The following is a 57,671-nucleotide window of genomic DNA, read 5'->3' on the forward strand; positions in this document are numbered from 1 at the left end:
GGAGGGCGGCCCGCATGGATGCGGGCCGTTTTTCATCGGGACAGGGATGTCCCGTATGAAAAATCCCTGCGTTGGCATCGCTCGTGCGGGCCTGTGATTCAAAGAAAAGCAACTTCTTTGGTTACCTTTCTTTTGTTGCTTATGACAAAAGAAAGTAACCCGCTGCTTTAGTGGCGGAAGCTTTTGGCGTTTGATCTTGATGTTGCTTGAGCGACACGCCGCGAGACCGTTGCAGCGCGGTCGCGGCTTGCGCCGCTCCTACCCTGCGCCAGCACGCTGCTTCGATGGGTAGCATCGGCGTTGTGGCTTCTGCGCGTCTCGTGGTCGCGGCTTGCGCCGCTCCTACCCCCGCGTAAGTACGCCGCTTCGATGAGCGACGTCGGCGTTGTCGCCTTTGCGCGTCCCGCGGTCGCGGCTCACGCCGCTCCTACAGGGGAAGGGGGCACCTCTCCAATGCAAATACTGCGATAGCGCAACTGCCGCGACTCAGTGATCGCGGCTGACCGCATACCGCGCCAAACCGCGCAGGGCGACGGTGTAGTCGTTCTCTTCCAGCGCGTCCAATGCGGCTTCGGCCGCGGCGGCGTAATCGCAGGCACGCTTACGGCTGTAGTCGAGGCCGCCGGTGGCGTGGATCGCCGCCAGCACTTCCGGCATGGCTTCGGTGTCGCCGTGTTCGACCGCGGCACGCAGGCGTGCGCGGGTGGTGTCGTCGCTGTGGGCGATCGCATGGATCAAAGGCAGGGTGGCCTTGCCTTCGGCGAGGTCGTCGCCGAGGTTCTTGCCCAGGGTCTGGGCATCGGAGGCGTAATCGAGCACGTCGTCGGCGATCTGGAAGGCATAACCTAGCGCCATGCCGTAGTCGTGCATGCGTTGCTGCACTTCGGCGTCGGCACCGGCCAGCACTGCGCCCAGGCGGGTGGCGGCGGCGAACAACACCGCGGTCTTGCGCTCGATCACGCGCAGGTAGGCGGTTTCGTCGGTGTCGGGGTTGCGCACGTGCAGCAACTGCAGCACTTCGCCTTCGGCGATCTGGTTGGTGGTGTCGGCGAGGATCTTCATCACTTCCAGGCGGTCGAGTTCGACCATCAACTGGAAGCTGCGCGAATACAGGAAATCGCCGACCAGCACGCTGGCGGCGTTGCCCCAGACCGCATTGGCGGTCTTGCGCCCGCGGCGCAGGTCGGACTCGTCGACCACGTCGTCGTGCAGCAGGGTGGCGGTGTGGATGAATTCGACCACCGCGGCGAGCTGGTGCGCGTCCCGCCCGCGGTGATTCAGGGCGCCGGCGGCGAGCAGCAACAGCATCGGCCGCAGGCGCTTGCCGCCTGCGCCGACGATGTATTCGGCGACCTGGTTGATCAGTACCACGTCGGAAGACAGGCGTCGGCGGATCAGCGCATCGACGGCTGCCATGTCGTCACGGGCCAGGGATTGGATGGTCGCCAAATCGGCGACGGACATGGTCGTGGCGCTGGGAGGCATGGGACGGCCGAGTGGTTGGAATCGCGATTATAGAGTGTGAGCGCCGTCGAGCTTAAGCCTGCGTCGCAGGCCGCGAAGTCCCGGAGAAGTTCCCAATGATCTTGGCCGTGGTCCGGCAGGCACTGCCGAATGCCCAGCGGAGCCGGCAGGGGCCTGGATTCGCCGCGATCTTCGCTCGATCCTGCGGCCGGGGCGCGGCGTTCGGATGCGTTCCCAGGCCTGCCTCTCGGTCGCCACGCCATCGGATGCCGCGGCGGGCCTGGCCCGGCGAGACGATTTAAGTGCCTGATAGGGCAGGGATTGGGCGGCGGCCGCCGCAGGGGTCTGGCTGCCGGCCCTCGCCCGAGGCTCCCCACATGCTGGGTGGCGATGCCCATATGCCCCGCATCCGTTCGCCGCAGCTTCGTCGGCCTGGGCGGCCCAGCAGGAGCGCTGTCGTGCCGAACCTCGTTCATCCGATCCGCCGGCTTGGTCGCCGGCCCGCGGGCCGATGGCGCCGGCGCGCCTGCGACAACCGGACTCACCACCGCAGCGGCCGGATCGGGCCGGACGCCCATCGAATGCGCCGGCCGCGACCGCGACAACGACCACGTTGTCGACATTGGCTCCCTGGTCTGGGCCCCGTTCGGCAGGCCATTTCTAGGGTCAGCCCTAATGGAACCGGGCCGGGAGCGCGGACTAGGCTGCGTGCATTCGTGGCGACTCCCTCGAAGGGCCCGCCTATCCCCCGTGTCGGAGAACGATCATGGCCATCGATGGCGTCAAGACCACGCAAGTCCTCGACCGCGACTTCGGTGTGTTCGATACCGCCAGGCAGGGCGACCCGAGCAAGGCCGACGGCAAGATCAGCCAGGAAGACCTGCAGGCGGTCGCCGACAACGTCGACAACAAGTTCACGCCCGAGCAGCAGCAGGCGGCGAAGGACGTGCTCGGCAGCCTGGCTGTGCGCAGCTTTCTCGACGTCGGCGCCGGCAAGGGCGAAGTCGACGGCACCATCGGCCGCGGCGACGTCACCGGCGCGATGGAGTCGATCAAGAACGGCAACTACACCAGCGAATTGCTCGATACCGCGGCCGGCCGCGGGCGCTCGGACGGGTTCGCGAGCAAGGACGACGTCATCGCCGCGCTCAACGACCCGGGCGTGCCGCAGCAGGTCAAGGACACGCTGCAACTGGCCCGCACCGGCGACCCCGGCGAGCTCAACGACCTGATCAAGGGCTTGAAGGAAGACGGCTACAAGGCCGGCAGCGAGCTGTACAACTCCGCCGAGTTCAAGGCCCTGTCGCCCGAGGACAAGAAGCTGGCGGCCGAGGTCTTCCGCGACGCCAAGGGCGACGCGGGGACCACCAACGACCTGCTCAAGCAGATCAAGGACCCTTCGTTCCAGGCGCTGACCGCGCCGCAGAAGAGCGCCAAGCTCGAAGAATTCGCCCTGACCCATTCGGCCGAATTCAAGGCCTTGCCGGCCGCCGACCAAAAGAACATCACCGACGCCCTGGCCGGCCGCAAGTCCACCGACACGGCCTTGCCGAAGGCCTTGCACGACCTGATCGAGGACAAGAAATTCTCCGAACTCTCGGCCGGCGACAAGACCGCGGTGCTGAGCCAGGCCAAGAATTATCCGGATTCGCGCTCGGTCTCGAACATGGAGCGCACCCTGCAGAAGGAGTGGTTCCAGGACCAGGACGGCGGCGACAAGCAGCGTTCGTTGAAGCTGGTCGCGCACCTGTCGCAGCACGACAGCGGCGATCGGGCGATCATCGACAACACCTTGAACCGTTTCCTCTCCCCGGATTCGGATTACGAGCTTGAGTGGAAGGCCATTCCGGACGAGGGCGGCAACACCACCTACGGTTACGCCGACGACGAAACCCTGACCTTGAACGCCAACAAGGTGCCGGCCGACAACAACCGGGTCAGCGGCAGCGACGCCGAAGCGGTGATCGAGAACACCACCGCGCACGAGGTCAGCCACCTGGTGAACGGCGACGAGACCAACCAGACCTTCGACTACCTCAACGAGGAATACCGCGCCTGGTACGTCGGCTACATGGCCGAGAACGGCAAGCCGCCGAGCAACGAAGAGGCCGCGGACCGTTGGGAATATTTCCTTAACCCGAGCGGCGGCTATGCCGACTATGCTCACGGCATCCAGAGAGACTGGTGGTGGGACACCGACGGCGCGCTCGACAAGCCCGAGGAAGCCGCCAAGATCTTCGATACCCTGAGCCAGCTGACCGGCCTCAAGGTCGATGCGAGCAACTATCAGTCCGTCCTGAGCGATACGAGCAAATGGAAGACCAAGCCGTCCGATCCTGCCGCCTCGGTGCCGCCCGGAGACCGGGACAACTGAGTCTGTCCGGTGGCATCCTCCGGGTACTGTTCCTGGGGTGGGTTGCGACCGCTACTTCCGCTTGCAGCAAGGAGATTGCGATGGACGCCAATACCAGCGCCGATGTAGTTGCCGAAGTCAGCGCCGCCGCGCTGCGCGACCACGGCTGGAGCAAGGACCAGATCGAAGTCGGCTCGACCCAGGCCCTGGACCTGGCCGGCTGCCGTTTCTTCCGGGTCTCCAACCGCGCCCGCGCCGGCCAGCAGCCGGCCGATTACGCGGTCCTGCCGGACGGCTCGCTGGTCAGCGGCACCCAGGCCGGCGGCGCCAACGGCGCCGAAGCCGTGCTGCGCAGCTGCGGCCAGAACGCCCCGGCCGAATGGTGGGCCCAGGTCGTCTCGCGTTTCGCGGCTGTTGGCGGGGTCATGGTCGACGAAAATGCGCCCTCGGCGATCCGCCGCATCCGCAAGTCCGGCGTCAGCTCGTATGCGCCCACTCTGCAGCCCAACGGCAACGCCAAGGTGCTGACCTTCTACAGCAACGACTACGAACGCAGTACCACCTACCGGGTGACCGCCACCCTCGACGCGGCCGGCAAGCTCAGCGTCGACAAGACCGCATTGGCGGCCAAGGCCGAAGCCGCGCACTGAAGCGCGGGCCGGGTCGTGCCGACGTACAGGGTGGGAGCGGCGTCCTACTGGATTTCGTTCGGTCATAAGCCGCGACGGCGCCGTCTCAACCTTGCGGCGACCCCGGTCGGCCCCTTGTAGGAGCGGCATAAGCCGCGACCAAGGGACGCGCAGAGATCGCCCTGCCGACGTCACTGATCGATGCCGCGAACTATCGCGGGGTAGGAGCAGCGCAAGCCGCGACCGCCATGCTCGACCCACTGCGTAAGGACGGCGGCCCCCTGAGACGGGCCTCTGACAGACAGGCCCCGCGGCGCATGCGCACACCTCCGCCCGGCCAGGACGGTTCTAGGCTCCGATCCCGGCAACGCCCCGGCGGCAACGGAAGCCAAGCCAACCCAGACACCCCGCTTGGCCCAGATCCATACCTCACAAGCCACAGACCCAAGCCAGCCAAGCCTCCAGCCCCGCTCAGCCCGCCTGCGGTCAGGGCATCCACCCGGACGCCATCATCGGACAAATCCCACCCCAAACCGCGCCCGGCGCCGATGGCCGGGGAGGCCGCTATAATCCATCATCCCGGCCGTACCCCCGGCAATATGTAAGGAATCCCATGGCACGCGGCATCAACAAGGTCATCCTGGTCGGCAACCTCGGCAACGATCCTGAGACCAAATACACCCAGGGCGGCATGGCCGTGACCACCCTCAGCCTGGCCACCACCAGCGTCCGCAAGGACAAGGACGGCCAGACCCAGGAACGCACCGAGTGGCACCGGGTCAAGCTGTTCGGCAAGCTCGGCGAGATCGCCGGCGAGTACCTGCGCAAGGGCCGCCAGGTCTACATCGAAGGCTCGATCCGTTACGACAAGTTCACCGGTCAGGACGGCGTCGAGAAGTACTTCACCGACATCATCGCCGACGAAATGCAGATGCTCGGTGGCGGCGATGCAGGCGGCGGTGGCGGCGAACGCCCCGCGCGTTCCTCCGGCGGCGGTGGCGAGCGTTCCGCGCGCCCGTCCGGCGGTGGTGGTGGTGGCGGCGGTGGCGGTTACGGCGGCGGTCGCCAGGACTCCGCCCCGCGTCGCGAAGCGCCCCCGGCCAAGTCGAACGACTTCGGCGACGATTTCGCGGATGACGATATTCCGTTCTAGTATCGACCACAGACTAAAACGTTACATTTAGTCAAAAAGGCCCGTTTTTGCGGGCCTTTTATTTTGTCTAGAGGTTGTTGCAAGCAACTTGCAGGACGTAGAGTTCCTGCTGCCACCTGAAGTGTTGGTACATATCCATGAGCCAGAAGTCGGGCTGTCGCGTCGGCGCCGGTATCTACGCTGACCGGGACACCGCGGTGCAGGACATATCTGAGTACATCGACGGCTTCTACAACCCGCTCAGACGCATAGCTACCTAGGTGGAGTCAGCCCAGATGAGTTCGAAGCCACGCACCGGAGGCGTGGATCACGTGCCCACTAAATCCTGGTAACTCCTCAGGGTGTGAAACAGATTATCGTGGCTGTAGACCGTGCCGGCGTGCTGGCGCACGCAGTACATGTCCAAGCGGGTATTGCGCTGCCAGTCTTGCGAGAACCAGAACACCACGGTCACCCGTGCCAGCGGCAAGACGATGCTCGCGCATAAGGCGCACTGCCGCCACACACGCTCTCGTTCGAGTTGGCCCCGGGCAAGTCGCTGTCCGATGCGCAGCAGGCTGTCGGGGCGATAAGACGCTGGCGCTCGCGCACCCACCGCCACCCTCAGTCCTTGCTCAACTGTAGGTTGCGTACCCTCATTTCGCTTTCGGTCCGAGTTAGCCCGTCCAGACGGCTAGGCGGGCCGGGGTGTGGCTTGCCGGACCATGCCGGCCCCTGCGGGCGACCAAGCCCTCAGGCAGCTTTCGCCGCGCGCGATGAACTCCGGAATCGCGTCCGGGCTGCTGCGTTGTTGTTCGTACCAGGCCAGGTCGCGGCCTCGTTGGAAGGCATCGGACAGGCAGTCTGCGATGGTCCGGGCCTGATCAGCTGGCCACCAAGTCGTCAATGCGGAGGCCAGATCGTCCAGCGTCGGATCTTCGATCGTCGTGGTGAACAGGGTCCGGGCGATGCGACGCAGGCCGTCGTCCAGCGAGGCGAACAGATAGCGGGTGTCACTGCCGTGGGCGTTGTTTGCATGACGTATGAACTCGCTCAGGTGGGTGATGTCCCAGGCGGCGTTGGCGACGCCGGCGAGCGCGCGTTCGCGCTGCTCTGACCGGAGGCCCTTGAGCAGGCGTTTTCGCGGAAAGCCCGGGGCGAAGTAGTGGCACGCGAAGATTGCCGCGGGACCGGCAAGGATGAAATCGTTGTACATCCACTCGAACAGCTCGAGCGCCCGCTTCAACGGCGTCAGCGGGAGCAGTTCCAGTTGCCCGATCTTGAGCGCGGCGATGTAGTTGCAGCGCCATCGATGCAATGGCCGGGTAAGGTCGCGGTCGTCAGCAACCGCGACAGGATCGCCCAGTGAGGAGATGCTGTCGGACCGCCCCAGTGCCAGATCGATCCATGTGCGCGGGTGGGCTTTGTCCGCCAACCGGAACCGGGCGAGTTCCTCGTGCGCCGCCGCGTTTCCTTGTGCCGGCCCCAATTCGTGGTAGGCGATCGACGGCTCGATCTGGATGTCGAGGCATTGCGCGAACGCGAGCACGGCGGCTGCCAGCCGCTGCTGGTCGTCGGCGTCACCACCGGAGGTGGCCTTGGCCAGTCGGGACACGATGTTCCTGTCGGGCAGCATGACCAAGCTGACCTTGTCGACCATGCTGCCGTAGAAATGGCCTCCCAGGTGGTACATGCCGACATCGGGCGGGATGTAGCCCGGGACGAACACGTCTGCGCGTTCCAGCATCGATGCGATCTGCTGGAGCTCGTCCAGCGGAAAGTCCACCGGCAACTGGACCATGAAGGTCATGTCCTCTTCGTCTTCCATTGGCGTCTCGGATCGATGGCGGGAACCGGCCTATTGGCATTTTGGGACTAGAGACCGATCCTGCCGATCTTCGGCGTGGCGAACTGCTCGGGTTCCTTACCGAGTCGGAACGCCATCACGTACAAGGCGGTGACCGGAGCTGGGTTGGAATCAGACTGGCCTGAAGCCCATTTGACTTGCATTTTTCGCTCGGCATATCGCAACGAGACGCCCTGCGCCCGGAGCGTATCGATATGCGCCTGCAGTTCGTCGTAGATCTCAAGCTTCTGCGTCTCTGAATAAACGTCGGCACAGTCGCGGTAGTCGCGAAAGTAGTCCACCAGCGCGGCAAATTCCTCGGCGGCCTCGCGAGGCAATTCGAACGCCGGTTCTGACAGGTCCATGGCGCAGCTCTCCGCCAGCCTTGCCAACTGCCTGCCCGTGGTCAATGGCAGTACGGTCAGTGTGATGTGTTCGCGGTCAAACTTCTCCTTGGCTACCTTCAATTCATCCGTAGTCGGAATGTGGAAAGGCTTGTTCAGCACGTCGACGTCCTCGAAATCGAACGCGCTAGCGAGCGCTCGGCGCGTGTCGAAGCTGGCAACCTCACCCTTCTCGACGCGCTGGATCGTCCGCACGTTGAGGTGGGAGATTTCGGCCAACTGCTCCTGCGACCAATGCCGTAGTTCGCGAAAGGTGCGGACGCATAAGGCCAATTCCTCCGGCGTCAGCAGGCGGGATTGTGGGTTGCTCTCCGTAGTGTTCATCGGGATCCTGTATGTCCAATCGACGCCGCCGAGTATGGGAAGACGGGGCGGAAGTAAACACGACAGCGGCCCGGCAGCAGCCCGACACGGGCGACTATAGCTTGGCTGCAGGGGGGGCGGGGTCCCCGAACTCCACGGTCCGGCCCGCGCCGCCTTGCGCTCATACCAGTCGCGACCGTCCAGTCCGATACCTGGCGCCTTCGGCCAAGGGGGGCGCAGTGCCCGCGGATCGCTTGCGGCGCGACCTGCGTGACGCTAGAGGACGAGCACGGCATGATCGACTTCGTGGTTCCGTGCCAGGTGAGAAAGGCCAGTCACTGACGAAGGGAAATTACCTTGGATCGCCTCGGGGACATCATGAGAAAAATGGCGCGTAGCGAAGCGGAAGTGTTTGCCGAACTAGGTGATCTGGCTGGATCGCCAGGGTATGTCCATGCGATTGCCCAGATTTGCTGTCGCGACAATCTCGTAACGTATATCAATGACCTGAAAGCATCAGACTTGCAGAAGCTTTACAGTCCAGACCGTTTGATTCGGACCGAGATCACGACGCTTTTGGGATTGCTTGCCCGCGGCGCGATGGATACAACGTTGCCGGCAGCCGAGGTCGTGCAGGAGTACGTCCGAAGAACCGATGCGCTGATGGAAGAGCTGCATGCTGCGATCGGAGCGCCAATGTTCGATCGTGTAAGGGCCGCCGCGAAATCACCAGCTCAAAAAGCCAATGTCTGGCATGGAGAGGCGATGCGTGAGCCTATCTTCTATGGGGCTGAGTCGGCTTTCCAGTTCCAGTATCGTGATTTCGCAGTGGAGAAATACGGTCGGGACGATCCCTGGCTGCAGCAGGCAAAAGGCTTTTCAATCGGAGAGGCGAGAACCATCGCCGAGGCGATGTGTGTGTTGCTGGTCGAGAAAGCGACGCATATCCACGCCGAGATGAAAAGGTCTGGCGAGTCTCCAACGACTTGGCTCCCTGCTTTCGAGCAGCATCCCGACGAGATTGCGCAGCGGGTGAACGTCCCCGTCGAACGGGTTCGTGCTTTCTTGGCCGCTTTTACCATGCGTGGCGATAATGCCAAGTTTCGATCGGTAAGTGATTTCAACTCGTTGGCCGAATCGCCTCTCCTCGCAATTGACGGAGGTCGCGTGCTTCTGTTCCAGAGCTACAGCCTCTACGAGGCACTATATGATTCTCCATTCTATTGGATGATGGGAGATGACGTCTATCGTCCGACCGCTGCCAAGCATCGAGGCGACTTCACCGAGGCGTTCACGGCTCGGCGGATTGAGCACGTGTTCGGCACGGACCACGTTCATCGCAACGTCAATCTCGTCCATGGAAAGAATAAGATCGTTGCCGAAATAGACGTTCTGGTCGTGTTCGGCGACAGACTGATCGTCGTGCAGGCCAAATCGAAGAAGCTGACTCTGGAGGCGCGGCGTGGCAACGACGGTCAGTTGCGAAAGGACTTCGCCGGCGCCATCCAGACCTCCTACGGCCAAGCGTACCTGTGCGCCGACAAGATCGTTTCCGGTGAATGCAGGCTGGTGAGAGCTGATGGCAAGGAAGTCGCGCTCCCGTACTCGCCGAAGGACATCTTCATCTTCAACGTAATTTCGGATCACTACCCGGCGCTTGCGTTTCAGACGAGGCAATATCTGGAATATCAGGAGACAGCGCAGATCCGATCTCCGTTTGTGATGGACGTATTCCTGCTCGACGCTCTCACCGAGATGCTGGATAACCCGTTGCGGCTCCTGAGTTACGCCAAGCATCGAGCGGATAACACGCAACGTCTCGCATTGAGTCACGAGTTCACGGCACTCAGCTTCCATCTCAAGAGAAACCTGTGGATAGAATCCAAATACGACGCGGTGATGTTGGACGACGACATTGCGATCGATCTGGACTTGGCGATGATGGTGCGGCGGGACAATGTGCCAGGGCCGCCAACTCCTGATGGCATCCTCACCCGTTTCGCTGGAACACTTTTTGAACGACTGCTGGAGCAGATCGAGGAAGATCCGAATCCACTCAGTCTTGAGCTCGGATTGACATTGTTGAAGCTGGGGGAAGATTCCTGCCGGGCCATCGATCAGGGACTTAAGTTCATCACTCGCCAGACCAAGATGGATGGCAAGACACACGACTTCACTGTCGGGGGGGCAGAGGGTGGTATCACGTTTCATTGCAATGTCGAGCCTTCCGATGCGGCAATGGCGAAGCTGGGTAACTATTGCAATCTTCGGAAGTACGCCGAGCGTACACGGCAATGGATAGGGGTTTCCTTGAACTACGAGGCCGGCCTGCAGTTTGGTGTCTACCTGGACAATGAATGGAAGCAATCGGACGAAATGGATGCGGCTACGGCGGGAATGCGCAAGCCGATGAAGCCGGCAGGCTTCACGCGGGCGATCGGAAGTAACCGCGTACGTAAAGTCGGGCGCAACGATTCTTGCCCATGCGGAAGTGGCAATAAGTTCAAGAAGTGCTGCATTGATATTTTCGATAAAAGCCGATAGCCGAATCGCCACAGTCAAAGGAATCTGCGTCCCGGCGTATCGCCGTCGTGCTCGCGGGCTGGGCCGCGCGCCTCGGGCTAGTCGCGGCCATTCGGCTTTGATCCCTGATGCCTGCGGTCGTGACCGACCTGCGCGCTCCGCTTGCCATAAGGTGCTGCCTTGGAAATCCGAGGCAGTTTTTCGGAAATGTGGTGGGCGATCTTGCTCGGTCCGGTAAGGGTGATCTGTGGTCAAAATACTGGCGAAACAACAGCCGCTTCATATGTCAGGCTCGCACGCAATTCAAGCGGGCGGGTGCGTCAAGTTTCCCTGAACTGGAACTTTGAGGCGATGTATTTCGCGGAACTCTCAATGTATGGGAACACGGTGCTTTCATTGATATTGAGCTGATCAAGCTGTTTGAGAACGGCACGCTTGTTCGATACGCCAATGCGCTGGACCGAGATTTCCGGGGTTCCAACTTCATCTAGGGTCGCGTCATGGCCGAACAGCAGGAACGCCCCCGACTGGAATGCGATCCGACTGTTGGTGTGCTTTCCCTTGACGCAGATAACCGAGCGGAGATGACGCGGGTCCAACCGGCTCTCGAAGAAAGGCTTCTCTTCCTTGACGAAATGCAGCAGTCGTTTCACTGCTAGCTGCTGATTGAACTTACGAACATCGTTGCTGGTGTAGTCAATAGATTCCTTCGAATCCTGCGGAAGCCGGCTCAGGTTAGCGATGCAACTGGCGGTATCCGAATCGAAGTATTTGATCTGGCTCCGATCCATCGAGAACACGACTACTTCGCCATCGTCGTCCGGATTGCTCTTGCAGGTGAAGTAAAGCGCGATCAGTGGGTTTGAGGTGATGTCGAGTAATCGCGCAGGTAGCGAATAGTGTTGCATCCTGACGAGTCGGTCGAGGGTATAAACGTCGCCGTGGAAATCGACGGAATTAGAGACTAGCAACTCTCGATACATCCGATCCTCGGCGTCCCGGTAAATGAAGTTTCCACGTTCGTCTTTTCGAAGGATGGATGGTTCGAGTCGGTATTTGGCGCGGTTCGAGTGCCCGCGATAGAATACCTCGCGGCCGTGATAGTTCATGTCCAACACGTTCTCAATGAACGCGCCGACGCTACCGGCTTGGAATTCCGGGGGTGAGGCCGGTGGTAGATCCGCTTTTGCAATCCTGGGGCTTGCCGAGGCGCCAGGGACGATTCCGGCAGCGATCAGTACCTCGAAAAGATCCTCGTCCTTGATCGCCCAATGGGTCCGGTTGAGTTCCCAGTTGCGGATGTCCAAAGCCGTCTGCAGGGGTTCGATCCGCTCGAAGGGGATGGGCGGAATCTGAGGATCTAATTCCGGCTGGACGTAGAGCAGGCTCCCATTTCCGCGAAGTTTGACCGACTTCAGGCGCCCAACGCGCATCGGCTCGTCGGTGCCTTCATAAGCAAACAGGCACGGTAGTTCCATCAATGCTCTGAGTTGTAGATCCTTTAGCTCGCGGAAGCTGGCCGCAATATCATCGCTGGTGTACTCAAGGAACCGGCCGCGAGGGTACTCGTAGCCGGGAAGATTCCAGGCGCCATCGCTGGCAGTGACAAGGAAGTTGAACATGTGCTTAGAGAACTGCCAGGACTTTATCTACGGCAGACAATAGCAGAGCCCCGTCCCAACTTGGCGATCTCGGTTTTCCGGCGTGCTGCCTCACCCATGACCGCGGTCCTGTTCGTTTGAATTAATGCGCCAGTGGAGAAGTTACTGCGGTCCTGTCACGACGGCTTGCAGCCAAGTATCCAGCATGCCGAGGCGAACGAACTCGATCGACGTGGGATACGGTGGACTGCGCATCCAGTAAAAGATGCGGGGGCATACATACAGATCGATGATAGTGGCCTGTGCCAGGTTGGGTGCTGGCCAGCCCAGAAGCGTCCTAAGACGCTCCGCGTTGCTCGTAAGGAACTGCCTGCGCCGATTGATCTTGCCAAGGTGGCCGTCTGTCATCGCCTTTCCGAAAATGTGTTCACGCAGCCGGCGCGCGTCCTTGAAGCTAAAGGCCGGCTTGTTGAACTTGCATTCGATGGTCAGCCACAGATTGCGTTCGGGGCAATAGGCGAGCACATCGTAGTCCCCGATATCCTCGTAGGACTCCTTGGGGAAGCGATGCTTGAAGTTGATCCCGTGCTGAACATGCGCCACGTGCCGCCGGCAGATCTCGAATGCGCGAGCCTCCAGTTCAAGTTCGGCGCGTCGCTTGATGGATGCGCATACCTCCTCGACATGCGACCACGGGAGGTCAGCGGGAGGATACCCTTCCGAAAAGGATGCCGCCCAGATGCTGTGTGCGCGACTTGCAGCCGCCGCGCCCCATGCCAGTTGTCCGTCATCGAGTTGGATCAGCGGCCGGATCGAGTACCGGTGATCTCGTTTCCGGTGCTCCCAGATCGGAACATCCGACTCCTCGATGTCCCGGCCCACAAGGAGGCGTATGCGCTGAGGATTCAGCACGAGGAATTCCACCACCTTCCGCGCAACCGGTTCTGACATGTCCTGGATGGTTTTCGCCAGCTCGGCGACGAGGACGTCGACGGTTGCCCGATAGGACAGGTGCAGATCATCCGGTCGCCCATTGACGGAAGGCCAGCGAGATAGGATGACAAGCGCGTGCAAGAGGTGGGTCAGGGTGAACCCCGAATCAAGGAACAGGGCCTCGTCGAGCTGCCGGGCCTCGCTATCGTTGAGTGATGAAATTTCATCGCCGGCCGTACCCGCGCCAAGCTTCTTATCCGCGATCTCACGATCGTAGGTTTCATTGTTGCCAGAGGCATAGAAGACCTCTGGAACGAGGCTGGAGTCGAGCTCGATTCCGCCGACATCAATCGCGTTGTGCAGGGTGTCGCTTGCACCGTGTAGCACCATCAGCCAATCAACTTCAGCGATCAGGCTGGTGACCGCATCGAAAGTGGGTACTTCGAGTCCCGAAGAATGCGACGAATGGACGAACTCCAACAGATACCGATAGTTCCTCGCGTTAGTAATGAAATCGTGATGGGCTTTGACCAAATCGCTTTGACGGTCGAAGTCCACTTCGTGGGTCAAGCTCATCTTGAGTCGATGTTCGCGGTGATCATAGTCAGCGACCAAGGCGTCGAACTGCTCGAGGGAAAAAATAATCAGTGGTGTCCTCGCGAATCGATTGATCTTCTGATGGACGAGATCGCGATAAGCATCGCGGGCCGGATCAATGATCGCCTTGGCATCGGTAAGCTCGTACCGTCCTGGCTTCGTGCCAAGCCTCTCGAATGTCACAGCGAGCTCCCGCCGGGCAGCCTTGAACTGCGACGGTGACGGCAATGCCGGATCGGTATGGTCGGGGACGTCCACCACTCTTTGCATCTCGCTCATGGTGAACCGGGGCAATCGATCACTGGAACTCAGGATCAGCGCGACGGTTTCCTTGGTAAGCAGAATGTCGGTAAGGTTCGCCAGGCCGCTCACCCACGCGGCTAGACTCCCTGCCTCGAACCTGGCGTCTTTGGCATCCATCAGTCCGCGGCGAACTTGAGCCAGGTCAACCTCAACTCGCAGGGCAAGGGATTCTGGCGCGTCCTTAAGAATTTCCCACGCGGTCAGTAGGGGCGCATCGACGTCATTGTCATCGCCCTTCATCTGCGACGGCAGGGAGCTCTCTCGCGCAAGGCAGTGCGTCACAACTCGCCTGCGCAATAGCTCGGCGGGAAGCAGGTCGCGGCGTTGATTGACCGAATCGGCCAGGCAGTGGATAAAGGCTTCGAGAATACTTCCATCCTCGACCATCAGGTGCTGCGAGATCGCATCGAGCATGAAGTGCACGCTGGCGGTGGCCAGCTCCGCTGTCCATGCCAGACGCGAGTCCGCCCTGCTGGTCATGCGAAGCAGTCCGTCCGATCCGTTCTTGGGGTCGAGCTTCCAGGTAGTCGGGTCGTCGTCCGGAAACCTAGCCGGCGCGGCTTGCCAAAACAGCTTCTCCTGCTCGTAACGCCAGTTCGAGCCTGAATGGGGGTCGAGAAAGATCATCGTGGGCTCGATGGCGCCCTCGATCAGCAAGCCATATGAGTGCCTGAACATGGCGAAGAGGTCTACTGGGCCAACGAACGGCCCCATCTGCGCTTGTGGATGCATATCCATAAAGTCGAAATACGACGCCAGTTCCTTGGCATCGCTGACGGCGCTGGTAATCGAGAGGAAATCGGACAGGAACAGCTTTCGTGCTGAAGAACGTGGAACAGAAATTGGTTCCGGGGCAGTCGATGATTGCTCGATCACCGCGATCAGCTTGATAGAAGCCGTATCGAAACCGCCCGGTGCGTCCGTCCCGAACACGACCAAGTCGTTGATGGACAGGTCCATGGCGATAAGGGCGCCCTCCTGCCTGAGTATCTCCAATAGCGCACTTTCGATTTTGTCCAGCAACGCGAGCCTATCCTTGCTCAGGACTACTATCATCCAAAGTGACGAGCCATGCGCGAGAAGGGCTGGGACCTCCAAGAAACTGCGCTTTCCATCCCTGAGGGCGATCCGATATGGACCAACCGCCGCGTGGCGGATGCGACCTTTAATATGGGGCGCAAGCGCGGCCGCGACCTGGCGTTCCAAGAGAGGTGGTGACTGCAATGACCGTCTATCCCAGAACTGAATGACAGTGCTGGCCGCGTCGCGCGGCGCTACCGGAAGCAATTTACCGGCGATGTCCAGAAGGACGTATGGCAGGACAGTTCCGGACATGATTGCGTTTCCGAAATCCTGATGTTTCCTTTTCATCCCGGGTTGCCCTTGGCGCAAAATCAACTCGGGGCTGATCGCGAGTTGGCCTGCCAACTCGGACAGCCTCGGAAGTGCGGACATGCACTGTCGCCAGAAATCCTCGCTCGGGACGTGCAACGCCCCAAAAGCGGCGGAGTCGTCGGCGTTGGATGCGGGGTGCTCTACGAGGGACAACAAGCGATCCTGCAGTAGCAAGACGCTATCCATGTCCTGCAGTTCCGAACTGCCTGCCATGTGCCGCATCCGGAAGGCGTCGATGAAATCAGTGATGCGTTCGCACGAGCCGCCGTAGAAGACCCGGAGGATTTCTGCGCCCCTGACGTACCTGACTTCGCCCCAGTCCGGTTCTGGCTCGTAGTCCTCCAGCATGGGAAACGAGGGCAAGTGCCTATGGGCTTCCGAGATGAAGGCCCGAAAACCGTCGTAGCTGTCGATCCGCCGCTCAGGTGAAAACTTGTCTGCCTCAATCGATGCGAAGATGGTGGATGCGAGTCAATGCTTGACCTGTGCAGAAAGATTAGGCAGCCAGAGTTCAGATGCAAGCAGAGAAACAAAGACGTCCCTTGCGTTGAAGCCCGAAAAGAGGTCGGCCAGGGTGGCCCACGAAGAAGCGAACCCTTGATCGAGGGCGTCTGGCACAGGAAGCCTTGCGTATCCAGGATGCTTGCCCTGCTTCTTCCGCTTCTTCTTCTTCTTCTTCTTCCGTGGCTTGGACATTCCCATCCCCTATTGATCGGTCCGGCCACCCCATTGTCACCATTTGCCACGCGGCGCGGTACAGAATCACGGGGCGCAGTGGATGAGTCAGCGTGTGCGCTCACTCAAAGCGCGTTTGGTTGCCGTGCTGACCTTGGTCTGGTTCGGCGTGGGACGGGCGTTGCGCCCGCTGGAATCGATCAGCCAGGAGCTGGCAGAACGCGAGCCGTCTGATTTGCGCTCCGTGGCCATCCCGGCGCCGGCGGAGGTCAAGCCGATGGCCGCGGCATCGCGAACGAGATGTAGCATCACTTGTTCCAACAGCCGAATTTGGAGGCCAATCTGGCAGAGCTTCACCAAGTCCGAGCTGGTTCATTTAAAGTGGGCTCGTTCACTGGCGAGCGGCTCAGTCTTGAGGCCGGTTCGACTATGCTTAGGGCCCTCGTCCGACGTGCGGATTGTGTTTGTTGTATTTCGGACAGCAGACGTCGTTAAAAAACTCGAAAAGCAACTTAAAGTCGGCCACTTCTGTCTCGCATGTGGATATATCTGGTTAATTTTAAAGGAATTGTCGGGGCTTCGTATAGCGTTTGGTGGTTAGAGCCTTTTTGAGGTTTACATGGTTTAGATGTCAGGTTATGTGCCCTGACTGATAGCTAGCTAGAAGCTAAAATAAGCTGCTTGTTAAAATGAGAAGCCACCCCCTTCCATGAAATTGGGGTGGCTTTTTTTATATTTGAAATGTAGCGAAATAATCATAAAGGGCTTCGTAAAGAGTTATTGCAGTTTCGAGATTGAGGAGGCGTGTCCACGTCTGAAGGATTGAACATGAAAGTCTGCGATGGGTATGCGAGCGTCTGATCGCGAAAGTTTTATTACACAGACACAAGGAGGGCGGTAAGTGGCTTATGTCGCGCTATAGGGAGCACGCGCGGAGTCTAATCGCCTAGTCCACGTAAGCCGACCGCTTTACGACACCGCATCCGCAGAGGTCAACGATAGATCGCGCTACTTCGGCGTGATCGAATGGACCTGGGTGCTGTCCGGTCTGCATCGGATGGCAACGCCGACTGGCGAGAAGCGTAGGCCGAACCCGAATACGACTGGGAGGTAAGACCTCGGCGGATAGTGTGTCCGCAAGTACTGCTGTAGAGCGAACAAAAAGGGGCGCATCGATTTATGGTCGATGCACATTTTTTGTAATGGGCGACGCGCCGTTCGCATCACGCCGAATCTTACCGTTCGTCGGATTTCGTCCGTAAACCTGTCCGGAACAGCTGGCGTGGTCCGTTTCAATACACGATAGGAACGGCGCAGGTGAGGAAACACAGTAAACGCAGGTTCACGCGGCTGAGGGACGGAGATGTGCAAAACGCCTATTGCCCAGATAATCTTGGCTATTGCTGTTCTGGTAGTGATGCCATGCGCCCACGCCGCGCCGCCCAAGACCTGGTCGCGCATTGTCGGTAACTTCTGCATCGAAGGCATTCCCGATACCGCGAAGAAGATCGAGCAAGCCGAAGAGAGCAACGGTGTCGTGATCGAGCAGTTCGATATCGACTACAAAGCTGATGCCTCTTCTTATCCCGCAATGATGCGGGTGTTTCGTGAGCAGCCGAAGGCCTCGAACGTACTGACATCGTGTTCGCAATTGCGGGGCGAGGTGGTCCTGCAAGGGCGTATCAAGGTACTGTGGATTCGGCGCGCCCGTGCAACTGTTTCTAGCACGCCCAGCTATTTCGAAGTCGGTCGCGTTCCGGGTAGTGAGCTGAAGGCGGAACTAACGCGAGTCGATTCATCGCTAGCCCCGTTGTATGGCGGCAACTTGCAACTGGGTGGGCAAGGCGGTATCGGCAACAGCCGACGTGCATGGCTCCGCAATGTGGGCGTTATCCAGGCCTCCACTGGCGCGGAGAGCATGGGCGCACTGGACATAGAAACCTGGGGGCGCCATCTTTCCGGAGCCAAGCTGCAATTGCCTGGCAACGACGAGACGCACACGGTCAATCTGTCGGCGGGAAATGCCAACATCGTCATACGCTCGCAATTGGACGGCAGCGCCACCGAGTTGATACACGGTGCGCTGCGGGGAGGGCCCTTTACTTTCCAACTGGATGCATTGAGTTTGCCCACGGCAAATCTCAAGGGCGTCGCGCTCAAGGCCGAGACGTTGGTGCTGAGCGCCGACGAGCTGGGTGCATCCCTGCATATGACGAACCTGCGCTACACGGCTGAAGGTGGCCTGCTGGGAAGTCCGGATACGGTGGCACGCCTGAGCCAAGTCGCTGGGACCGGCGCGCGCCTTTCGTCATCGCTTCGACAAGGCGCCGAGTACCTGGCCTTCACCGATCCTGAGTTGTTCGCTCACGCCGCCAGGGGGCGCGATTGCGCCTACGCTTATAGCCGAGTGGATCTAACAGCGGCGAACACCTGTGTGGTCCAGACCGAGTATGCAAACCGCGACGGATTCGCGATGGAGTTCTTGGCGCATGGGCCGGCGAGCACGGTAGCCAAGGAAGCGTTCGCGGCGGCGGGTGAGGTGCGCTGGTCGCTCTCGAATGCGGATAGTCTGGACACGTTAAGCGGATCCTTCGAGCGGCCGCGTGCCACGCTGGGTGCGCTGCAACTGGATGCAGGTCGGGTGGACTTCGTGCAGCCGTTCAAGAACGGCCCCGTGCTGGAAATTCCGTTCTCGGTTTCCATCGGGCCCGCGAGTGGAAGCTGGGATCTCAGAGCCGAACCCGGCCGAGCGGTGATCAAGGGGCAGCTGGACGAATTGCTGCTTAGGGGCACCGTCGGCATTCCATTGGAAACACCGGACGACTGGATCATCAGAATTAGGCAGGATGACTTCCGTTTCGGCGGCGGTGTGGCCGCCGAATTACAGCCGCACATCTACGGAGGCACTCCCTTGCTGGCGGTGGGCACGCAGCTGGCGTTCCGTTCTGACAGCGACGTGGCTGTTACCCGGCAACAGGCTAGGGGCAGCGTGTACACCCGCGTATCCGCGTTCGGGCTATCGAACATGGACATTGAGTTGGGAGAGGGCGCTGAGGCACTGGTCGTCGAAGGCCCGCTGAAGTTCGAGGCTGGTGTTGAACTCGGATACCTGCTGGACAATGGGACCGCGTCCATTCGATCTGGCAAGGTGGATGCGCAGCACTTGCACGTGCGCACCAAGCCCAACCAAGTGGGCGACTTTGGCCCCGTGCGTGTGCAGGACGCCGACTTCCAGGTGGCTCGCATCGCCGCGGAATTCCGTCCCGCTCAAGAAGCAGGCACACTTGAGGTCAACGATGTCCAGCTAGCGGTAGGCGCCATCGAGCAGAAGCCCGATGTCGGTGCGGATCAGTTCCGATGGGCGGGCGATCTCGTCGGGCCGTTCACGGTCAAAGCATTGCACGCGAAGCTCGCGCCTGATCAGCCCGGTGGCGCGCTAAAACTGCGCGAGGTGTCGTTGGAGAACGTGTCACTGACCCTGGCGCAGCCTCGCGTGGGCCAGGACGATGCTCTGAATTTCCGCGGTCGCTCGCTGTCGTTGGCCTTCGACCTGATCTCCGAGGCCGAGGTTAGGGGCAAGTTCGACATGGCTGATGCGAGCATCGTGGCGAACGTGGATAAGGGGGATATCCACTTGCGCGATGCCGATCTTGCACTGATCCTCACCGGCGGCCCGTTGAATTCACCCAATGGGCATGGTCGACTGGCTACCCGCGCGGCGGATGTCAGGCTGGATGCCGACATGGAGATCAAGGAGGCGTGCGAGGGGGAGCCGCACTACCGATCCTTGCCAATACAAATTGACTTTCATATCGAGAGCCTGGACATGGCGCTCGCGATCCAGGCGGGAAGATTGAATGGTCGCGGAGAAGCGGGTGTATCCCACTCGTTAATCAAGAATACGGGGACATATGACTGTCCGAAGCAGATCGTGGACTGGCCGATCGTGAAGGAAGTTCGCGCGAAGTTCAAATACCCGTGCCCCACTTGGCGAAAGCCACTGCGCATGTGCGATGGCTGGACCACCGTGATACCCGAAGTGCGAGTAGGCGTCGATCGCGAGTTCAAGATTCGTCATCTGTATGCTGCTGGAATATTTAGGGAAATTGGCATGGAGATCAGCTCGGATGGTGAAAGCGCTACGAAGTTCAAGCGATGCTTTCGATCCGGTATTTTCGTGCCATTGATTGACGTTAGCTATTACGTCAGGCCAAGGACCAGCCTCCGGGTCGCAGACGAGATTATTGACGAAATGACGGACGCGTTTGCTCGACCGTTAACAACGGCGCTTGTCAGCGGGATTACAGGTACGATCAGCAATACGCTCATGAATGAGCCCCTGACCAGGAGTTTTCTGGGAGGTCTATGCATATGAGTCGTCTTTTCGGGAGTTGGACGGCTGGGCTCCTTTTTGCTTGCTTGTATACCGACGTGTCCGCGAAGGCAGCCGATATCGCGCCGGTGTCCACCGAGATGCCCGCCGTAAAGGTCGCGTGCCGCCCCATCAGCTTGCCTGTTGTCGCCGCCGACGCAACTCTGGAGCAACTGTCCGAGAACGCGGGAAAGGTCGCTGCTCTTCTTGATCTTGAGCGGAAAAACTGGCACAAGGCCGCGCGTATGGCGAAGGTCACCGGGGCCGGAAACCTTTATCTCAATCTGTCGATGCCCACGGAAGATACGCAAGGCGCAGTGAGTGAGGGTCAGATGTGCGCCGTGGTAACGGGGGGCGATGACCCAGCTCCAGGGCTCGTGGTCCGGGAACAAGAACAACAGCCCGGCTTTGCCGGTTACTGCGTAGATGCGGATCCCGAGGCTTGCATGGAAAAGGTTTTCGCCGCGCTTCAGTTCTCGGTGAAAAATCCCTGGCCGCGGCTGCCGATATACAGCCGATGGGTCAAGTCGACTCCACCACCGACGACGTCCGACGAGGTCATCGGATATCTCTCCACTACTCATCTGGAACTGGTGGATCCGCCCGATGAGGAAGGCGATTGGCGCGAGCGGCAGTTCAACGGCGTAACTGCCTGCGGCGATGCGGGTTGCCCTGCCGTTGTGGGAACGGTCGACTCAATCGAAAGCGAAGGCATCGCTTGGTTCCTCCGGCTGTCCGCCGAGGAAATGCCGAAGCCTTCGTCGCCCCTTAACAATACCGGAGCAAGCAAATGAAGCACAGGATGGTTGGCTGTCTGGCTCTCATGCTGCCATCCTTTTTGATGACAGCCCTGCTGGGGTTCGCGCCGCTCGCCATGTCCGGCCCCAAGGAGGAGGTGCGGGATCTGCTGCCGCTGTGGCGAGACAACGCCCCCCTCTGCCAGGGGGCTCCATCAGCGGAGGGCTGCGAGGATGGCGACATGACCCTGTTCAACGGGTTACTGTGCGCCTCAGGAGAAGCGCTGGGTTGCCGATCCGTGGCGGAGGCGCAGGACGAATCTGGACGATGGCATCGCTCCGTTCGATTCCGCCATCACCCGGAGTTGCGCAAAGACAATTCCTTTTCTTGGGATATGGCCCTAGGTGTCCAGTTGTATGCCGTCACCAGCGGCGACAAGGACGCGCTGGAGCGCTGGTTGAGCTGGGTCGAGCGTAGCAGGCCCTGCTTGACCATGTTGCCATTCGAAGGTCACAACTACTGCCTAGTACGCGGCATCCCGCGCTGGTGCACGGACGACACGGAGAAAGGTTGTACCGCCAAGCCACAGAGCTTGGCGCTGCTTTACCGCACCGTACAGTTCTTGGGGGCGAAAGTGCCGTCTCCAGCGGAAAACACGCCGCCGGATGGTCTCGGTGGCATCGTGGTTCGGAGTGCGATCGAAGAGGCGCGTGAAGCCAATGCTGCACTTAGTTTGGAAAGACTGTTCGCCGCCACCCGCGACCTGCAGCCGGAGCTGATCCTCATCGATGCGGCAGTCAATCGCGAAGGCTATCCGCGCCACCTCACCGCGACGGAAATCCTGCTTTTCCGCGCGACCGGCAGCAGCGTTCCCGATGTGGACTATGCCGCGATCGTCCTGGCGCGCCGCGAACCTCATAACGCATTCTTCGCCTACCTAGTCAGCGGCCCGAACGATGAAGTTGCGAGAAAATTGTTGGCTCTGGCGCCGCGCACAGCGTCAGATTTACCCGCTCACAAGGCCGACTGGACTTGGCAGCGTGCAGGTCACGAAGAAGCCTGGAAGCGGGCGAAGCTGTGGGACTTTGTGTTCATGGGCAATCTTGCGACTCGTGACTCTCTTATGGTTTCGACTGCTTCTTCTCAGTCGGCGAGTGCATTGCAAACTTGGACAGCCCCTTGACCGGATCTGCTATACGAATGGGGGGAGCACTACAGCGCATATAATGAAGATGCCGATCTTGTAGTGATCGGGAATCAAGTCCGTGATCAGAACGAAGTGCCATGGGATCTAGCCGGCCGGCAGTCGGCCTTGCCGGAGTGGCTCTATAGATGCAGAGAAATGTTTATTTATGGCCTGAAGTGAAGCCGGTAGGGTAGGGGACAGGAAAAGTCATCGTTCTTAGTGAGGAGCGACTTCCGAATCAAAGCGGATACTAGCGAGTGTAGTCGCCATTTCTTTACGAGAAATGGCTGAAACTCGTGACCTCCTTTTGGCCACGGATCTGAATCACGTGCACTGGAGCGGAGCGACGTTCGACGGCTGAGCCATCAGCATCACGCTTCCGCTTCAAACGTTCAATACAGGCGAAGCGGTCGGGCGCGTGGTCGAATTAGGAGAGATCGACGACAGCCCGCCCCGTCCACTATCCGCAACTGCGAATCCAACATCACCAAGTCCACGCAAGCTCTAGGCTCCAGGCGACCGCGGTCCCTCAGGCCCAGGTTAGTTGGCCGGGTAGGTCGATACGTGATGCGCGGCGTCGGCGAGGTCCAAGCCGACTTCGACCAGGTTGCGTAGTGCCTGATCCATCGTCAGTGCGCTGCCGGCGAGCGAGCCGCTGGCGAGGCGCACTCGGCCGAGGCATTTGTGTACGAGCTGGGAGCCCAGTGCGCATTCACCGTCGGGCATGCTGGTGGCGTCGGTGACGGCGTACAGGCGCGGGGTGGCGCGCACGGCGAGGTAGATCGCGCCGGGGTACACATGCTGCAGGTCGCGAATCAGTTCGGCCTATTCGGCATGGGCAAGGGCGGCCGCGGCGATGCCGGGTTTGTAGTGGTCGACGCCGGTCATGCCCGTTGAAACAGTAAGCGGTGAAGCTGGCCTCGGCCTGGCTGTTCTGCAGCGACAGCGATTGCTTGCGCAGCAGTCCGCGGGTGAGCAGCGCGCCCAGGCCCGAGGCATCGGCCAGTTCCCATGCGATGTTCAAACCGTTGTCATCACCGTGACGATCACCGCATTAATCGGAAATGGGCGACTTGACACGCGGGTCGTCGCGCACCACAGTCGGCAGCGTCCTATAGCGCTGCACATGCATGCAGCGCACTGCGCGGATCAACAACTGACCGCACAACGATCGTCATTGTTCTCTGGGGGGAACGGCCGCGCCGCAACAGGTTTGCCGCGTGGCTCGAAAAGGTCGGCGCTTCCGCGCCCGCCTCCTTCCCTATCCACCAGGTATCTGGAGAACACACCTAATGAGCATCCGATTGACAGGAATCTTGCTGTCCGGCGTTTTGCTGGCGGCCTGGCTTTCGCCCGCGCGCGCGCAGAGCGTCAGCTGCGCGGGGATCGCCGAATGGAATGCGGCCACCATCTATAACGCAGGCAGCAAGCTCGTCTATCAGGGGCGGCTGTACCAGGCGACTATGTCGATCTGGAATACACCGCCCACGCACTGCCCCAGTTGCGGCTATTACCAGGATCTGGGTGCCTGCAGTGTTGGCGGCAATCAGCCGCCAACGGTCGCGTTGACCGCACCGGCGAACGGCGCGACCTTCACCGCAGGTGCCACCATCACCGCTACGGCGAATGCCGCCGATGCCAACGGCACCGTCGCCCAGGTGCAGTTCTTCCGTGGCAGCACCTCGCTCGGCATCGATACCACGTCCCCCTACAGCGCGAGCTGGGCCAATGCGGCCGCGGGCAGCTACGCGATCACTGCGGTCGCTACCGACAACGAGGGCGCCACCACTACGTCGGCCGCGGCCAACATCACCGTCAATTCCGGGACGCCCGATACCACCCCGCCCAGCGTGCCGGCGGGACTGGTCGCGACGTCGGTGACGTCGTCCAGCGTCAACCTGAGCTGGAACGCTTCCACCGACAACGCGGGCGGCAGCGGCGTCGCCGGCTACGACGTCTACCGTAATGGCACGCTGGTCGGCTCGCCTGCCGGTACGTCCTTCAGCAACACCGGCCTGGCCGCATCCACGGCCTACACCTTCCGCGTGCGCGCCCGCGACAACGCCGGCAACGCCTCGGCACAAGGCACGCAGATCAGCGCGACCACCAGCGCCGGTGGCGACAACAGCTTGCCGCGCCATGCGCTGGTGGGCTACTGGCACAACTTCAGCAATCCATCCGGCCCCACCTTCCCGATCAGCCAGGTCTCCAATGACTTCGACGTCATCGTGGTTGCCTTCGGCGACGATGCGGGCAACGGCGCCGTCAGTTTCACGGCCGATCCGGGCGCCGGAACCGAAGCGCAGTTCAGGGCCGACGTGGCCGCGGCGCGCGCGCGTGGCAAGAAGGTCGTGCTGTCGCTGGGCGGCCAGAACGGCACGGTGACCCTGAACAATGCGACGCAGGTCGCCAACTTCGTCAACAGCATGGAGGACTTGATCCGCTACTACGGTTTCGACGGCGTGGACATCGACCTGGAAAGCGGCGCGGGCGTCTACCACGGCGCGGCTGTGCAGACCAACCTGGTCACGGCCATCAAGCAGCTCAATACGCGCATCGGTCCCTCGTTCTACCTGTCGATGGCGCCCGAGCACCCGTATGTCCAGGGCGGCTTTGCTGCGTACAGCGGGATCTGGGGCGCCTATCTGCCGATCATCGACGGACTGCGCCAGGAGCTGGACCTGATCCACGTGCAGTACTACAACAACGGCGCGCTGTATTCGCCGTACAGCCAGAACGGCTTGCCCGAGGGTTCGGTCGACATGCTGGTCGGTGCCAGCCTGATGCTGATCGAGGGGTTCAGGACCAATAACAACACCGGCGTCGTGTTCAACGGCCTGCGGCCGGACCAGGTGGCGTTCGGACTGCCCTCGGGACCTTCCTCGGCCAACAGCGGGCTGGCGTCGCAGACCACGATCGCCAATGCTCTGAATTGCCTGACACGGCTGCAGAGTTGCGGAACCATCCGGCCCCAGCAGGCCTACCCCAGCTTCCGTGGCGTCATGACCTGGTCGATCAATTGGGACCGGCACGATGGTTTCATCTTCTCAAGGCCGGTGCGGGCGACCTTGAACACCTTGCCCTGACCGGCAGCGAAAGGTCGGGGGGGGCGGGCAACGCTTCGCCCGCCCTCCAACTTCTTCCTACTCGGCGCCCTTGGTGGGCGCCGATTTTTTGTGTCGCTTCCCGGTAAATGCACTCCGGCCATACCAGGGGTCTCTGTCTTCTTTCAAGACGATCCTCCCACGCCGGATTGTTTGCGCGACCGCACTCAGTTTCGCTCGCTCGCAGTAATCGGTCGCCAAGTAATCCACCTCGCGCTGCCGCTGGAGGCGCCCGCTTGAAACGCGAAGCAGTTGGGGGCAGGGGAGCGATCAAGCCAGCCTGATAGTCCGCCCGGCAACCACCACCTGCACCACCCGCAACTGCGAATCCAGCACCACCAAGTCCGCGCAAGCGCCGGGCTCCAAGCGGCCGCGGTCGCTCAGGCCCAGGTAATCGGCAGGGAAAGTCGAGACGCGATGCGCGGCGTCGGCGAGGTCCAGGCCTACTTCGACCAGGTTGCGCAGGGCCTGATCCATCGTGAGTGCGCTGCCGGCGAGCGAGCCGCTGGCGAGGCGCACGCAGCCGAGGCATTTGTGCACGCGTTGCGAGCCGAGTGCGTATTCGCCGTCGGGCATGCCGGTGGCGGCGGTGGCGTCGGTGACGGCGTACAGGCGCGGGATGGCGCGCACGGCGAGGCGGATGGCGCCGGGGTGCACGTGCTGCAGGTCGGGGATCAGTTCGGCGTATTCGGCGTGGGCGAGGGCGGCCGCGGCGATGCCGGGTTTGTAGTGGTCGACGCCGGTCATGCCGTTGAACAGGTGGGTGAAGCCGGCGGCGCCGGCGCGCAGTGCGGCCAGGCCTTCTTCGTAGGTGCCGGCGCTATGGCCGATCTGGACGCGGATGCCGAGCGTGTTCAACAGCGGGATCAGTTCGGTGTGGCGGCCGATTTCCGGTGCGAGGGTCAGTACGCGGATCGGCGCCAGCGCGTGCAGGCGTTGCACGGATTCGAAGGTGGCTTCGACGGTCAGCGGCGGCTGCGCGCCGAGGCGCTGCGGGCTGATGAAGGGGCCTTCCAGGTGTACGCCGAGTATCTGCGCCGCGTCCGGGTCGGGTTCGGCGATGGCCGTGGCCAGGCCGCGCAGGGCGTGGACGATGTCGGCCTCGGCGGCGGTCATCGTGGTGCCCAGCAAGGCAGTGGTGCCGTGGCGCACGTGAGTGCGCGCGATGGTGCGCGCGGCGTCGCCGCCTTGCATCAGGTCGACGCCCGCGGCGCCGTGCACGTGCAGGTCGATGAAGCCGGGCAGGACGATGGCTTCGTCGCCGCTGATGCCGTCGATCGCGCCTGCTTCGATAGCCGCTTCGTCGATCGCACGGATTTTGTGGTCGAAGCTGATGCGTCCGCGGCGCCAACCCTCGGGGGTCAGGATGCGGCCTTGCAGGCGGTGCAGTTCGGTCACGGTTGCGGCTCGGCGATGATCAATTCGATGCCCAGTTGCTGCAGGCCTTCGCGGTAGCGGTCGTCGATGCCGGCGTCGGTGATGATGGCGTGGACCTGGTTGAGGTGAGCGATGCGGTGCAGGCTGACGCGGCCGAATTTGGAGGCGTCGGTCAGGACCACGATGCGGCGCGCACGCTCGACCATGCGGTGGTTGAGGCGCGCTTCGGCTTCATCGTGGGTGGTCAGGCCGAACTGCAGGTCCAGGCCGTCCACGCCGAGGAACAGGGTGTCGAAGCTGTAGGCGGTAAGGCTGGCCTCGGCCTGGCTGCCCTGCAGCGACAGCGATTGCTTGCGCAGCAGGCCGCCGGTGAGCAGCACGTCGACGCCGGGGGCGTTGGCCAGTTCCCAGGCGATGTTCAGGCCGTTGGTCATCACCGTGACGTCGCGATGGCCGCGCAGGTGGCGGGCCAGGGTCATGGTGGTCGAGCCGGAGTCGATGATGATGTTGTCGCCGGCCTGCACCAGCTGCGCGGCGCGCGCGCCGATGGATTCCTTCAGCGGCAGGTTCAGCGCGTCCTTCTCGTGGATGTCCTGTTCCTGCGGCGGCGTGCGCACCAGGTTGGCGCCGCCGTGGGTGCGGGTCGCCAAGCCCTGCGATTCGATATGGCTGAGGTCGGCGCGGATGGTCACGGCCGACACGTCGAAGCGCTCGACCAACTCGGCCACCTGCACCGACCCGCGTTCGATCAGGCACTGCAGGATCTGCTGTCGGCGGGAGCGGGTATTGCGTATGGCCATCTCTCGATCCGCAGGAAAAAACCGAAGATTAGCCGTTCGCCGCAGCGACGGCGTTGGCGGGCGCGCGCTCGCCGACGGCACGCTCGCCGGCAGTGTTCGCCGAACAGGCGCGGGCGTATTCGTCCAGGCACAGGCCGATGCGGTGGCGGACCAGCGCTTCCGGAGTGTTCGCCAGGGTGCCGGCTCGCACCGCGCGGTATTGCTCGGGCAGGTATTGGCTGAGCAGGAACGCCGGCGGCGCATGCGCGCGCAGGTTGTCGAACAGGCGCTGCACGGCGGCGACCAGGGCCGGCTCGCCCCAGTAGTAGCGGCAGCGGTCGCTGAGTGCGTACAGGCGCAGCAGGTGCAAGTCGCGTTCGTCGCCGTGGTAGTGCTGCTGCCAGTGCTTCGGGTTGTCGAGCATGCAGCGCTCCAACACCTGCGGCAGCTCCGAGCATTGCTCCGAAGGCAGCAGTTCGGCCTCGATCGCGGCCAGCGCGAACAGCGCCTCGCGGTAGGCGAAGGTGGCGGCCGGGCCGACCTTGAGGATGGCGAAGTGGTCGCGCACGAGCGCGTGCAGGCCGTCTTCGCGTTGGTAATCGGTGGAGTGCGCTTCGAACACGATGCGCGGCTGGCGTTCGAGGAAGTCGGCCAGGGCTTCGGCTGCGACCGGGTCGTAGTCGTGCACGCTGCTGTGGTCGAAGTCGACCCCGGGCTGCACCACCATCGCGATTACCCGCTCCCAGGCGATGGCCAAATCCGGTGCGGCGAAGGCCTGGCGATGAATGGCCAGCGTCTGTTCGGCCGCTTGCGGCGTGGTTACCGCGAGACCGCCTGCGAGCGAGGCTTCGCCACCAGGCACCGGCACTTCGGTACCGATCACGTACACCGGCGGCGGCAGGCCGTGTTCGGCGGCGGTGCGTTCGGCGATGCGCGCCAGTTCGGCCGAGCGCGCGGCGACGGTCGCATCCGGCAGCGGCGTGGGATCGTCGGCGCAGGACATGCTGCAGTCCAGATGGATCTTGTGGAAGCCGGCGGCCACGTAGGCTTCGATGAGCACGCGCGCATGCGCCATCGCTTCCTCGGACGGGCGCTTCTGCCAGGCGTTGGGGCCGAGGTGGTCGCCGCCGAGCACCAGGCGGTCGGCCGGGAAGCCTTCTTCGCGCGCCAGTGCCAGCACGTAGTCGCGGTATTGCGGCGGGGTCATGCCGGTGTAGCCGCCGAACTGGTCGACCTGGTTCGAGGTCGCTTCGATCAGCAGCAAGGTGCCGTGACGATGGGCCACGTCCATGGCGGCGCGCAGCACCAGTTCGTTGCTGCAGCACACGCTGTACAGACCGACGTTGCGGCCTTGGCGGTGGGAGGCGATCAGCGATTGCACGGGCGACATGGGGTAACTCCAACGCGACTCAGGACGAGGCGGAACTCAGACAAGCCAGAACTTAGAAAAACCGGCACCCAGACAAACCAGCACTCAAACAAACCAGCCCTCAGGCAAGCGAACTCAGGACAGCGCCGACGGCCAGGCGAGCAGGGCGGCGCCGCGGGCGCCGCCGGCATCGCCGAAGCGCGGCGGCACGATCGGCGGCACCTGCACTCCGATGAACAAATGCGCGGCGACCGCGGACGGCAGCACGTCGTACAGCGGGGCGTGCTGCGACAGGCCGCCGCCGAGCACGATCACGTGCGGGTCCAGCGCCAACACCAAGGCCGCCAGGCTGTGGCCGAGCAGGTCCAGATGGATGGCCAGCACTTCGCGCGCACGTGCATCGCCGGCTTCGGCCCGGGCGATCACCGCGCCGGCATCGACGGCCTCGCCACCGAAGTGGTGATGCAGTGCGACCAGGCCGCTGCCCGAGACATAGCGTTCGATACAGCCGCGCAGGCCGCAGGCGCAGTCGAGCACGGGCAGGCCGTGGCGCTGCAGCAGATGCGCCGGCACGCTCCAGTGGCCCCATTCGCCGGCCAGGCCGTTGAAACCGACCACCAGCCGGCCGTGCAGGCAATAACCGCCGCCGGCGCCGGTGCCGAGAATCGCGCCGAACATGCTCGGGTAACCCTCGGCGGCGCCGCCGTGGGCTTCGGATAAAGCGAAGCATTGCAGATCGTTGCCGAAGTGCAGCGGCCGGCGCAGCCGCGCTTGCAGGTCGGCGGCGACACTTTCGCCGGTCAGTGCCGGTACGTTGGCGCTGAGTTGGCGGCCGCTGCGGCGGTCGCGCACCCCGGGCAGGGCGATGCCGATCGGAGTGTCGACGAGTCCGAGCTCGGCGTCGGCCGCGGCGATCAACGCTTCGAGTGCGGCCAGGAAACCGGCGTAATCGCCTTGCGGCGTGGCGATGCGCCGGCGATGGCGCACCTCCAACGCGGCATCGCAGGCGACCAGTTCGATCTTGGTGCCGCCGATGTCGATGCCGTAGCAAATCGCGGGGACCGAAGTTTCAGCCATGGGCGCTTCAGCCATGGTGGATGGTGACGCCCTTGACCACCCGGTTGACGGTGCCGTCCGGGAAGGGATTGTCGGGGGTCAGACCGAGCGAGGCCGAACGCTGCAGCGCGTACATCTGCGCGAACGTCAGCCACACCGGCGCCAGCCAGGTGTCGTCGAACGGCGGCACGCGCAAGCTGTGGTCGTCGTCGGCGCCGATGTCGGCATGCGGGCCGATCGCCAGCACTTGTCCGGCGATGCCGTCGCGGCGCAGTTCGTCGAGCAGGTCCTGCTCGTAACGGCGCGCCAAGGCGTGGGCGCTGCGCACCACCACCACCAGGGTGTCGCCGTCGAGCGTGGATTTGGGGCCGTGGCGGAAGCCCAGCGGCGTGTTGGCCAAAGCGAGCACGCGGCCGGCGGTGAGTTCGAGCAGCTTCAGCGCGGCTTCGCGCGCCAGCGCTTCGAGCGGGCCGCTGGCCAGATAGATGACGCGGTTGAACGAGCGTTGCGCCAGCGCCGCGGCGGGCGCGTCCCATTGCGCCAGGCCCTCGTGCGCCAACGCGGCCAGTTGCGGCAGGCGCTCGATGCGCTGCGGCCAGGGCGCGGTGTCGAACACGCTCAGCGCCGTCAACAGCATGCAGCTCAGGCTGCTGGTCATGGCGAAGGCGCGGTCGCAACTGTCGGCCGGCATCAGCAGGGTGCAGGTGTCCTCGCGGCCGGCGCCGCGACGGGCCAGTTCGCCCTCGGGGTTGCAGGTGATGTCGAGAAAGCGCGCGTGCTCGACTTCGGCGCGCACCAGTTCGACCGCGGCCACGCTCTCCGGGCTGGAGCCGCTGCGGGCGAAGGACACCAGCAGGGTCGGGCGGTCGCGTTGCAAGTACAGCGCAGGATGGGTGAGCAGGCTGGTGGTGTGCACCGCGCGGGTTTCGGCCGGCCATTGCGCGTTGATGCGATCGGCGACCAGGTCGGCGATGAAGCCCGAGCTGCCGGCGCCGGTGAACAGCACGCGCTGGCGCGGATCGTTCAAGCAGTCGCCAAGAAAAGCCTGCACGCGTTCGCTGGCCTGCGCCAGATCCTCGGCCAGGCGATTCCACAGGGCCGGTTGCTGGGCGATCTCGGCGGCGGTGTCGGCTCCGCCCAGGCGCTGCCAGGCGGAGGAGTCGGAGAGCGGGGTGACGTCCATGGATGATTCCTGTTGAGCGAGGGCACGATCTGTGTTTTCTTTCGGAAAGTCAATTATCGAAAGTAAAACAAAAGAAATAGACCAAGTTCGTGCAGTGATCGGTGCCACGGAATCAAAACGAAAGATTCGATCGTATGGGCTTTCGTTGCGGTATTAACAGGGGTTTTCGGCCGGTTTGGAAAGTATTGCATCGCACAAACTTTCGTTTTATAAAATAAATTCTTCCTTTTTTCTTTCAATTCATTGACAGCTTTCGAAAGCCTGCCCTAGAGTCGGCCGCAGCACATTTCGAAGCCCGCCGAGCGGGCCTGGGGGCAAGGTGGAATTCCGCGTGTGTCGTCCGCGACTGTCGATTGCGATCCTGGCTGCGCTGATGGCGTCGGCGTTGCCGGCCGCGGCCGAGCCCGTCGGCAACCTGCGTGCGGTCCGCGCCGGCACCGGCGCGACGCCGAGCTGGGAGCTGAGCACCGACACTGGCAGCCTGCTGCGCATCGAGGTGCTGGCCGACGACATCGTGCGCGTGCAGGCGGGGCGCCGCGGCAAGTTGGCGCCGGCCGGCGACAAGGCCGCGCCGATCGTGTTGCCGCAGCCGGCAGCCAAGATCGACGCGAGCCTGGAAGAAGACGCAGCCGAAGTGCGGGTGCGCACCGGCGCGCTGGTGCTGCATGTGCAGCGGCAACCGCTGAAGCTGCGGCTGGAGCGGATCGACGGCGAGCGCAGTACGCCGCTGTGGCAGGAATTGCAGCCGCTCGACCTGGACGCGGCGCAAAGCGTGCAAGTGCTGTCTTCGCAGGCCGACGAAGCCTTCTACGGCGGCGGTCAGCAGAACGGCCGCTATCAATTCAAGGGCCGCGAGTTGGAAGTGTCTTACTCCGGCGGTTGGGAGGAGGGCGACCGCCCCAGCCCGGCGCCGATGCTGCTGAGCTCGCGCGGCTGGGGCATGTTGCGCAATACCTGGAGCGACGGCAGCTACGACCTGCGGCAACCCGATCAGACCACCTTGTTGCACCGCGAAGACCGCTTCGACGCTTATTACTTCGTCGGCGATTTGCCGCGCTTGCTCGAGCGCTACACCCGTTTGACCGGCCGTCCCGGCCTGCTGGCGCGCTGGGCGCTGTCGTACGGCGACGCCGATTGCTACAACGATGGCGACAACGGCAAGAAGCCCGGCACCGTGCCGGAAGGCTGGCACGACGGCGCCACCGGCACCACGCCGGACGTGGTCGAAAGCGTGGCGCGCCAGTACCGCGAACACGACATGCCCGGCGGCTGGATCCTGCCGAACGACGGCTACGGCTGCGGCTACAAGCAATTGCCCGAAACGGTGAAGGGCCTGGCCAAGTACGGTTTCCGCACCGGCCTGTGGACCGAGAACGGCGTCGACAAGATCGCCTGGGAAGTCGGCACCGCCGGCAGCCGGGTGCAGAAGCTCGACGTGGCGTGGACCGGCAAGGGTTATCAATTCGCCATGGACGCCAATCAATCGGCGTTCAACGGCATCCTGCACAACTCCGATTCGCGCCCGTTCCTGTGGACGGTGATGGGCTGGGCCGGCATCCAGCGTTATGCCGTGGCCTGGACCGGCGACCAGAGCGCGAGCTGGGACTACATCCGCTGGCACGTGCCGACCTTGATCGGCTCGGGCCTGTCGGGCATGGCCTATGCCACCGGCGACGTCGACGCGATCTTCGGCGGCAGCGCCGAGACCTACACCCGCGACCTGCAGTGGAAGGCCTTCACGCCGGTGTTGATGGGCATGTCGGGCTGGTCGTCGAATGCGCGCAAGCACCCGTGGTGGTTCGACGAGCCGTACCGCAGCATCAATCGCGATTACCTGAAATTGAAGATGCGCCTGACGCCGTACATGTACGGCCTGGCGCAGCAGGCCGCGCAGACCGGCGCACCGCCGGTGCGCGGGCTGATGTGGGATTACCCGCAGGACCCGCACGCGCAGGACGAGGCCTACAAGTATCAGTTCTTGCTCGGTCGCGACCTGTTGGTGGCGCCGGTCTACCGCAGCCAGGCCGCGAGCCGCGGTTGGCGGCGCGGCATCCATCTGCCGGCCGGGCGCTGGTTCGACTATTGGGACGGGCGCAGCGTGCAGGCCGACGCGGCCGGCCGCGATCTCGATCGCCAGGTCGACCTCGCCACCTTGCCGTTGTTCGTGCGCGCCGGTGCGATCCTGCCGATGTACCCGGCGATGCTGTTCGATGGCGAAAAGCCGCTCGACGAGGTCACCTTCGATCTGTACCCGCAGGGCGATTCGCAGTACGCGTTGTACGAAGACGACGGCAACACCCGTCGCCATGAGCAGGGCGAGTCGAGCACGCAACAGATAAAGATGACGGCGCCGGCGCAGGGCAGCGGCCCGGTGACGGTGCGCATCGACGCAGTGCAGGGGCAATACCAAGGGCAGTTGCCGCAGCGCCGCTACGCCTTGCGCGTGCTCAGCCGCCAGGCGCCGCGCGCGGTCTCGCTGGACGGCCGTGCGCTGCCGCAGCTGGCCGATGCCGCCGCGCTGCAAGCGGCGGCGGAGGGTTGGTATTTCGATGCGGCTGAGCGCAAGGGCAGCGTGCACGTGCGCAGCGCCGCCAGCGATATCCGCAAACCGCTCGAGTTCGCGCTGGACTTCGCCACCGCCGCGGCGCTCGCCGACGACGCCTTCCCGGCCGCGCCGGCGCAGGGCCGCGCGTTGCCGGCCGACGGCCTGCTGGTGGTCAATCGCCCGGCCGAAGAGCCCGGCCACGCGCTCGAAAACGCTTTCGACGACGATGCGAAAACGTGGTTTCGCAGCGTGCGCAACCAGGCCGTGCGCACCGGCGCGCACGAGTGGACCGTCGGTTTCGGCGAGCGCAAGTTGATCGACGGCATCGAGTTGGCGCCGCGCAACGACAAAAACTGGAAGCACGGCCAGGTGCGCGACTACGAGGTGTACCTGGGCGACAGCAACGGCGAGTGGGGCGAGCCGATCGCGCGCGGCCGTCTGCAGCTCAAGCAGGAGCTGCAACGCATCGACTTCCCGGCCCGCGCCGGCCGGCTGCTGCGCTTCCGCGTGCTCAGCGTGCAGAACCCCGAAGGCGACGGCGCCTCGGCCACCGATCCGATGGTCACCGCCGCCCAGGGCGGCGCGGCGCGCGCGGTCGACGCGCTGCAACCGCGCGATGTCGGCCCGATCGCGCTGTCGAGTTTCCACATCCTCGAACACCAGGAACCGGAGCGGCCGGCACAGCAACGCTATCTCTCCGAGCTGCCGTTGCCGGCCGCGCTGGCCGATCAGGTCCGCGCCGATCACGCCTTCCGCGGCGACGATGCGCTGCGCATGAACGGCTTGTTGTTCCGCCGCGGCCTCGGCGTCGGCCCGAGCAGCCGCATCGACTTGCGCCTGCAAGGGCAGTGGCGTCTGCTGCGCGCCGACCTCGGCATCGACGACGCTTGCCGCGCCGCCGGCGGCCTGCAATTCCAGGTCTGGGGCGACGGCCGCCTGCTCTACGACAGCGGCCTGGTGAAAGCGCCCGGCGTGGTCAAGCCGGAGCTGGATATCCGTGGCCTGTCGTCCTTGAGCCTGCGCACGCTGGGCGCGCAAGGCAGCCAACCCACCCAGGTCTGTGCGAACTGGGCCAACGCCGTGCTGATCGGCCAGGAGGGCGATAGCGCCAGCATCCTCCCGCCATGAACCAAGCGAACACGCGACACGTACACCGAACACCCGACGCATAACTTCGAACACGTAACGCCGAACACCGAACGCGTACACCGCTCCTCCCCCCGCTCCAACCGACTGCGGCCGTCAGGCCGCGGCCCGGGATCGCTGTTGCCTTTCGTCCGCCATCCGCGCCGCAGATCCGCCAGGAGAGTTCCGATGTTGCCCGCAAGCCGCCGCCCGCGCCGTCAACGCGCCAATCGCCCATCCCGCATCACCGCCACCCCGCTGTCGTTGGCCCTCGCCGCCGCGCTGCTGGGCCACGCTTCCTTCGCTGCCGCACAGGATGGCCAGAGCAGCACGAACGGCACCGACAGCGCCGACAAGACCACCGAGCTGTCCCGCATCGAAGTGACCGGCTCCAATATCCGCCGCCTGGACGTGGAAACCGCCTCGCCGGTGCAGGTCATCAGCAAGCAGGACATCGAGAACATGGGCGCGCGCACCTTGCTGCAGGTGCTCGACAACCTGCCGGCGGCGCGTCCGGCGCAGCAGGATTCGCGCTCCTTGTTCACCGGTTCGGATGGCGCTTCGCAGGCCAACCTGCGCGGCCTCGGCGCGCAGGGCACCTTGGTGTTGTTGAACGGTCGCCGCCTGTCGTACTACGGCGCGCCGGCCGGCTTCCAGACCCAGTTCGTCAACATCGACGCCATTCCCGCCGCGGCGATCGAGCGCATGGAGGTGCTGACCGACGGCGCCTCGGCCGTGTACGGCACCGACGCAGTGGCCGGCGTGATCAACGTGATCACCAAGCGCAACTACCAGGGCGCGGAAGTCAGCGTGACCACCGACAAATCCTCGCGCATCGATTCCTACGGTGAGCACCAGGCCAGCATCACCGCCGGCTTCGGCGACCTCGACAAGGATCGCTACAACGTCTACGCCTCGGTCAACCTGTATCGCCGCGATGCGATTCCGTTGAGCGACTTCTACGACAAGCGCCCCGATCAGTACTACGTCAACAACCCGAACTATCTGAAGAACCTGCGCCTGGGCACCGGCAGCAAGCCGGGTGTGTTCAATCCCGGCAGTTACTTCGCCATCAACCCCAGGACCGGCGCGCGCGTGCAGGAACCCGCACCGGGCTGCAACAACGTGCTGACCGGCGAAGCCGCCGGCCCGCGTTGCATCTGGCAGACCTGGATGAACAACGAGATCGACGCGGGCGCCGAAACCGAGCGCATGACCGGTTACGTCAACGCTCATTTCCTGGTCGGCGAAAGCACCGAAGCCTTCGCCGAGCTGACCTACACCGACATCGACCTGCGCGCCAACGGCGGCACGCCGCGTTCGTTCGGCACCACCACCGGCAACCCGACCAGTTGGTTCTCGCGCAATACCGGCAATACGGTCAACCAGTTCCGCTATCCCTTCCTGGGGCCGAACAACGAATACAACCACGCCAGCCCCCAGCTCAAGGCGATCAACGGCGGGGTGGTGGGCCTGCAGTATCTGTTGCAGGATGTCGGCGACAACTACTTCGGCCAGCGCAACACCGACAAGAGCTACCGCGGGCTGTTCGGCCTGCGCGGCGCGATCGGCGACTGGAACTGGGAAACCGCGTTCGCCACCGCCGGTACGCACTCGGTCACTTACCAGACCATCAACGTCAACCTGGACGGCTTCCGTAAAGCCTTCGGTCCGTTCACCGTCGACCCGGGCACCGGCCGCGTGATCATCTCCGATCATCCGGCGTACAAGTTCGGCGAGATCAGCGAAGCCAACGCGGCCTTGCTGCGCGAGGCCTATCCGACCTTCGACATCCAGTCCTGGACTCGCCTGCATACCCTGGACGGCAAGATCGAAGGTCCGCTGTTCAACCTGCCGGCCGGCGAAATGCGCGCGGCGTTCGGCTTCAACATCAGCCGCGAGACCTTCTACACCCCGGGCAACGCAGACGCGGCCAACGGCCTGATCACCCAGCAGGGCGGTTCGTGGTTCGACGGCAAGCGCAACACCTATGCCTTGTTCGCCGAGACCGTGGCGCCGTTGACCGAGAAGTTGGAGCTCGACGCTGCGCTGCGCGTGGACAAGTACCCGAATTTCAGCGCCAACCTGGCGCCAAAGATCGGCTTGAAGTATCAGGTGCTGCCGCAGTTGCTGTTGCGCGGTACTTACTCGGAAGGCTTCCGCGCTCCCAGCCTGGCCGAGGCCGGTACCGGCGGCGTGTTCGCCCAGCTCGGCGGTTTCCGCGACGAGCTGCGCTGCGCTGAGACCAACGCGATCGCCAACCTGCTGCGCCAGTCGCGCCGCGGCGGCGATGTGGACCTGGGCAACTCGCTGCTCAATGCCGACTGCAGCCGCACCGTGGCGCGCATGACCCAGCCCAACCAGGACCTGGAGCCGGAGAAGGCCAAGATCGCCACCTTGGGCTTCGTGTTCGAACCGCTCGACTGGCTCTCGGTGTCGGCCGATTACTGGTTCATCTATCGCCGCAACGAAATCGCCGCACCGGACTTCAGCAAGGAACAGGACATCGTGTCGATGGCCCGTTCGCCGATCACCGATTCCGACCGCGCCGCGCAAGCCGCGTTGGCGGCGATGTGCGCCGACCCGGCCAGTGGCGTGAGCTGTCCGGGCACCTTGCCGGGCTATAGCGCCGGCAACGTGGCCAGCGTCGTCGGCCAGTACAAGAACCGCGGCCGCACCCTGGTCGATGGCTTCGATATCGATGCCCGCAGCCGCTTCTCGCTGGGCGAGTGGGGCAGCCTGAACGTCGGCGTGGCCGCCACCATCGCGCGCCGCAAGGAGGCCTACCTCGACGACGAAAACGGCTGGTACTACGGCAACACCGTGGGCTATCACAGCAATCCGCGTTTGCGCGCCACCATAAACGCCGATTGGAACTACCGCCAGTTCACCACCAGCTTCTTCGTCAACTACGTCGGCCACACCAAGTGGGCCTGGGACCGCGTCGATGCCGAGGACAACAACCCGGAAACCTGTACCGCCGGGTTCCTGCCGGTGCCGGAAGCGCAGTGCGACGGTGTGCCGTCCTGGTGGACGGCTAACCTGAGCCTGGCCTGGCGTCCGACCGAGAAGCTCAACGTCGGTTTCACCGTCAAGAATCTGTTCGACCGTCAGCCGTTCTACGACCCGAACAGCTTCCTCGGCGACTCCAGCGACTACGCCACCATCCTCGGCCGCAGCTACAGCGTCACGGTCGGCTATAAGTTCTGACGAAACAGATCGCGCCGGCATTGCCGGCGCGATCTTCGTGGTACACCCGATCCCGATAGCCTTGTCGCCCTGAAACAGCTCCCAGCGGGCTGCTGCTTCAGGGCGGCATCGCTTTTAGGGCTTAGCGGGGTTTGCCGGGGACACTCATGGAATTTGCGCCAGGGTCGGTCGAGAACACGAACCGGCTCTCGTACTCGCCCTCGCTCAATTTCTTGGTGGTTTCCATAAAGCTGTAGGTCGGTGCGCCGGTGTCTTTGGCGAAGCGTTCGGACCAGGCGGTGTAGTCGTCGGCGGATTTCGTGCGCATCGAGCCGATGCACAGGCTCAGGCCGCAGGAGAAATCCCGCAGCACTGCCTTGTCGCCGAGGCCTCGCGAAATGGCGGCCTTGTAGTGAGCCGCCAGGTCGTGAGCCTCGGGGTTGTTCGCGGCGCCTTGATCGAACAGGCGGGCCGCTTGTTGAAATTGTTTATCGGACTGCAGGAGCGTGGCGGCTCTTTCGGTAGCCAGCCCGCCATCGGCCAACAGCTTGCTTTCCGCAGGGAGGTAGGGCGACGGCGGAGGAGCGGATGGCGGTGCGCTTGCGGCAGCGGTGCCGCTCGTGCCGCTGGTGCCATCGGCCAAGGCCGGTGCGCTGTTGGCCTTGGTGGGATCTTTCGAGTCGGGCGCGACCTGCGCTGCCGGGACTTGGGAGGAGGGCGTTGGGGACTGGCTTGCCTTGTCGGAACAACCGACGAGCAAAGTTGCCGCAAACACGACGAATGCCGGATGAAGTTTCACGGTCGACCTCTGGATGAGTGCCGGACTCCCAAGGGAGCCCGGCGGGATGCTTCACGTCAGGGTGTCGAACACCCCAGTGAAGTTATGGCTCACTCCGGCGGCAGGGTGGGTTCGATGGTCATCGATACCCGACCACCGCAACAATCGGTGACGCGATAGCCAGTGGAGGTCGTGGTCACGCTGCAGGTGTTCGTGCAGGTGTACTTGCGTCCATTGAGGATTACCGAATCCCCCGCGATTGCGGCCGTCGCGGCCGCGGCAATAAATCCGCCTACTAACATAGGACCGACGATCATCTTCGACTTCACTGTGCGCTCCTTGATACTGGTTTGATGGGCTGGCTTCTTGCCAGCCGCGGAACACTAGCAAGGGGCGATTTGGAGCGTCAATCCAAATATGTGTTTCTGCTTAGGCGGTAGAAAACGAAATTTAATTTGTCGCGATAGGCATAAAACGAAAGAAAAATTTGGTTGAACTGCGTCCGCTTCCCACAGATGATAGGCGCGAACGCTTCGTGTCCCGTCGGTACTGGCGTCAATAGGGAATTCCTTCTCGCTCATGAAGAGCTCCATACTTGTGACCGGCGGCGCCGGCTATGTTGGAAGTCACGTAGTACTTCAGTTGGTGGAAAGAGGCGAACGGGTCGTCGTCCTGGACGACCTGAGCACAGGCTTCGCCGATGCCGTCATCGGCGCCGAACTGGTGGTCGGCGATGTCGCCGACAGCCGCGGCGTCCTGCGCCTGTTGCGCGAGCGCCAGTTCGATACCGTCCTGCACCTGGCCGCCCGCACCGTCGTGTCGGAATCGGTCGCAGACCCGTTGCGCTACTACGCCGACAATGCCTGTGCGACCCGCAGCCTGCTGTCGTGCTGCGCACAGGCCGGCGTAGCCAATTTCGTATTCTCCTCGTCCGCGGCGGTGTACGGCATGCCCGCCTCGGGCATCGCCGACGAACAGATGCCGGCCGCTCCGCTCAATCCCTATGGCGCATCCAAGCTGATGGGCGAATGGATGCTGCGCGATCAGGCGGCCGCCAGTGGGCTGCGCTTTGCGGTGCTGCGCTATTTCAATGTCGCCGGAAGCGATCTGCGTGGGCGCATAGGCCCAAGCACCCGCAACGCGACCTTGCTGACCAAGGTCGCTTGTGAAGTCGCCACCGGCAAGCGCAAGCACCTTGCCATCTACGGCACCGATTTCGCGACCCCCGACGGCACCGGCGTCAGGGACTATATCCACGTCGACGATCTCGCCCGCGCACATCTCGACGCCTTGACCTACCTCAGGGGCGGCGGCGAATCGGTCGTGTTGAACTGCGGTTACGGGCGCGGCTATTCGGTTCGCGAGGTATTGCGCGCCGTCGAACGGGCCAATGGCGGCCCGATTCCGGTCGTCGACGCGCCGCGACGGCCAGGGGATGTGCCGCTGCTGATCGCGGATGCAACAAGAATCCGTCGTGTGCTCGGCTGGGTTCCGCGTTACGACGATATCGATGTGATCATCGGCAGCGCACTCGCGTGGGAACGTCGCATCGATGCAAGAACGCCTCGCCCGGTATCGGCCCGCGCACTTGAGGGAGCGGCAGCGCTGCGGCCGGACGCCCCTCGCGTCATGGCCCTGTAAGCATTACCGCGTCGTCGTAAACGACTGCCGTTAGCGAGCGTGGTCGCATGGCGATCGCTCGGCCGACGGTGGGTTCCTGATTCGAACCTGTAGAAACCAGAATATGGAAATCCAGAGAAAGATCTTCGTGCAAGTGCCGAGCTACCGCGACAGGCAGCTCATCCCGACATTGACGGATCTCGTGGAGAACGCGTCGGACCCCGGCGGGCTCCGCATCGTGGTTTGCTGGCAGCACGACAGCGACGAATCCCTGGACGACTTCATCGATTCCGGCTTCCGCCACTCGGGCAGCACCCGCAGGAACGGGCACCTTGTGCACCTGTTGGACAAGGACGGAGCGATCGTCGAAGTGATCGATGTCCACTTCCTCGACACCAAAGGCTGCGGATGGGCGCGCAACGCGAGCCAGGGGCATTACGACGGCGAGCGCTACAACCTGCAGATAGATGCGCATCACCGCTTCGTCGAGCACTGGGATGCGGCCATGATCGACATGCTCGAGTCTTTGCGGGGCCGGTACGAGAAGCCGTTATTGACCGGCTACCCCCCGTCCTTCGACCCGGCCGTTTTCCCGGAGGGCCGGCAGAATCATGTCGGGCAAATGCTGGTCCGGAAGTTCTCCACCTTGGGTATCGTGAGCTATCGCGCGGCCAGGATGCCCGGCTGGGAGGAACGTACGGAACCGATGAGGGCGCGCTTCATGAGCGGCGGTTTCGTCTTCTCGGACGGCTGGTTCGTCGAGGAGGTCATGAACGATGCCGAGCATTTCTTCTCAACCGAGGAAATCGTCATGGCGGTCAGGGCGTTTACCCACGGCTACGATTTCTTTCACCCGCATCGCCCCCTGCTGTGGCATCAGTACAACTCGGGGGCCAGGAAGGTGTGGGACGACCACACCGACGAGCGGAAATCGAGTGGCGAGATAGAAGGAAGCGCAACCGACCGGGCAATTCTGGCGCTGGAGCGATCTTTGTCGCTGCTGGGTATTTCCGAAGATCACGAGGCCGTCGACTTCGGCAGGTACGGTCTTGGACGACATCGTTCGGTCGAACAGTTCGAAAGGTACGCGGGGCTGAGTTTCAGGCACCGGGGGATCAGGAGGGAGGCAGCGGAGCCCACCGAGCCCGATGAGTCTTGCTACGACCTCCCCGTCAACGAGTGGGAAGACGGCTTGATCTGCAAAAGAGCGTTCCGAGTGTGCATCAGCAACGCCCAGCCGCTTCCCGAGTCTGCAGATCTGGATTCGGTGGTGGTAGCCGCCTATGCGGCGGACGGATCGGAACTCGTAGCGCGCAGTTTGTCGGCGACTGAGCTGGAAGTTCTTGCCGCCCAAGGCTGTTTCGAATACATCGAGAAATTCGAGGCTTGCCCTTCGCGACTGCCTGCTCAGTACGATCTGCAGGCCACGAGCAAGTCGCCGGAGCTAAGTGGCGCATTTTCCATCATGGTGCATGAGCTTGGCGAAGACGCGGTGTCTGTCGCTCTTTGAGGTCGCAGCCGCCGATACAGCCCGACGCTGCGATGGCTACGAAGCATCGCAGTGGCGCCGCCGGCCCTTCCATCGCCGAAGGGAACTTCGCAGGCTTGGTTTCGCAGGCTTGGTTTCGAGGGTTGAGCATCGGGTCGCCGACAGTTCGGCGTCATCACGTGCGGACGCAGGACCCGGGTCGTTGCCCTGGCCCTCCCGGAAGGGCGTGGCCAGGGGCGTGGCTTCCTCCGCTTGACATAGACAGACCTGTCTGTATATTTCCGGCCATGAAAACCGCCGAGCCGGTACCGCCCCCTCCGCGCGAGCGCATCCTCGCGGTCGCCTCGCAGCTGTTCTACGCGCACGGCATCCGTGCGGTGGGGATCGACACGATCATCGATCAGTCCGGCGTCGCCAAGGCCAGCTTCTACAAGCATTTCCCTTCCAAGAACGATCTGGTCGCCGAAGTCCTGAGCCAACTCGGTGCGGCCTGGCGGCAATGGTTGGCCGATGCGGTCGACCGGCTGTCCGACGACCCCGGCGCGCGCCCTTTGGCGGTGTTCGACGCGCTGACCGAGCGCTTGAACAGCAGCGGTTTCCGCGGCTGCATCTTCATCAACTCGATCGTCGAACTGGCCGATCGCGACCACGCCGGTCATGCGGTCGCCCACGACCACAAGCAACAGGTCACCGCCTATCTCGAACGCCTGCTCGTGGACGCGCAGATACGCCCAGCCGGCGATCTGGCGAGCCAACTGATGATGCTGATCGACGGCGCGATCGTCACCGCGCTGCGTACCGGCTCGGCGGCGGCATCCTCGTCCGCCAAAGAAATCGCACGGATGCTGATCGAACGGCGTCCCGCCAAACGACGCCGAAGCGCCTGACGCGTAAGCGCCGGTTGCATCGCATCGCCCCCACCTGTCGCCTCATTCGGATCAACGTCATGACCTCGTTGTTGAAGCGCTTTGTGTTACCGATCGTATTGTCCGCTGTGTTCTCGCAGGCCTCGGCGGCCGAGCCGGCCATCAAGCTTTACGCCATGGATTGCGGCCGCGCGCAGTTCGCGGATCTCGCGCCGTTCGCCGATACCGGGGAGTACGACGGCCATCCCGGTACCCTGATGACGCCGTGCTTCCTGATTCGCCACCCGAAGGGCGACTTGCTGTGGGAGGCGGGCCTGGGCGATCGTTACGCCGAACCCCTGGGCGGGACTCAGCTTCCGCTTTACCGCGCCATAGTCGATACCCCGGTTGCGGCTCAGCTCGCGCAGTTGGAGCTGAGTTTCGACGACATCGACTATTTCGCTTTCTCGCACGGCCATGGCGACCATCTCGGCAATGCGAATGCATTGAAGCAGGCGACCTGGATCGTGAACCGCAAAGAGCTGGAGTGGATCCAGTCCGTTCCGGCGCCGCCGCGCACCAACCTCAAGCTGATCGAAACCCAGGCACGGGCGGCCACGATGCTTATCGACGGCGATCACGACGTGTTCGGCGACGGCAGCGTGCGTTTGCTGAAGGCGCCAGGCCACACGCCGGGGCACCAGGTGCTGCTGCTTCGGCTGCCGCGTTCGGGCCAGGTCCTGCTGACCGGCGATCTGTACCACTCGCACGAGAACCGCGCCGGGAAACGCATGCCGGTGTTCAACGTGAGCCGTAGCGAGACGCTGGCGTCGATGGACCGCATCGAGCGCATCGTGAAAAACCAACGGGCCCGCGTAGTGATCCAGCATTCGATGGACGATTTCAACGCGCTGCCGGTTTTTCCGGCCTACCTGGACTAGCTGTGGGGCGGTCGGCGCGGTTTGCCCGCATCGCATAGGATCACTGAGAAAAGCCAGGAAGCGGGCTTCCTGCCTTTGTCTTGGGACGCGCTGTGCGGTGGGGCGGACTTAACGCTTGCTTAGTGCTTGCCTTCGGGCTCGACATAGTCCTTGCCATCGGCCGGCAGATAGAAGTCCGTGCCTTGGTCCACGATCCAGCCCAGGCCGTTCTTGGCTTCGAGGTTGAACGTGCCCATCGGCGTCTCGAACACCCCAAGTACGTATTGGTCGATCATGGTCTGGCTAATCGAGAAACTGCTCTGGGTCGAGTTGAAGTCTTCGAACCGTCCGGACCAACGGATGATGTCGCCATTGACTTCGACATTGTCGATGACGCCGTGCGCGGTCAGGCCGATGTTCGGCAGATAGACCTCGATATCGTCGCCGACCCCCTTGGACTCGACGACATAGGGGTCGTAGGCGACGAACTGGCGACCATCGGAAACTTGCTTGGCCGAGGGGCGAAAACTGCCCGCGATCACCTTGTCGGGGTCGGCCAATTGCAGGATGGCCTTCTTACCGAGTGCGGCCTGCAGTTTCGTCCGGTCCAGGGAGAAGGTGCTGCGCCTGGACACGAGGCGTTCGATATCGCCATCGCGGTGCGAGGCGGACGCGCCGCCTTGCTCGGGCCCAGCGGTGCCGGGCGGGGCATAACTCGAGTCTTGCGGGCTGCCGCTCGCGGTCGACGGGTCCGCTCGGAAGTGCAGCAACAGGCCGACCGTCGCCGCGCCGGTCAGGACGAGCCCCATGATCAGAGCCTGGTTTCGTTGAACGTGCATGACTGTCCTCGCGATTGACTGACGGACCTGCCCGGCCGGCCCCGATGGCTGGCCGGGCAGGCGATGAACGCAATAGTCAGTAGAATTCCGAAACGAACTTGGAACGCTCATTCATCGCGCGCACCGCATCGATTTCGTTCTCGATGCCCATCGCGATAGCGTGGTCGGGCGTGTAGATACGCGGATTCGAGTAATACGGAATCACGTTGTCGTTCATGATTTCCTTGGTCATGTGGTAGCCCTTGGCATAGGCCGTGGCGCCGTTGTTCTCGTTGGCATGAGCGATGCCCATGTTGTGGGCCAGCTCGTGGCGCATCACGGTAGTCCCGCATTCCAACGCGCCAATGCCGACCATAACCTCGCGGCGCGTCGCCGTGACTACGCCGAGGCCGCACGATGCCGCGGTGGCGTTGTAGTAGTCCTCGTAGTAGAAGGCGTCCGCGGAAAGTTGTTGGCGGGTGGTCAGAACCGTCTGGTCCGTTTGTGCCGCGTTGAGGGCGTCCGACAAGCTGGTTTCCGCGAGCTGATGCTTCAGGAAGCCGACCGACTTGACATAGAAGTTGACCTTAGAGTTCTCCAGCGCCTCGTTGGTCAGTCGCAGGCCTTCGATCAGCCGCATCTTTTCTCCCGACTCGCCGACCCGGGCCACGGCCCGGTCGGTGTAGGCCATCAGCATCGTGATGATGCGGGTGTCCTGCGTCCAGCGCCCGGCGCTGTCGCGGACGAATCGCACGATGTCGCCGGTGCTGACCGGCAGCGAGCCGAAGGTGGTGCTTTGCCCGGTGACATCGAAGCCGAACGTGGCGTCGCTTTTGACGATCACTTCGTCGCCGGGTTGCGCGTTGACCGGCAGCAACAGCTTCTGCGACCAGTTGCCGTTGAGCGCATTGAAACGCACCGTCGGAGTACGCATGTCCGGCAATTGGTCGCTGCCCAGACTATTGGGCGTATGTACGACATCCGGGCTCGACTGCAGCGTCCAGTGATTCTTTTCCTTGATGAAGATGAAGTCGTAGCGCGCACCCGGAAACAGCTTCAAGGTGCCGGTCGTACCCAGATTCTGGTTGCTGATGGTCGCCGACCAGGTGGCGTCGGAGGTGACGCCGATGCGGTCGCGATCGCCTGCGGTCGCCGGCAGGATGAGGCTCGGCGACCAGTTGCCGTTGGCGAACTTGACCTGGGTGTTCGGTACTGCCGGAGCGGCCATCTGCGCGCCGATGCTACCGGCGTTCAAGGTCGTAACCGGCGTCTTGACGCTGAACCAGCGCTGGAACTTGGTCTGATAGACAAATACGTACTGGTCGCCTCCGCGCAGGTTGAACGTGCTCGCGAACTGCAGGTTCTGCGAGCTGATCTTGCTGCCCCAGGTGGCGGTGGAGTTTACCGCAAGCACGCTGTTGTCCGGTGCGCTGGCGGGCAGGGTGACGGTCTGCGCCCAGTCGCCGTCGGCGATATCGAAGCGGGTGTACTTGCCGACTGCGGGTGAGGGGATGCTGCCGCTGCCACCGTTGGAGTTGGGCGTATAGCTCGGCGCCGTTACCACCCAGCGTTGTTTGGCCGCCTGATAGACGAAGGTGACGTGATCGTCCTTGTAGATCGTCATCGACGTCAGCGGGAAGTCGGTGTTGCTCGCAATCAGGTTGCTGGTCTTGGTGGTGCTCGAATGAATGGTGACGGTGGATTGATCGGCGGCGCTGTTCGACAGCGTCAGCGTGGAGGCCCAATCGTTCTTCGAGATATAGAAGTCGATGGACGGGTAGTCGCTCGGGATATCCCCGCCGCCGACGGCGCTGGGGCTGAGGTCGGTGGCGGCGGCGTTGATGGCGAACAGCATCGCGAACAAGCCGATACACAATCTCTTCATTTCATCGTTCTCCACTGCGGGGATTCCAGGGTGCCGGTTGGCGTTTCGCCATGCTGCGCGTGTTCCTGGTTCTGGTGCATCCGGCCTTCCTGCCATACATGCGTCCCGTTCCTTCGACGACTGCTTCGTGCGAGTTTCTGGCGTATCGGGTATGCGACCTGACCTTTGCTCTGCAAGTGATCGCATCCGATGGGCATGCGGACGTTTCCCCGCCAAGTTGATCCTCGATCCGCCAGGCGGCGAGCTGCCAGGCGGATCGAGCCGACGATCAGTAGTACTGCGAGACTTCCAGCGAGCGTTCGTTCAAGGCGCGGGCCGAATCGGTGACATCGGCGATGCCCATCGGCAGCCCCATCGCGACGTTGTAGTCGGAGGTGTACAGATTTGGGTTCGAGTAGTACGCGATGCCGTTACCGCCCATGATGTCCCCGATCAGGCTGTAGCCTTTGGCGTAAGGCGCCGAGCCTCCGGTCGAATCGTCGCCGTGGTTGAGGCCCATGTTGTGGCCGAACTCATGGCGCATCACGGTGATCCCGCAGTTCAGGGATCCCGAACCGAGCATGTGTTCCTTCGAGGCGTTTACCCCGGCCAGGCCGCAGCCGTCTTCGGTACCTTCGTAGTAGACCGCGTCGGCCGCCGATTGGGTGCGCATCGACGCCACTACGGAGTCTTTGAGCACGACATTGAGGATGTCGCCCAGGGTCTCGGCCTGAAACTGACGCTTGAGCAGGCCGACTGTCTTGATGTAGAAATTGACCTTCGAGTTCTCCAGCGCCTCGTTGGTCAGCCGCAGGCCTTCGTGCAGGCGCATCTGCGCCGCGACCTCGCCGAGCTGGGCGGCGGCTTCCTCGCTGTAGATCAACAGCATGGTGATGATGCGGGTGTCGAGCGCCCACGCGCCGGCCGCGTTGCGCACGAAGCGCAAGGTTTCGCCCTTGCGCACCGGCACGGTGCCGAAGGCGGTGTTCTCGCCGCTGACGCTGAAGTCCCAGCTGGCATCGCTCTTGACCACCAAGCGGTCGCCGGGCGAGGCATTGACCGGCAGGCGCAGCGACGCGGTCCAGTTGCCGTCTGCAGCGGTGTAGCGGGCCGATGGCGACTTCATGTCCGGCAACTGTGAGCCGCCGAGGCTATTGGCGGTGTAGGCGGTTTCCGGACTCGACTGCAGCACCCAGCGGTTCTTCTCCTTGATGAAGATGAAGTCGTAGCGCGCGCCGGTATACAGCTTCAGCGAGCCGGCAGCCTCCAGATTCTGATTCGAAATGTTCGCCGTCCAAGTCGCGTCGGAGCTCAGACTGATGCGGTCGCGATCGCCTGCCGTGGCCGGCAGGCTGATTTCCGGAACCCAATTGCCGTTGCTGAAGTTGACCTTGGTGTACGGAACCACCGGAGCAGCCATTTGCGCTCCGACGGCGGCGGCGTTCAAGGCGAGCTCCGGAGTCTTGACGCTGACCCAACGTTGCAGGCTGGCGCGATAGACGAAGACGTACTGGTCGCCGGTGCGAATATTGAAGGTGCCCGCGAACATCACGTTCTGGGCATTGATCCGCGAAGTCCAGGTGGCAGTGGAAGCGATCGCGATGACGCTGCAATCGGGGGCGCTCGCCGGCAACGTGACCGCCTGCGCCCAATTGCCGTTGGCGAGATCGAAGCGGAGCAGCTTGCCGCTGGTATAGGCGGGAATGGCGCCGCTGCCGCCGTTGCTGTTCGGGCTGAGGCTGGGAGCGTTCATGCTCCACTGTTGTTTGGAGGCTTGGTAGACGAAGGACACTTCGTCGCCGGTATTCAAGGTCAACGAACTCAAGGGGTAATCGGTATTGCCTGTGATCAAGTTGCTCTTCATCGAGGCGGTGGTGTGGATGGCGACGGTCGATTGATCGGCTGCGTCGTTGGACAGGGTCAGCGTCGGCGCCCAGTCGCGATTCTTCATGTAGAAGTCGATCGCGGCGTAGTTGCCGGGAATGTCGCCGCCGCCGATCGTATTCGGGCTGAGGTCGGTCGCATTGGCGTTGATACAGAACAGCATTGCCAACAGGCCGATGGATAGCTTTCTCATCGCATCATTCTCCGTTGCTGTGGTTCTGGCGCCCGTCCGGATAGGTCGGGCGGAAACATGGTGTTCGGCCGTATGCGCGATCGCGGGNGGTGGCCCGCAAGGGCTGCCTCAGGTCACCATTCGTAACGCGCCGACAACTGCACGTAGCGCGGGGTCTGGAAGTTGGTGGTCTGGCCCCAGTTCGGGTTCGGCCCCCACAGCTCGAAGTAGTCGCCCGAGTTCAATGCAGGATCGGGACTGGGGATGTTCGGATCGTCTTCGACGCTGATCCTGCGATCGAAAGCCTCGTTCTGCTTCAGCGCCTTGTGGCGGTTGAACAGGTTGTAGACGTCCAATTGCAGGGTCAGCTTCTTGTCCGCCCAGTTCGGGATGTAGGCGACCTGGAAATCGAAGTTCCACCACCATGGAGTGCGTCCCATCTCGCCGCGCTGGCTCAGACGCACGCCGTAGTTGGTGTACTGGTGGACGTTGCCCGAGGTATCGGTCCAGCTGTCCTGGAACGGCCGATCGTGGCACCAATTGGTGCTCGGGGTTACCCAGCCGCCGTCGTGCGAGGCGATGATGTCTTCGGCCGAGTAGTAAGAGGGCACTTCGCCGTTGTGCACGTCCTGGTCGAAGGTGGGCAGGCGGCCGCGGCAACTGCGCGGCAAGCCCGACTGCACCGTCAGGTTGCCGCCCAAGCGCCATTCCTCGTTGAGGTTATAGCTGCCGAACACCTTCAAGGTATGCCGGCGATCGTTGGCCAGATCGCCATAGGAGCCTTCCTGCAGGCTCCGGTTGTTGAAGTCGATGCTGTGGGCGACGGCGCCGTCGACTTCGGTGGAGTTGGCATAGCCTTCGACGTTGCCGTAGCTGTGCGCCCAGGTGTAAGAGCCCTGGATGGACCACGTCGGGGTGCTTTTTTCCAGCATCAGCTCGATCGCGTTGTACTTGCGCTTGTAGCTGGGCAGATTGAAATAGCGCGCGGGCAGGGTGACATTGGTCAGCGGGCCATTGATGTCGCCGTCCAGATGCATGCCGATGGTGGCGTCTTTGTTCGGGTTGATGAAGATGCAGCTCGACTGGGTGCGCATGAAATCGGCGCGCGTCAGGCTCGAGCCGTTCTCTTCGGCCCAGGCCACGTACGGGGTGTAGGTGCAGTAGTTGTCGAAGCCGTTGTTGACTGCGCGACGGATGCCGCGCACGCCTACGGTCCAGTCGTTAGCCAGCGTCCATTGGGTACCGAGGATGAACTCGTCCTGGCTCATCGGCTCGAGTTCGGTGTCGGTGATCGTGCGCGGATCGGGCGGGCGGGGGCCGTTATAGGTATGGAACTGGCTGCCGACGGTCCCGTTGGTATTGACCGTCAGCGGAGCCGACAGGCCGACGGCCGCGCCGGTGACCGGATCGATGCCTTGGTAGGTGTGGTAGGAGGCGACGAAGTCGGTGTAGTTGGACAGGGTGATCGCGAGCATGTTCGGGATCGGAATGAAATAGCGCCCGGCCGTGCCGTACACCTTGAAGCTCGAATCGCCGTTCATGTCCCAGGAGAAGCCCAGGCGCGGCGACCATTGGTTGTCGACCTTGATGAAGGTCGCGCCGCGCATGTTTTTGTTGTCGAAGGTTTCGCGCCGCAGGCCGCCGTACAGCAACAGGTTCTTGGTGACCTGCCAGTTGTCCTCCAGGTAGACCGCGGTATTGGTGGCGCTGAATCCGCCCGCGCCGGTCTCCATGCTGCGCAAGCGTACGTACTCGCCGCCGGGAGTGAACCCGGAAACGCCCAGTACTCGTCCGCCGGCATCGGCGGTGAGGTAGCGGTAGTAGGTGTTGTTGCCGCTGTATTGGGCGACGAGCGTATTGGACGAGTTCTTCTCGTAGTCGACGCCAAAGCGGACGGTATGGTCGTCGGTATGCCACTCGCCGTCGATCCGATAGCCATCGCGGATGTCTTTCTGTTTGACCGTGCCGTCGACGTAGGTCAGGTACAGAGGGTTCCAACAGCCTATGTATTTGATGCTGCCTTGATTCAACCCGCGCGAATCGTAGGCGCCTGGGCACTCGATGCCGCGCGGAAGTTGCTTGTCGAAGTCGCGGATGGAATCGAGTCGGCCTGCCTGTGCCGAGAGGATGAAGTCGTCGCCGAAGCGGCCGGTGTACTTGAGCAGGCCCATGCGCCCGCCGCCGCCGGTTTCCTTCTTCTGGAAGAACTCCAGATCGCGTCCGCTGCCGAAGGGGCGATCGGGATAGCCGTCTTCGTCGGCATCGATGCCGCGATAATCGCGTCTGCTGACGTCGCGGGGTGCGAAGACTCCGGTCAGTTCGAGGCTGTGGTCATCGTTGATGTTCCAGTCGAGCTTGACCACGCCTTGGGGGCTGGTATTGCGCGTGTGGGCGGCATCTCTGTAGCCATAGCTTTCGTCGATGTCGTAGCGCCCCTGCAACAGGGCGAAGAAGAACAGCTTGTCGCGGATGATCGGACCGCTTTGGTAGACGTTGTACTTGGTGCTCTCTGTTTCGTTGGCCGGATTGGAGTAGCTGAACCAGGGCATCGTTTCCTGGTCGCCGTTGCCGACGGCGGCGAGGTGCGGATCGCGCTGACGCAGATTGGGATTGCGCTCGCGCAGCCAGCGCGGTTCCCAGTACACGCTGGCACCGCCCTTCCAATCGTTGGTGCCGCGCTTGGTGACGACGCTGAGCACGCCGCCGAGCGAGCGGCCGAACTCGGCGCCGTAGCCGCCGGTCTTGACCTGGATTTCGCTGACCGCCTCGAAGGGCATGTCGAAGTACGACAACATGTCGCGCATGTTGGTGATGTCGAAACCATTGATGTAGTAGCCGTTCTCGGCCACCGAGGAGCCGCCGACCGAGACCAGGTTGCCGTAACCGGCATCGCCCTTGACCACGCTCGGCGCCAACAGCGCGACCGAACTCAGTTCGCGCGCTACCGGCAGCTTCAGCAGTTCCTTGGCGCTGATCACCGTGGTCGACTCGACCGACGAGACGTCGATCGGGTTGATCCTGGAACCGTTGACTACGACCCCGTCGAGATCGGTCGCCTGGCCCGGGGCAGCCGTCGATTTGGCGACGAAGCTGACATTCACGCCGGTGCCGACCGGTACGTGCACGTCGCGCTTGTCGCTGCCGGTGCTGACGCGGTAGTCGCCCGGCGGCAGCTGGCTGAAGGTGAAGCGCCCGTCGCCGCCGGCCTTGACGGTGCGTTTCGCGCCGGTGCCGACGTTCTCGATGCTGATGACGGCTTCGGGCGCGGCATGGCCGAAAATCGAGCCGATCGCGCTCTGGGCCATGACGGCACCGGAGAACAGGCTGGCGCTGAGGGCAAGACTGAGTACGGAGCGCATCAGTCGCGTGCTGGGAGTTCTGGCTGGCATCGGGTTTCTCTCTTATTCGTATGGAATCCGTCGCGGCGGTTCCGGGCGGCTGTGGAGCGCACTGGCCGCGCGCCGCGCGAAGTGCGGTGGATAAGCGGTCGTGAAACTCAGGTCGCGCGATAGGTCATGGCTGCCCCTTTCACCTGGTTGAAGACTCGCGACGTGCGCTGGTTGCGCGACTCGTCGAATGCTTGCTCTCGTGCCCGGATGGCCGGGGTGGTGCGCGCGGCACCGAGGAGCGCCGAGCAAGAACTGCGGCGCAGACCGCCGTGGGGGAGGGCGGTCATCGAGCGGCTAGCGTTTTCGCGCGCCGGTCGATTCGGTTTCGCGGGGCGTCGGGGGCAGTCGACGCGGCGCCGGAGGGATCCGCCCTTCGTTGTGCGGTAGCTGCGCGTCTTGCCGCGGCAGGGAGTTCGCCGCGTAGATGCGCATCGCTCGATCCTGACTCGATGCGCTCGTGGCAGCGCCGGTAGCGTGGTAACGAGCGGGCCGGGTGTCGAAGCGCGGGCTGTCGATTGGCATCGGGAGAGAGGGACGATGCCAATCGAGCCCGCGAAAACAGGAGAGGGGCTTCGTCGAGGCCCGACTGGGGAGGCCGTAGCCGTGCCGGACGTAAATCGCTGCGGTACGGGACGCGAGGGGGACGGGTGAGGGCGTTGCGAACCGCAAGGCGCAGGCCCTGTCCGAGCGAGTTGCGCTTGGGACGCAGGCGGGCGGCTGCGCAGAGCGCAGCTGTCGCGGAGTTTCGGTGTGGTCCAGTTCGGCGTGATCCAGGAAAGCCAGCATCCCCATGCCCCTCGTGATGCAACCTTGTCCGCCCGGCGATCTCCCTGATCTCGAATCGGCCATCGCTGATGTCGATGCAGCGATGCGATTGCGTGTAGCGAACATTCGTGTCGTTGAGATGGAATGTAGCTAAATTTCCTGAGTATTTATTAGAATATTTTGATATATGTTTTGGATGACATTGGCGGATTGTGCAATAGTAATTAGGGCGGTATTTGACCAGATTGTATAATTAAGTATATGTTTTATAAGAATTTAAATTCGATCATGTGTGCTTGTTGCGGCAGTTGATTTCATAAGAAACTAAATAATTCAAGTGTGCTTATTGCATATTAGATCGAGGATAAAAAAATCTATGTAAGAAAAAAACAAAATTAACAGGGCTGCCCATGGGGCTCGCTCGGAGGTCGCGAGCCTGGCGAGGCAAGGGAGGGGGGACGTACGCAGGCTTGGGCCGTTTACTGCCGCGCGTCATGGTTTTGTGGTCGTCGGTGACTGCCAAGCGTCACGATCGCAGCGTGCGCAAGGCCGCGATTAGGAAGCTGTAAGGCGTCTTAAGCGCCGGTTGCTTCAATTGCTGGCCGGGCCCCGATAGGCATTACAATCCCGCACTTGTCGAAACCTGCCGCGCAAGCTGGCGAACGCCGCGCCCAAGGCGCCGTTCCGGTGTTGCAGGCCACAAGCGCTCCGCGTGGCCGGTTCGATCTCAGTCGATCAATAAAGGAGTGTCCTGAGTGCCTACTTGGCTTGTGACCGGCGGCGCCGGATTCATTGGCGGTAACTTCGTTCTCGATGCGGTCCGCAAAGGGATCAAGGTCGTCAATCTCGACGCCCTCACCTATGCGGGCAATCTCGACACCCTGGGCAGCCTGGACGGCAACCCGAATCATGTGTTCGTCCAGGGCGACATCGGCGATGCTGCCCTGCTCAAGCGTCTGCTGGCCGAACACCGGCCGCAGGCGGTGGTCAATTTCGCCGCCGAAAGCCATGTCGACCGCTCGATCGAAGGTCCGGCGGCGTTCGTGCAGACCAATGTCGTCGGTACGCTGAGCCTGCTCGAGCAGGTGCGCGACTACTGGAAGCAACTCGATGCGCCGGCCCGCGACGCGTTCCGCTTCCTGCACGTGTCGACCGACGAGGTCTACGGCAGCCTCGGCGACACCGGCAAGTTCACCGAAACCACGCCGTATGCGCCGAACTCGCCGTACTCGGCCTCCAAGGCCGCTTCCGATCATCTGGTGCGGGCGTTCCACCACACCTACGGTCTGCCGGTGCTGACCACGAATTGCTCGAACAACTACGGGCAATTCCAGTTCCCCGAGAAACTCATCCCGCTGATCATCGCCAAGGCGCTGGCCGGCGAACCGTTGCCGGTCTATGGCGACGGCCTCAACGTCCGCGACTGGCTGTTCGTCGGCGATCATTGCGCCGCGATTTCGCGCGTGCTCGAAGCCGGCCGCATCGGCGAGACCTACAACGTCGGCGGCGATGCCGAGCGCGCGAACATCGTCGTGGTCAAGACCATCTGCGCGCTGCTCGACGAGCGTCGTCCGCTCGCCGACGGCCGTGCCCGCGAATCGTTGATCGCCTATGTCGCCGACCGCCCGGGCCACGATCGCCGTTACGCGATCGACGCCGACAAGCTCAAGGGCGAGCTCGGCTGGGCGCCCACGGTCACTTTCGAAGAGGGGATCGCCCGTACGGTCGACTGGTATCTCGACAACCAGGCCTGGGTGCAGCGCGTGCTCGACGGCAGCTATCGACTGGAACGCATCGGCCAGGCTTGAAGCGGCCGCTCAAGAGGAACCACGCATGAACCGTAAGGGCATCATCCTCGCCGGCGGCTCCGGCACGCGGCTGTATCCGATCACCCAGGGCATCAGCAAGCAGCTGCTGCCGGTCTACGACAAGCCGATGATCTACTACCCGCTCAGCGTGCTGATGCTGGCGGGGATTCGCGAAGTGCTGATCATCAATACGCCGCACGAGCAGGCTCTGTTCAAGACCCTGCTCGGCGACGGTTCGCGCTGGGGCATGCGTATCGAGTACGCGCAGCAGCCGAGTCCGGACGGACTGGCGCAGGCCTATCTGATCGGTCGCGAGTTCGTCGCCGGTCAGCCGAGCTGCTTGGTGCTCGGGGACAACATCTTCCACGGCCCCGGCCTGACCTCGATCCTCAAGCGCGCCGACCAGCGCCAGGAGGGCGCGACCGTGTTTGGTTACTGGGTTAGCGACCCGGAACGTTATGGCGTCGCCGAGTTCGATGGCGACGGCAGGGTGGTCGGCCTGGAAGAAAAGCCGCTCAAGCCTCGCTCGCACTATGCGGTGACGGGGCTGTATTTCTACGACGGCCGAGCCAGCGATTTCGCCGCGAGCCTTAAGCCTTCGGCGCGCGGCGAACTGGAGATCACCGATCTCAACCGGCTTTACCTCGAAGAGGGGGCGTTGCACCTGGAGCAACTGGGCCGGGGCTATGCCTGGCTCGACACGGGTACGCACCAGTCGCTGCTCGAAGCCTCCAATTTCATCGAAACCATCGAAGCCCGCCAGGGGCTGCGCATCTGCTGCCCTGAGGAAATCGCCTGGAACAATGGCTGGATCGACGCCGATCAACTGGCCGAGCTCGCTCGTCCCCTGGCTAAGAACGGCTATGGTCAATATCTGCTCGGCTTGGCCGAGCGTGGCTTCGTGCCGTAAAGGAACCGCTCTTGAAGATTATCGAAACCGATCTGCCCGGCTGCGTCGTCATCGAACCGCAGGTGTTCGGCGATGCCCGCGGGTTTTTCTACGAATCGTTCAACCAGGACAAGCTCGCGGCGGCCGGTCTGAACCCGCGCTTCGTCCAGGGCAATGTTTCCTCGTCCGCGCGCGGCGTGCTGCGCGGCCTGCATTACCAATGGCCCAACCCGCAAGGCAAGTACGTCTCGGTGATCGAGGGCGAGGTGTGGGACGTGGCGGTGGACATCCGCCGCGGTTCGCCGCACTTCGGGCGTTGGACCGCGGTCGTGTTGAGCGCCGAGAACAAGCGCCATTTCTGGATCCCGGAAGGCTTCGCGCACGGCTTCGCCGTGCTCAGCGAACGCGCAGTGTTCAGTTACCTGTGCACCAACACCTACGATGCGAAGGCCGATGCCGGCGTGCGTTGGGACGACCCGGACCTGGCGATCGATTGGCCGGTCGGTGATCCGTCCTTGTCGGCCAAGGACGCCGTTGCGCCCTTGCTCAAGGACGTTGCCGAAGACCGCCTGCCGGTCTACACGCCATGAGGGTGCTGTTGCTCGGTGGCGACGGTCAGGTCGGCCATGAACTGCGCCGCAGCCTTGCCGCTCTCGGCGAAGTGGTCGTTACGACCCGCAGCGGCCGGCTCGCGGTCGACGGCAGCGTCTGCGAGACCCTCGATCTGGCCCAGGCCGATGCGATCGAACCCCTGCTGCGCCGCGTGCGTCCCGACCATGTCGTCAACGCCACCGCCTATACCGCGGTGGACCGCGCCGAAAGCGAGCGCGAGCTCGCGTTTGCGGTCAATGCTCAGGCGCCGGCGCGGCTGGCCGAGCTCTGCTCGGCCGACGGCATCGGCCTGGTCCATTACTCCACCGACTATGTCTTCGACGGCAACGGCACGCGTCCGTATCTCGAAAGCGATCCGACCGGCCCGCTGAGCGTCTACGGCGAGAGCAAGCTGGCCGGCGAAGAGGCGATCCGCGCCAGCGGGGCCTCTCATCTGATCCTGCGTACGGCCTGGGTCTATGCCACTCACGGCCATAACTTCCTGCGCACCATGCTGCGCCTCGGTGCCGAGCGCGACGAATTGCGGGTGGTCGCCGACCAGCACGGCTCGCCGACGCCGGCCTGGTTGCTCGCCGATGCCGCGGCGACGGTGCTGGGCCAGGGCATCGTCGAATCCGGCGTGCGCCATATCGTGGCCGGCGGGCAGACCAGCTGGCACGGTTTCGCCGAAGCTATATTCGCCGAAGCCCAGGCCCGAGGCCTGATCGAGCGCCGCCCGCAGGTGCTGCCGATCACCACCGCCGACTACCCGACGCCCGCGCGGCGGCCGAACTATTCGGTGCTCGACACCAGCCGTCTGCAAGCCGAGTACGGTCTGTCGATTCCGCAGTGGCGCGACGCTCTCAAGACCACGCTCGACGCCGCCTGAACCCGCGCGTCCGCGGCATCGCCACGCTTCCGTGGGCCACGCGGCACACTGCCGCGGCCCAATTGTGTGAGCGCCGTCGGCCTTCTATGATCGCTGCGTCGCGGACGCGACGGGCCGACGTTTCGCCGCGGGGATGGGCGAGGGCGGACCGGCAGGCCGGCTGAAGCCCGGCCTGCGAAGACGTAGGGAGTGCGCGGCTTGCGAGCGTTCCTCCATGACGGCAGTCCGCGCCGACCGGCGGCGGATGCCGCCGGCTTTCGAGGGAACCGTTCTCGAGGGAACCGTTCTCGGCGGAACCATTCATGGACTACAGGGGATCGCAATGAAGCATTGGGGAAGCGCGCTGTTGCTGGCGGGGCTGCTGGCTGCGCCGATCGTGGATGTCGGCGCCGCGGAAAACGCGGTGAGCGCAGGCGCCGCCGCTCGAGGAGCGGCCGTTCAAGGCGTCGATGTAGAAGCCTTCGTCAAACCGGATACCTTCACCGACGTCAAACTGTCGCCGACCGGCGAGTTCTACGCCGCCTCGGTGCCGATGGAGGACGAGACCGCGTTGGTGATCTTCAGTCGCGCCGACATGAAACGCACCGGCGTATTCCGGGTGGGCAAGAACAATCACGTCGACGATTTCTGGTGGGTCAGCCCGACCCGTGTGTTGATCGGCATGGCCCAGAAGCTGGGCTCGCGCGACGCGCCGATCCCCACCGGCGAACTGTTCGCGATCAACGCCAACGGCACCGGCGCCGACGTGCTGATCGGCTACCGCGTGCAG

The 57,671-nt window shown here is 63.0% G+C and carries 39 protein-coding genes and 2 pseudogenes (1 of these 41 only partly in view); 19 read left to right on the plus strand and 22 right to left on the minus strand.

Going from position 1 to position 57,671, the window contains the following annotated elements:
• Positions 1–486 precede the first annotated feature (486 nt).
• Positions 487–1,485 carry a polyprenyl synthetase family protein gene (locus tag ACTJJK_RS14150; protein ID WP_440730539.1) on the minus strand — a complete coding sequence of 333 codons (999 nt, stop codon included), beginning with the start codon at positions 1,483–1,485 and terminating at the stop codon, positions 487–489.
• Positions 1,486–2,230: 745 nt separating this feature from the next.
• Here ACTJJK_RS14150 and ACTJJK_RS14155 point away from each other — a divergent pair.
• The 3 genes from ACTJJK_RS14155 (at position 2,231) to ssb (ending at position 5,599) form a co-directional block, all read left to right on the plus strand.
• Positions 2,231–3,838 carry a hypothetical protein gene (locus tag ACTJJK_RS14155; RefSeq protein WP_031371869.1) on the plus strand — a complete coding sequence of 536 codons (1,608 nt, stop codon included), beginning with the start codon at positions 2,231–2,233 and terminating at the stop codon, positions 3,836–3,838.
• Positions 3,839–3,918: 80 nt separating this feature from the next.
• Entirely contained in the window at positions 3,919–4,467 is a 549-nt protein-coding gene (locus ACTJJK_RS14160; RefSeq protein WP_223619947.1) for a hypothetical protein, read from the plus strand.
• A gap of 592 nt (positions 4,468–5,059) precedes the next feature.
• Complete coding sequence (gene ssb, locus ACTJJK_RS14165; protein ID WP_440730540.1) at positions 5,060–5,599, plus strand: single-stranded DNA-binding protein; 540 nt, start codon at positions 5,060–5,062, stop codon at positions 5,597–5,599.
• Between the two features lie 307 nt (positions 5,600–5,906).
• On the opposite strand, the gene ACTJJK_RS14170 is transcribed toward ssb, so the two are convergent.
• From ACTJJK_RS14170 to ACTJJK_RS14180, 3 genes are all read right to left on the minus strand, one after another.
• Positions 5,907–6,104, minus strand: coding sequence for a hypothetical protein (locus tag ACTJJK_RS14170; RefSeq protein ID WP_440730541.1), 198 nt, complete (start codon positions 6,102–6,104; stop codon positions 5,907–5,909).
• 168 nt (positions 6,105–6,272) lie between these two features.
• Complete coding sequence (locus ACTJJK_RS14175) at positions 6,273–7,406, minus strand: hypothetical protein (protein WP_440730542.1); 1,134 nt, start codon at positions 7,404–7,406, stop codon at positions 6,273–6,275.
• A 47-nt stretch (positions 7,407–7,453) separates the two neighbouring features.
• On the minus strand, positions 7,454–8,152 hold the full coding sequence (locus ACTJJK_RS14180; RefSeq protein ID WP_440730543.1) for a helix-turn-helix domain-containing protein: 699 nt from the start codon (positions 8,150–8,152) through the stop codon (positions 7,454–7,456).
• 336 nt (positions 8,153–8,488) lie between these two features.
• Between ACTJJK_RS14180 and ACTJJK_RS14185 the strand changes: the two genes are divergently transcribed.
• On the plus strand, positions 8,489–10,675 hold the full coding sequence (locus ACTJJK_RS14185; RefSeq protein ID WP_440730544.1) for an SEC-C metal-binding domain-containing protein: 2,187 nt from the start codon (positions 8,489–8,491) through the stop codon (positions 10,673–10,675).
• A 299-nt stretch (positions 10,676–10,974) separates the two neighbouring features.
• On the opposite strand, the gene ACTJJK_RS14190 is transcribed toward ACTJJK_RS14185, so the two are convergent.
• The 4 genes from ACTJJK_RS14190 to ACTJJK_RS14205 form a co-directional block, all read right to left on the minus strand.
• A complete protein-coding gene (locus ACTJJK_RS14190) occupies positions 10,975–12,276 on the minus strand; it encodes an FRG domain-containing protein (RefSeq protein WP_440730545.1) in 1,302 nt (433 codons plus the stop codon).
• A 141-nt stretch (positions 12,277–12,417) separates the two neighbouring features.
• The gene (locus tag ACTJJK_RS14195) at positions 12,418–15,831 is read right to left on the minus strand and encodes a hypothetical protein (protein WP_440730546.1); all 3,414 of its coding nucleotides are present in this window, start codon (positions 15,829–15,831) and stop codon (positions 12,418–12,420) included.
• Between the two features lie 123 nt (positions 15,832–15,954).
• Complete coding sequence (locus tag ACTJJK_RS14200) at positions 15,955–16,179, minus strand: hypothetical protein (RefSeq protein ID WP_440730547.1); 225 nt, start codon at positions 16,177–16,179, stop codon at positions 15,955–15,957.
• 87 nt (positions 16,180–16,266) lie between these two features.
• The gene (locus ACTJJK_RS14205; RefSeq protein ID WP_440730548.1) at positions 16,267–16,518 is read right to left on the minus strand and encodes a hypothetical protein; all 252 of its coding nucleotides are present in this window, start codon (positions 16,516–16,518) and stop codon (positions 16,267–16,269) included.
• A gap of 1,033 nt (positions 16,519–17,551) precedes the next feature.
• On the opposite strand from ACTJJK_RS14205, the gene ACTJJK_RS14210 reads away from it, so the two are divergent.
• The 3 genes from ACTJJK_RS14210 to ACTJJK_RS14220 are packed head-to-tail and all read left to right on the plus strand — an operon-like array spanning position 17,552 to position 22,451.
• Positions 17,552–20,533: a hypothetical protein gene (locus ACTJJK_RS14210; RefSeq protein ID WP_440730549.1), complete on the plus strand. Its 2,982-nt coding sequence runs from the start codon at positions 17,552–17,554 to the stop codon at positions 20,531–20,533.
• 56 nt (positions 20,534–20,589) lie between these two features.
• Positions 20,590–21,324, plus strand: coding sequence for a hypothetical protein (locus ACTJJK_RS14215; RefSeq protein WP_440730550.1), 735 nt, complete (start codon positions 20,590–20,592; stop codon positions 21,322–21,324).
• Positions 21,321–22,451: a hypothetical protein gene (locus tag ACTJJK_RS14220; RefSeq protein WP_440730551.1), complete on the plus strand. Its 1,131-nt coding sequence runs from the start codon at positions 21,321–21,323 to the stop codon at positions 22,449–22,451. Before ACTJJK_RS14215 ends, ACTJJK_RS14220 begins: the two co-directional genes overlap by 4 nt.
• Positions 22,452–22,846: 395 nt before the next feature.
• Here ACTJJK_RS14220 and ACTJJK_RS14225 read toward each other — a convergent pair.
• Positions 22,847–23,345: pseudogene (locus ACTJJK_RS14225) on the minus strand (hypothetical protein); the annotation flags it as partial.
• Position 23,346: 1 nt separating this feature from the next.
• Positions 23,347–23,484 (minus strand): annotated as a pseudogene (locus tag ACTJJK_RS14230) (DeoR family transcriptional regulator); the annotation flags it as partial.
• A gap of 262 nt (positions 23,485–23,746) precedes the next feature.
• On the opposite strand from ACTJJK_RS14230, the gene ACTJJK_RS14235 reads away from it, so the two are divergent.
• Complete coding sequence (locus tag ACTJJK_RS14235; protein ID WP_440730552.1) at positions 23,747–25,540, plus strand: Ig-like domain-containing protein; 1,794 nt, start codon at positions 23,747–23,749, stop codon at positions 25,538–25,540.
• 288 nt (positions 25,541–25,828) lie between these two features.
• Here the strand turns inward: ACTJJK_RS14235 and nagA are convergent, their stop codons facing one another.
• The 5 genes from nagA to ACTJJK_RS14260 all read right to left on the minus strand — a co-directional run bounded on the left by nagA (position 25,829) and on the right by ACTJJK_RS14260 (position 31,322).
• A complete protein-coding gene (gene nagA, locus ACTJJK_RS14240; RefSeq protein WP_440730553.1) occupies positions 25,829–26,956 on the minus strand; it encodes an N-acetylglucosamine-6-phosphate deacetylase in 1,128 nt (375 codons plus the stop codon).
• Positions 26,953–27,729, minus strand: a complete 777-nt coding sequence (locus tag ACTJJK_RS14245; protein ID WP_223621270.1) for a DeoR family transcriptional regulator — start codon at positions 27,727–27,729, stop codon at positions 26,953–26,955. The genes nagA and ACTJJK_RS14245 overlap by 4 nt, the downstream gene beginning before the upstream one ends.
• A gap of 34 nt (positions 27,730–27,763) precedes the next feature.
• Complete coding sequence (locus tag ACTJJK_RS14250) at positions 27,764–29,104, minus strand: D-tagatose-bisphosphate aldolase, class II, non-catalytic subunit (protein WP_440730554.1); 1,341 nt, start codon at positions 29,102–29,104, stop codon at positions 27,764–27,766.
• 114 nt (positions 29,105–29,218) lie between these two features.
• On the minus strand, positions 29,219–30,160 hold the full coding sequence (locus ACTJJK_RS14255; protein WP_223621253.1) for an ROK family protein: 942 nt from the start codon (positions 30,158–30,160) through the stop codon (positions 29,219–29,221).
• Positions 30,161–30,167: 7 nt separating this feature from the next.
• A complete protein-coding gene (locus tag ACTJJK_RS14260) occupies positions 30,168–31,322 on the minus strand; it encodes an SIS domain-containing protein (RefSeq protein ID WP_440730555.1) in 1,155 nt (384 codons plus the stop codon).
• Positions 31,323–31,695: 373 nt separating this feature from the next.
• Between ACTJJK_RS14260 and ACTJJK_RS14265 the strand changes: the two genes are divergently transcribed.
• Both ACTJJK_RS14265 and ACTJJK_RS14270 read left to right on the plus strand, forming a co-directional pair.
• Positions 31,696–34,995 carry a TIM-barrel domain-containing protein gene (locus tag ACTJJK_RS14265; protein WP_440730565.1) on the plus strand — a complete coding sequence of 1,100 codons (3,300 nt, stop codon included), beginning with the start codon at positions 31,696–31,698 and terminating at the stop codon, positions 34,993–34,995.
• Between the two features lie 255 nt (positions 34,996–35,250).
• Positions 35,251–38,202: a TonB-dependent receptor domain-containing protein gene (locus tag ACTJJK_RS14270; protein ID WP_235186236.1), complete on the plus strand. Its 2,952-nt coding sequence runs from the start codon at positions 35,251–35,253 to the stop codon at positions 38,200–38,202.
• A gap of 121 nt (positions 38,203–38,323) precedes the next feature.
• On the opposite strand, the gene ACTJJK_RS14275 is transcribed toward ACTJJK_RS14270, so the two are convergent.
• Both ACTJJK_RS14275 and ACTJJK_RS14280 read right to left on the minus strand, forming a co-directional pair.
• On the minus strand, positions 38,324–38,980 hold the full coding sequence (locus tag ACTJJK_RS14275; protein WP_440730556.1) for a hypothetical protein: 657 nt from the start codon (positions 38,978–38,980) through the stop codon (positions 38,324–38,326).
• An 89-nt stretch (positions 38,981–39,069) separates the two neighbouring features.
• Positions 39,070–39,288 carry a hypothetical protein gene (locus tag ACTJJK_RS14280; RefSeq protein ID WP_144436320.1) on the minus strand — a complete coding sequence of 73 codons (219 nt, stop codon included), beginning with the start codon at positions 39,286–39,288 and terminating at the stop codon, positions 39,070–39,072.
• A gap of 268 nt (positions 39,289–39,556) precedes the next feature.
• Between ACTJJK_RS14280 and galE the strand changes: the two genes are divergently transcribed.
• The 4 genes from galE (at position 39,557) to ACTJJK_RS14300 (ending at position 43,854) form a co-directional block, all read left to right on the plus strand.
• Positions 39,557–40,600 (plus strand): UDP-glucose 4-epimerase GalE, encoded by a 1,044-nt coding sequence (gene galE, locus ACTJJK_RS14285; protein ID WP_440730557.1) that lies wholly within the window; start codon positions 39,557–39,559, stop codon positions 40,598–40,600.
• Positions 40,601–40,703: 103 nt separating this feature from the next.
• Positions 40,704–42,089 (plus strand): GlcNAc-transferase family protein, encoded by a 1,386-nt coding sequence (locus ACTJJK_RS14290; protein WP_440730558.1) that lies wholly within the window; start codon positions 40,704–40,706, stop codon positions 42,087–42,089.
• Positions 42,090–42,355: 266 nt separating this feature from the next.
• Complete coding sequence (locus ACTJJK_RS14295) at positions 42,356–42,955, plus strand: TetR/AcrR family transcriptional regulator (RefSeq protein WP_031371888.1); 600 nt, start codon at positions 42,356–42,358, stop codon at positions 42,953–42,955.
• Positions 42,956–43,014: 59 nt separating this feature from the next.
• A complete protein-coding gene (locus ACTJJK_RS14300) occupies positions 43,015–43,854 on the plus strand; it encodes an N-acyl homoserine lactonase family protein (protein WP_440730559.1) in 840 nt (279 codons plus the stop codon).
• 119 nt (positions 43,855–43,973) lie between these two features.
• On the opposite strand, the gene cpaB is transcribed toward ACTJJK_RS14300, so the two are convergent.
• The 5 genes from cpaB to ACTJJK_RS14325 form a co-directional block, all read right to left on the minus strand.
• Entirely contained in the window at positions 43,974–44,672 is a 699-nt protein-coding gene (cpaB, locus tag ACTJJK_RS14305) for a metalloprotease secretion chaperone CpaB (RefSeq protein ID WP_440730560.1), read from the minus strand.
• Positions 44,673–44,748: 76 nt separating this feature from the next.
• Positions 44,749–46,632 carry a metalloendopeptidase CpaA gene (gene cpaA / locus ACTJJK_RS14310; protein ID WP_440730561.1) on the minus strand — a complete coding sequence of 628 codons (1,884 nt, stop codon included), beginning with the start codon at positions 46,630–46,632 and terminating at the stop codon, positions 44,749–44,751.
• A 172-nt stretch (positions 46,633–46,804) separates the two neighbouring features.
• Positions 46,805–48,592, minus strand: coding sequence for a metalloendopeptidase CpaA (gene cpaA, locus ACTJJK_RS14315; RefSeq protein ID WP_081930837.1), 1,788 nt, complete (start codon positions 48,590–48,592; stop codon positions 46,805–46,807).
• A 113-nt stretch (positions 48,593–48,705) separates the two neighbouring features.
• Entirely contained in the window at positions 48,706–51,930 is a 3,225-nt protein-coding gene (locus ACTJJK_RS14320) for a TonB-dependent receptor (RefSeq protein ID WP_440730562.1), read from the minus strand.
• A 137-nt stretch (positions 51,931–52,067) separates the two neighbouring features.
• Positions 52,068–52,247, minus strand: coding sequence for a hypothetical protein (locus ACTJJK_RS14325; protein WP_440730563.1), 180 nt, complete (start codon positions 52,245–52,247; stop codon positions 52,068–52,070).
• Positions 52,248–53,480: 1,233 nt separating this feature from the next.
• Here ACTJJK_RS14325 and rfbB point away from each other — a divergent pair.
• From rfbB to ACTJJK_RS14350, 5 genes are all read left to right on the plus strand, one after another.
• Complete coding sequence (gene rfbB, locus ACTJJK_RS14330; protein ID WP_031371894.1) at positions 53,481–54,533, plus strand: dTDP-glucose 4,6-dehydratase; 1,053 nt, start codon at positions 53,481–53,483, stop codon at positions 54,531–54,533.
• A gap of 25 nt (positions 54,534–54,558) precedes the next feature.
• Positions 54,559–55,443, plus strand: a complete 885-nt coding sequence (rfbA, locus tag ACTJJK_RS14335; RefSeq protein ID WP_440730564.1) for a glucose-1-phosphate thymidylyltransferase RfbA — start codon at positions 54,559–54,561, stop codon at positions 55,441–55,443.
• 11 nt (positions 55,444–55,454) lie between these two features.
• On the plus strand, positions 55,455–56,012 hold the full coding sequence (gene rfbC, locus ACTJJK_RS14340; protein ID WP_031371896.1) for a dTDP-4-dehydrorhamnose 3,5-epimerase: 558 nt from the start codon (positions 55,455–55,457) through the stop codon (positions 56,010–56,012).
• Positions 56,009–56,902, plus strand: a complete 894-nt coding sequence (gene rfbD, locus ACTJJK_RS14345; protein ID WP_031371897.1) for a dTDP-4-dehydrorhamnose reductase — start codon at positions 56,009–56,011, stop codon at positions 56,900–56,902. Before rfbC ends, rfbD begins: the two co-directional genes overlap by 4 nt.
• A gap of 322 nt (positions 56,903–57,224) precedes the next feature.
• Positions 57,225–57,671, plus strand: the 5' end (the start) of a protein-coding gene (locus ACTJJK_RS14350) for an alpha/beta hydrolase family protein (RefSeq protein WP_081930839.1). It continues 1,599 nt past the right edge of the window; the window shows 447 of its 2,046 coding nt (coding positions 1–447); it begins with the start codon at positions 57,225–57,227; the stop codon falls past the right edge of the window.

Origin of the sequence: Lysobacter sp. 22409, assembly GCF_052045105.1 — a bacterium.
Classification (GTDB): Bacteria; Pseudomonadota; Gammaproteobacteria; order Xanthomonadales; family Xanthomonadaceae; genus Lysobacter; species Lysobacter antibioticus_B.

Coding starts and splice junctions, on each gene's coding strand:
- ACTJJK_RS14150 (WP_440730539.1), bottom strand. CDS start 1,485: ATGCCTCCCAGCGCCACGACCATGTCCGTCGCCGATTTGGCGACCATC.
- ACTJJK_RS14155 (WP_031371869.1), top strand. CDS start 2,231: ATGGCCATCGATGGCGTCAAGACCACGCAAGTCCTCGACCGCGACTTC.
- ACTJJK_RS14160 (WP_223619947.1), top strand. CDS start 3,919: ATGGACGCCAATACCAGCGCCGATGTAGTTGCCGAAGTCAGCGCCGCC.
- ssb (WP_440730540.1), top strand. CDS start 5,060: ATGGCACGCGGCATCAACAAGGTCATCCTGGTCGGCAACCTCGGCAAC.
- ACTJJK_RS14175 (WP_440730542.1), bottom strand. CDS start 7,406: ATGGAAGACGAAGAGGACATGACCTTCATGGTCCAGTTGCCGGTGGAC.
- ACTJJK_RS14180 (WP_440730543.1), bottom strand. CDS start 8,152: ATGAACACTACGGAGAGCAACCCACAATCCCGCCTGCTGACGCCGGAG.
- ACTJJK_RS14190 (WP_440730545.1), bottom strand. CDS start 12,276: ATGTTCAACTTCCTTGTCACTGCCAGCGATGGCGCCTGGAATCTTCCC.
- ACTJJK_RS14195 (WP_440730546.1), bottom strand. CDS start 15,831: ATGCTGGAGGACTACGAGCCAGAACCGGACTGGGGCGAAGTCAGGTAC.
- ACTJJK_RS14200 (WP_440730547.1), bottom strand. CDS start 16,179: ATGTCCAAGCCACGGAAGAAGAAGAAGAAGAAGAAGCGGAAGAAGCAG.
- ACTJJK_RS14220 (WP_440730551.1), top strand. CDS start 21,321: ATGAAGCACAGGATGGTTGGCTGTCTGGCTCTCATGCTGCCATCCTTT.
- ACTJJK_RS14235 (WP_440730552.1), top strand. CDS start 23,747: ATGAGCATCCGATTGACAGGAATCTTGCTGTCCGGCGTTTTGCTGGCG.
- ACTJJK_RS14250 (WP_440730554.1), bottom strand. CDS start 29,104: ATGTCGCCCGTGCAATCGCTGATCGCCTCCCACCGCCAAGGCCGCAAC.
- ACTJJK_RS14255 (WP_223621253.1), bottom strand. CDS start 30,160: ATGGCTGAAACTTCGGTCCCCGCGATTTGCTACGGCATCGACATCGGC.
- ACTJJK_RS14260 (WP_440730555.1), bottom strand. CDS start 31,322: ATGGACGTCACCCCGCTCTCCGACTCCTCCGCCTGGCAGCGCCTGGGC.
- ACTJJK_RS14265 (WP_440730565.1), top strand. CDS start 31,696: ATGGCGTCGGCGTTGCCGGCCGCGGCCGAGCCCGTCGGCAACCTGCGT.
- ACTJJK_RS14290 (WP_440730558.1), top strand. CDS start 40,704: ATGGAAATCCAGAGAAAGATCTTCGTGCAAGTGCCGAGCTACCGCGAC.
- ACTJJK_RS14295 (WP_031371888.1), top strand. CDS start 42,356: ATGAAAACCGCCGAGCCGGTACCGCCCCCTCCGCGCGAGCGCATCCTC.
- ACTJJK_RS14300 (WP_440730559.1), top strand. CDS start 43,015: ATGACCTCGTTGTTGAAGCGCTTTGTGTTACCGATCGTATTGTCCGCT.
- cpaB (WP_440730560.1), bottom strand. CDS start 44,672: ATGCACGTTCAACGAAACCAGGCTCTGATCATGGGGCTCGTCCTGACC.
- cpaA (WP_440730561.1), bottom strand. CDS start 46,632: ATGGCAGGAAGGCCGGATGCACCAGAACCAGGAACACGCGCAGCATGG.
- cpaA (WP_081930837.1), bottom strand. CDS start 48,592: ATGAGAAAGCTATCCATCGGCCTGTTGGCAATGCTGTTCTGTATCAAC.
- ACTJJK_RS14320 (WP_440730562.1), bottom strand. CDS start 51,930: ATGCGCTCCGTACTCAGTCTTGCCCTCAGCGCCAGCCTGTTCTCCGGT.
- ACTJJK_RS14325 (WP_440730563.1), bottom strand. CDS start 52,247: ATGACCGCCCTCCCCCACGGCGGTCTGCGCCGCAGTTCTTGCTCGGCG.
- rfbA (WP_440730564.1), top strand. CDS start 54,559: ATGAACCGTAAGGGCATCATCCTCGCCGGCGGCTCCGGCACGCGGCTG.
- rfbD (WP_031371897.1), top strand. CDS start 56,009: ATGAGGGTGCTGTTGCTCGGTGGCGACGGTCAGGTCGGCCATGAACTG.